This window comes from Pseudoalteromonas thalassia, assembly GCF_049257215.1.
GTDB lineage: Bacteria > Pseudomonadota > Gammaproteobacteria > Enterobacterales > Alteromonadaceae > Pseudoalteromonas > Pseudoalteromonas lipolytica_C.
In genome coordinates, this window is record NZ_JBMMUE010000002.1 from 288,358 (window position 1) to 346,028 (window position 57,671).

48 protein-coding genes (2 of these 48 only partly in view) are annotated in these 57,671 nt (G+C 39.9%); 22 read left to right on the top strand and 26 right to left on the bottom strand.

The genetic code is table 11. The features are described from left to right. Positions 1-514, bottom strand: partial view of a hypothetical protein gene (locus tag AAEU31_RS03690; RefSeq protein ID WP_421966477.1) — the 5' portion only. The gene continues 434 nt to the left of window position 1, outside the view; only the first 514 of its 948 coding nucleotides appear in the window; it begins with the start codon at positions 512-514; the stop codon falls past the left edge of the window. Then, entirely contained in the window at positions 501-1,406 is a 906-nt protein-coding gene (locus tag AAEU31_RS03695; RefSeq protein ID WP_138556555.1) for a type 2 periplasmic-binding domain-containing protein, read from the bottom strand. Before AAEU31_RS03695 ends, AAEU31_RS03690 begins: the two co-directional genes overlap by 14 nt. A 219-nt stretch (positions 1,407-1,625) precedes the next feature. Here AAEU31_RS03695 and AAEU31_RS03700 point away from each other — a divergent pair, with 219 nt between their 5' ends. After that, on the top strand, positions 1,626-2,489 hold the full coding sequence (locus AAEU31_RS03700; RefSeq protein WP_421966478.1) for a S1/P1 nuclease: 864 nt from the start codon (positions 1,626-1,628) through the stop codon (positions 2,487-2,489). Positions 2,490-2,523: 34 nt separating this feature from the next. Beyond that, positions 2,524-5,643 (top strand): TonB-dependent receptor, encoded by a 3,120-nt coding sequence (locus AAEU31_RS03705; RefSeq protein ID WP_421966479.1) that lies wholly within the window; start codon positions 2,524-2,526, stop codon positions 5,641-5,643. A gap of 313 nt (positions 5,644-5,956) precedes the next feature. Here the strand turns inward: AAEU31_RS03705 and AAEU31_RS03710 are convergent, their stop codons facing one another. The 5 genes from AAEU31_RS03710 to AAEU31_RS03730 form a co-directional block, all read right to left on the bottom strand. Next, on the bottom strand, positions 5,957-6,967 hold the full coding sequence (locus AAEU31_RS03710) for an ABC transporter ATP-binding protein (RefSeq protein WP_199526886.1): 1,011 nt from the start codon (positions 6,965-6,967) through the stop codon (positions 5,957-5,959). A gap of 11 nt (positions 6,968-6,978) precedes the next feature. Continuing rightward, the gene (locus AAEU31_RS03715; RefSeq protein WP_421966480.1) at positions 6,979-8,478 is read right to left on the bottom strand and encodes an ABC transporter permease; all 1,500 of its coding nucleotides are present in this window, start codon (positions 8,476-8,478) and stop codon (positions 6,979-6,981) included. After that, on the bottom strand, positions 8,478-9,518 hold the full coding sequence (locus tag AAEU31_RS03720) for an extracellular solute-binding protein (RefSeq protein ID WP_135926578.1): 1,041 nt from the start codon (positions 9,516-9,518) through the stop codon (positions 8,478-8,480). Before AAEU31_RS03720 ends, AAEU31_RS03715 begins: the two co-directional genes overlap by 1 nt. Next, positions 9,518-10,330 carry a hypothetical protein gene (locus AAEU31_RS03725; protein ID WP_421966481.1) on the bottom strand — a complete coding sequence of 271 codons (813 nt, stop codon included), beginning with the start codon at positions 10,328-10,330 and terminating at the stop codon, positions 9,518-9,520. The genes AAEU31_RS03720 and AAEU31_RS03725 overlap by 1 nt, the downstream gene beginning before the upstream one ends. A gap of 96 nt (positions 10,331-10,426) precedes the next feature. After that, positions 10,427-10,882: a MarR family winged helix-turn-helix transcriptional regulator gene (locus AAEU31_RS03730; RefSeq protein WP_421966482.1), complete on the bottom strand. Its 456-nt coding sequence runs from the start codon at positions 10,880-10,882 to the stop codon at positions 10,427-10,429. Positions 10,883-10,985: 103 nt separating this feature from the next. Between AAEU31_RS03730 and hmgA the strand changes: the two genes are divergently transcribed. Together hmgA and maiA are read left to right on the top strand one after the other, a co-directional pair. Beyond that, the gene (gene hmgA, locus AAEU31_RS03735; RefSeq protein ID WP_421966483.1) at positions 10,986-12,290 is read left to right on the top strand and encodes a homogentisate 1,2-dioxygenase; all 1,305 of its coding nucleotides are present in this window, start codon (positions 10,986-10,988) and stop codon (positions 12,288-12,290) included. Next, positions 12,290-12,919, top strand: a complete 630-nt coding sequence (maiA, locus tag AAEU31_RS03740) for a maleylacetoacetate isomerase (RefSeq protein ID WP_421966484.1) — start codon at positions 12,290-12,292, stop codon at positions 12,917-12,919. Before hmgA ends, maiA begins: the two co-directional genes overlap by 1 nt. 57 nt (positions 12,920-12,976) lie before the next feature. On the opposite strand, the gene AAEU31_RS03745 is transcribed toward maiA, so the two are convergent. Further along, the gene (locus tag AAEU31_RS03745) at positions 12,977-13,207 is read right to left on the bottom strand and encodes a TIGR02647 family protein (protein ID WP_105180290.1); all 231 of its coding nucleotides are present in this window, start codon (positions 13,205-13,207) and stop codon (positions 12,977-12,979) included. A gap of 95 nt (positions 13,208-13,302) precedes the next feature. Between AAEU31_RS03745 and AAEU31_RS03750 the strand changes: the two genes are divergently transcribed. Both AAEU31_RS03750 and AAEU31_RS03755 read left to right on the top strand, forming a co-directional pair. After that, positions 13,303-13,602 carry a DUF1496 domain-containing protein gene (locus AAEU31_RS03750; protein ID WP_421966485.1) on the top strand — a complete coding sequence of 100 codons (300 nt, stop codon included), beginning with the start codon at positions 13,303-13,305 and terminating at the stop codon, positions 13,600-13,602. A gap of 57 nt (positions 13,603-13,659) precedes the next feature. Continuing rightward, on the top strand, positions 13,660-13,926 hold the full coding sequence (locus tag AAEU31_RS03755; protein ID WP_105180288.1) for a VF530 family protein: 267 nt from the start codon (positions 13,660-13,662) through the stop codon (positions 13,924-13,926). 3 nt (positions 13,927-13,929) lie between these two features. On the opposite strand, the gene AAEU31_RS03760 is transcribed toward AAEU31_RS03755, so the two are convergent. Continuing rightward, on the bottom strand, positions 13,930-15,549 hold the full coding sequence (locus tag AAEU31_RS03760; protein WP_421966486.1) for a diacylglycerol kinase family protein: 1,620 nt from the start codon (positions 15,547-15,549) through the stop codon (positions 13,930-13,932). A 331-nt stretch (positions 15,550-15,880) separates the two neighbouring features. On the opposite strand from AAEU31_RS03760, the gene AAEU31_RS03765 reads away from it, so the two are divergent. The 6 genes from AAEU31_RS03765 (at position 15,881) to AAEU31_RS03790 (ending at position 21,478) form a co-directional block, all read left to right on the top strand. After that, complete coding sequence (locus AAEU31_RS03765; RefSeq protein ID WP_421966487.1) at positions 15,881-16,411, top strand: sigma-70 family RNA polymerase sigma factor; 531 nt, start codon at positions 15,881-15,883, stop codon at positions 16,409-16,411. Next, positions 16,408-17,094, top strand: coding sequence for an anti-sigma factor (locus AAEU31_RS03770; RefSeq protein WP_421966488.1), 687 nt, complete (start codon positions 16,408-16,410; stop codon positions 17,092-17,094). The genes AAEU31_RS03765 and AAEU31_RS03770 overlap by 4 nt, the downstream gene beginning before the upstream one ends. A gap of 120 nt (positions 17,095-17,214) precedes the next feature. After that, the gene (locus tag AAEU31_RS03775; protein ID WP_421966489.1) at positions 17,215-18,807 is read left to right on the top strand and encodes a DUF4331 domain-containing protein; all 1,593 of its coding nucleotides are present in this window, start codon (positions 17,215-17,217) and stop codon (positions 18,805-18,807) included. An 11-nt stretch (positions 18,808-18,818) separates the two neighbouring features. Then, positions 18,819-19,340 carry a cadherin-like domain-containing protein gene (locus tag AAEU31_RS03780; RefSeq protein WP_421966490.1) on the top strand — a complete coding sequence of 174 codons (522 nt, stop codon included), beginning with the start codon at positions 18,819-18,821 and terminating at the stop codon, positions 19,338-19,340. A 39-nt stretch (positions 19,341-19,379) separates the two neighbouring features. Further along, positions 19,380-20,372 carry a tetratricopeptide repeat protein gene (locus AAEU31_RS03785; RefSeq protein WP_421966491.1) on the top strand — a complete coding sequence of 331 codons (993 nt, stop codon included), beginning with the start codon at positions 19,380-19,382 and terminating at the stop codon, positions 20,370-20,372. An 8-nt stretch (positions 20,373-20,380) separates the two neighbouring features. Continuing rightward, the gene (locus tag AAEU31_RS03790) at positions 20,381-21,478 is read left to right on the top strand and encodes a HupE/UreJ family protein (RefSeq protein WP_421966492.1); all 1,098 of its coding nucleotides are present in this window, start codon (positions 20,381-20,383) and stop codon (positions 21,476-21,478) included. 8 nt (positions 21,479-21,486) lie between these two features. Here the strand turns inward: AAEU31_RS03790 and AAEU31_RS03795 are convergent, their stop codons facing one another. From AAEU31_RS03795 to AAEU31_RS03825, 7 genes are all read right to left on the bottom strand, one after another. Next, positions 21,487-22,104 (bottom strand): TetR/AcrR family transcriptional regulator, encoded by a 618-nt coding sequence (locus AAEU31_RS03795; protein ID WP_421966493.1) that lies wholly within the window; start codon positions 22,102-22,104, stop codon positions 21,487-21,489. 127 nt (positions 22,105-22,231) lie between these two features. Beyond that, on the bottom strand, positions 22,232-23,635 hold the full coding sequence (locus AAEU31_RS03800; protein WP_421966494.1) for an efflux transporter outer membrane subunit: 1,404 nt from the start codon (positions 23,633-23,635) through the stop codon (positions 22,232-22,234). Then, positions 23,635-26,766, bottom strand: a complete 3,132-nt coding sequence (locus AAEU31_RS03805; protein ID WP_253038967.1) for an efflux RND transporter permease subunit — start codon at positions 26,764-26,766, stop codon at positions 23,635-23,637. The genes AAEU31_RS03800 and AAEU31_RS03805 overlap by 1 nt, the downstream gene beginning before the upstream one ends. Before the next feature lie 12 nt (positions 26,767-26,778). Next, entirely contained in the window at positions 26,779-27,942 is a 1,164-nt protein-coding gene (locus AAEU31_RS03810) for an efflux RND transporter periplasmic adaptor subunit (protein ID WP_421966495.1), read from the bottom strand. Positions 27,943-28,137: 195 nt separating this feature from the next. Then, complete coding sequence (locus AAEU31_RS03815; RefSeq protein ID WP_421966496.1) at positions 28,138-29,226, bottom strand: 6-phosphofructokinase; 1,089 nt, start codon at positions 29,224-29,226, stop codon at positions 28,138-28,140. A 71-nt stretch (positions 29,227-29,297) separates the two neighbouring features. Beyond that, entirely contained in the window at positions 29,298-29,711 is a 414-nt protein-coding gene (locus AAEU31_RS03820; RefSeq protein WP_421966497.1) for a hypothetical protein, read from the bottom strand. An 87-nt stretch (positions 29,712-29,798) separates the two neighbouring features. Beyond that, entirely contained in the window at positions 29,799-31,493 is a 1,695-nt protein-coding gene (locus AAEU31_RS03825) for a cyanophycinase (protein WP_421966498.1), read from the bottom strand. A gap of 382 nt (positions 31,494-31,875) precedes the next feature. On the opposite strand from AAEU31_RS03825, the gene AAEU31_RS03830 reads away from it, so the two are divergent. From AAEU31_RS03830 to iadA, 3 genes are all read left to right on the top strand, one after another. Beyond that, entirely contained in the window at positions 31,876-34,803 is a 2,928-nt protein-coding gene (locus tag AAEU31_RS03830) for a TonB-dependent receptor domain-containing protein (protein ID WP_421966499.1), read from the top strand. Between the two features lie 148 nt (positions 34,804-34,951). After that, positions 34,952-36,361, top strand: a complete 1,410-nt coding sequence (gene yfcC, locus AAEU31_RS03835; protein WP_421966500.1) for a putative basic amino acid antiporter YfcC — start codon at positions 34,952-34,954, stop codon at positions 36,359-36,361. 11 nt (positions 36,362-36,372) lie between these two features. Beyond that, entirely contained in the window at positions 36,373-37,539 is a 1,167-nt protein-coding gene (gene iadA / locus AAEU31_RS03840; protein WP_135926558.1) for a beta-aspartyl-peptidase, read from the top strand. Between the two features lie 17 nt (positions 37,540-37,556). On the opposite strand, the gene paeA is transcribed toward iadA, so the two are convergent. The 4 genes from paeA to AAEU31_RS03860 all read right to left on the bottom strand — a co-directional run bounded on the left by paeA (position 37,557) and on the right by AAEU31_RS03860 (position 41,980). After that, positions 37,557-38,846, bottom strand: a complete 1,290-nt coding sequence (gene paeA / locus AAEU31_RS03845) for a polyamine export protein PaeA (RefSeq protein WP_135926557.1) — start codon at positions 38,844-38,846, stop codon at positions 37,557-37,559. Between the two features lie 130 nt (positions 38,847-38,976). Continuing rightward, complete coding sequence (locus tag AAEU31_RS03850; RefSeq protein WP_138556576.1) at positions 38,977-39,675, bottom strand: substrate-binding periplasmic protein; 699 nt, start codon at positions 39,673-39,675, stop codon at positions 38,977-38,979. A 127-nt stretch (positions 39,676-39,802) separates the two neighbouring features. Continuing rightward, complete coding sequence (locus AAEU31_RS03855) at positions 39,803-40,912, bottom strand: arginase family protein (protein ID WP_135926555.1); 1,110 nt, start codon at positions 40,910-40,912, stop codon at positions 39,803-39,805. A gap of 288 nt (positions 40,913-41,200) precedes the next feature. After that, a complete protein-coding gene (locus tag AAEU31_RS03860; protein WP_199526905.1) occupies positions 41,201-41,980 on the bottom strand; it encodes a DUF2189 domain-containing protein in 780 nt (259 codons plus the stop codon). A gap of 145 nt (positions 41,981-42,125) precedes the next feature. Here AAEU31_RS03860 and udp point away from each other — a divergent pair, with 145 nt between their 5' ends. Continuing rightward, positions 42,126-42,881, top strand: coding sequence for a uridine phosphorylase (gene udp, locus AAEU31_RS03865; RefSeq protein WP_135926553.1), 756 nt, complete (start codon positions 42,126-42,128; stop codon positions 42,879-42,881). On the opposite strand, the gene cdd is transcribed toward udp, so the two are convergent. Together cdd and AAEU31_RS03875 are read right to left on the bottom strand one after the other, a co-directional pair. Next, positions 42,878-43,810: a cytidine deaminase gene (gene cdd / locus AAEU31_RS03870; protein ID WP_421966501.1), complete on the bottom strand. Its 933-nt coding sequence runs from the start codon at positions 43,808-43,810 to the stop codon at positions 42,878-42,880. The genes udp and cdd overlap by 4 nt on opposite strands. Before the next feature lie 165 nt (positions 43,811-43,975). Next, entirely contained in the window at positions 43,976-44,344 is a 369-nt protein-coding gene (locus AAEU31_RS03875) for a hypothetical protein (protein ID WP_135926551.1), read from the bottom strand. Between the two features lie 339 nt (positions 44,345-44,683). Here AAEU31_RS03875 and AAEU31_RS03880 point away from each other — a divergent pair, with 339 nt between their 5' ends. Next, entirely contained in the window at positions 44,684-46,720 is a 2,037-nt protein-coding gene (locus AAEU31_RS03880) for a tetratricopeptide repeat-containing sensor histidine kinase (RefSeq protein WP_421966502.1), read from the top strand. On the opposite strand, the gene ppc is transcribed toward AAEU31_RS03880, so the two are convergent. Further along, positions 46,717-49,362, bottom strand: a complete 2,646-nt coding sequence (gene ppc, locus AAEU31_RS03885; RefSeq protein WP_421966503.1) for a phosphoenolpyruvate carboxylase — start codon at positions 49,360-49,362, stop codon at positions 46,717-46,719. The genes AAEU31_RS03880 and ppc overlap by 4 nt on opposite strands. A 423-nt stretch (positions 49,363-49,785) precedes the next feature. On the opposite strand from ppc, the gene AAEU31_RS03890 reads away from it, so the two are divergent. After that, complete coding sequence (locus AAEU31_RS03890) at positions 49,786-50,532, top strand: SDR family NAD(P)-dependent oxidoreductase (RefSeq protein WP_421966504.1); 747 nt, start codon at positions 49,786-49,788, stop codon at positions 50,530-50,532. A 33-nt stretch (positions 50,533-50,565) separates the two neighbouring features. Next, on the top strand, positions 50,566-51,174 hold the full coding sequence (locus tag AAEU31_RS03895; RefSeq protein WP_421966505.1) for a flavin reductase family protein: 609 nt from the start codon (positions 50,566-50,568) through the stop codon (positions 51,172-51,174). 3 nt (positions 51,175-51,177) lie between these two features. On the opposite strand, the gene AAEU31_RS03900 is transcribed toward AAEU31_RS03895, so the two are convergent. After that, on the bottom strand, positions 51,178-52,257 hold the full coding sequence (locus tag AAEU31_RS03900; RefSeq protein WP_421966506.1) for a M24 family metallopeptidase: 1,080 nt from the start codon (positions 52,255-52,257) through the stop codon (positions 51,178-51,180). Between the two features lie 129 nt (positions 52,258-52,386). Between AAEU31_RS03900 and AAEU31_RS03905 the strand changes: the two genes are divergently transcribed. Both AAEU31_RS03905 and AAEU31_RS03910 read left to right on the top strand, forming a co-directional pair. Next, the gene (locus AAEU31_RS03905; protein WP_421966507.1) at positions 52,387-53,607 is read left to right on the top strand and encodes a M24 family metallopeptidase; all 1,221 of its coding nucleotides are present in this window, start codon (positions 52,387-52,389) and stop codon (positions 53,605-53,607) included. A gap of 160 nt (positions 53,608-53,767) precedes the next feature. Continuing rightward, entirely contained in the window at positions 53,768-55,174 is a 1,407-nt protein-coding gene (locus AAEU31_RS03910; RefSeq protein WP_421966508.1) for a YfcC family protein, read from the top strand. A gap of 228 nt (positions 55,175-55,402) precedes the next feature. Here the strand turns inward: AAEU31_RS03910 and AAEU31_RS03915 are convergent, their stop codons facing one another. After that, positions 55,403-55,732: a HigA family addiction module antitoxin gene (locus AAEU31_RS03915; protein ID WP_199526913.1), complete on the bottom strand. Its 330-nt coding sequence runs from the start codon at positions 55,730-55,732 to the stop codon at positions 55,403-55,405. 10 nt (positions 55,733-55,742) lie between these two features. Further along, positions 55,743-56,030, bottom strand: coding sequence for a type II toxin-antitoxin system RelE/ParE family toxin (locus AAEU31_RS03920; RefSeq protein WP_421966509.1), 288 nt, complete (start codon positions 56,028-56,030; stop codon positions 55,743-55,745). Positions 56,031-56,340: 310 nt separating this feature from the next. Between AAEU31_RS03920 and AAEU31_RS03925 the strand changes: the two genes are divergently transcribed. Beyond that, positions 56,341-57,671, top strand: partial view of an LA2681 family HEPN domain-containing protein gene (locus AAEU31_RS03925; protein WP_421966510.1) — the 5' portion only. Its footprint extends 415 nt past the window's final position; only the first 1,331 of its 1,746 coding nucleotides appear in the window; its start codon is at positions 56,341-56,343; its stop codon lies beyond the right edge, outside the window.

Here is a 57,671-nt window from a genome sequence, read left to right on the forward strand (position 1 = left end):
TTTTACTATTCGGTTCAGGTTCGGGAACTTGTTTTGCAACTTGTAATTTTGTGCGTTCACTTAAGAATAATAAATAACTAATCGCAAGTGAAAACAAACATACCAAAATAAACACTGCAATATCATTTTTATTTAAAATATTGTTATTAACAACAAAACTAATAGTAAAAACTTTTTGTGGTGTTTGAAGTTGCTTTTCAATCAGGTCTGCTCTTGCTGGAAACTCTGTAATTCCTTCGATGGAATAAACAAAAATCGGGGTTTCTTTGAGCTGCGAATTAAGCTTAGCAAGGTAGTCAATAACTGCCTCTTTACTACCAGAATGCTTTAAAAAGTCATCAGGAAGGTTTAAATGCGTTAAATCTAAGGCGATTCGCTTCTCTATATTTGCCAAGCTTAATTGATTATTCTCTGTTGACTTAACCGCTTTTGCAAGAATATAGCTACCAAATAAGACCAGACAAATAACGAAGAATAAACAACCATAAATTAGCTTTACTCTAATTGGTAGCATTGTTTACCTCAGCATTTATTCGCATCGAGTGTTGCGTTTTACAGTTAAAGAATGATTGAACGTGATTGAAATAATGAGAATTTTGGTCATGCGCTAAATCAATTAAACGTTTTTGAACAGCACAGAGAAGATCTGTGTTTTCGTCTTGCATTTTAAGGTACCAACGGCTGCCACTAATGTTGTCACTGATGGGAGTAATATAATTGATTGAAAAACGTTGCTGGTCTATGTCTTGCCAATAAGAAGAAATTAGATCAACTTTACCGCTTGCTAGTAATTCTCTCAGCTCTGAATGAGAGCCAGCATAGGTAATGTCTAAGTTCTCTAAATTTATATCTAACTTTTTGAACAACTGTTTTGGCAAAATATGACCAGAACGGCTTGTAGGGTAATCTAAAAGGCCAATTCGTTTGTCAAGAAAATAACTTTTATCTAGCCGCGGCTTTTCTTTGCTTGAAATAAAGTAGGCGGTGTAATCAGGAAAACCAACAACGGCTTTATAGTTGTAAGTTGATTCTGCCATAAAAGCGTTAATTAAGTTTTCTTTTGCGAGGATCAAATCTGCTAATCCTTTACCCAAAAACTCAACTGTATCAGATGTCTTGTAACCCCAATAAGAGGTAACCTTGCCATATTGCTTACTGATAGTGTCGTCTTGACATAATGAAAACGCGACATCTTCAGCTAGCCGTTTACCAGATGAATATACGACAAGTTCATTAAGATTAACCTCAGATTTAGTATCACATTGAAAAGAAGTTTCAATAAACGTATCGATATCAGATATAGGCTTATTTGCTTGTAAAATTCCCACAAAACAAAACAAGCCAAACGACAGAAACAAAAATGTAACAATCAAAGATTTTTTTATTAGTATTGTTCTTAAATTCAATTTTTATAGCCAACAACGCACCCTTGCCTCTATTTGAACAATTATTCTTACTTATTACAACAGGTAATTTTACCTGAAATAAATAACTTATTGTTTTTAAACATATATGAACAAGAAATTATGAATCTTATTGAGTCCTTTCTATTTGTTTTAAAATTCAGGAGAATTAGCACCAAGTAATCGTGCTTCAGGGCACATTCATTTTTGGACACTGAGTCAATGTTACAAAAAACAATAAAGATGTTGCTGTTATCGACACCTGTTATTTCAGCGGTGTTAAGTACTCCGGCTAATGCATGGGGACAAAATGGTCATCGTATTGTTGGTGAAATTGCATCTAAGCATATTACTGACACCACGAGGCAAGCATTAATTCCTTTACTTGATGGCGAGTCACTCCCTCAAATTGCCACTTGGGCCGATGAAATGCGCTCTGCCCCTGAGCAATTTTGGCAAAAAAAGTCATCTCGCTGGCATTACATCAATTTCAAAGAGGGTGATGCTGATCCCCATTTCGACTCTCATGCCCACCACAATAAAGACACAGTGTCTGACATCCTTGAAGGGATGGAATATTCAATTTCAGTTTTACAAAACCAAAAAGCATCCCTTGCAGAAAAACAGTTTGCTTTACGCTTTTTAGTTCATCTTGTTGGTGATAGTCACCAACCATTCCATGCAGGTCGCAGTGAAGATCGTGGCGGCAACAATATTTCTGTCACATTCTTCGGGCAAGATACCAATTTACATAGCCTATGGGACTCAAAACTCATTGAAAATGAAAATTTGTCCTATACTGAATTTGCGCAATTTATAAATACAACAAATCAAGTGTTGATAATGGACTACCTTACCAGTTCACCAAGCGATTGGTTAATCGAATCACATAATATTGCAAATTCAATCTATAAAGAAAATGAAACAAACGTAAGTTATAGTTATATCTATAAAAACTTACCAATTGTTAAAACTCGCCTACAGCAAGGCGGTATAAGATTGGCCGGTTTATTAAATAGTTTATTTGATAAATCAGCAAAACCGTTAGTAAAGGCACTTAAGATGCCAACTGACAGCAAACTATAAATGAAACATAACCTCTAACACGGGAAATAACATAATGAAAATCCAACTCCGCAAAACAGCTCTATCACTTGCTATTGCAGCATGTGTTGGTGTGAGTGGTGCAGCGTTAGCAAATGAAACAACATCTGCTATCAAGGGTCAAATCAAAGGTCCTAGCGGCAACCCTGCTGCTGGCACTAAGATTACTATCGTTCACTTACCTTCAGGTTCAACTAAAGAAACTGAAACGAACGATGCGGGTTACTTCACAGCTAAAGGCCTACGCGTAGGTGGTCCTTACCGCGTTGTTGTAGATTCTGACGTATTTGCAGATCAAACTTTCAACAATATTAACCTACAAGTTGGTGCTGACTACCCTGTTAATGTTACGTTAGAGCCGCAATCAGACATCGAACAAATCGTTGTTACAGGTCGTCCTATCAGCCGTATGTCTGGTGGTACAGGTCCTGCTGCGACTTTCACACTTGAAGATTTAGAAAACCAACCAGCTATCAACCGTGACTTAAAAGATATCATTCGTATCGATCCACGCGTAACAATCGATGATAGCCGTGGTTCAATCAACTGTGGTGGTGGTAACCCACGTTTCAACAGCTTAACGCTAGACGGCGTTCGTATGAACGATAACTTCGGTCTAAGCTCAAACGGTTACCCAACAATCGGTGCTCCTTTTTCTTTCGATTCAATCGAGCAGGTTGCCGTTGAACTAGCGCCTTTTGATGTTCAATATGGTGGTTTCACATCATGTAATATCAATGCTGTTACTAAATCTGGTGGTAACGAAGTACACGGTGGTGTTTTCTTCGATTACACAAATGATTCAATGAAAGGCGATAAAATCGAAGGTGAAGACTACGATAACGGTGATTACACTGAAAAACGTTACGGCTTCAACGTTGGTTTACCGCTAATTAAAGATAACCTTTTCTTATTCACATCTTACGAAAAAGTAGAAGGTGTTAAACAGTACAACTACGGCGGTTTAGACACTGGTAGTGTTTCAGCGGCAGATGTTGCTCGTGTACAACAAATTGCACAAGATGTTTATAGCTATGACGCTGGTGGTATGCCATCAAGCGCACCAGTTGAAGATGAAAAAATCTTAGTTAAGTTAGACTGGAACATCAACGACGATCACCGTGCAAACATTATCTACAACTACAATGATGCTTTCACGCTATCTCAGTCAGATGCTTACAGCAATACAATTACTTTAGAGAACCACTTCTTCAAACAAAGCAATGAATTCACATCAGTTATTGCGTCTGTTTACTCAGATTGGTCAGATGAGTTTTCAACTGAGGTTCGCCTAGGTAAATCTGAGCTTGACCAAACTGTACGTTCTTTAGATGCGGCAAGTAGCTTCGGTGAAATGCAAATTCGTACTGCTGATGGCGGTACAATCTATATTGGTCCAGACGACTCTCGTCAATCTAATGCTCTTAACTACGAAACAGTTACAGCTAAAATTGCAGGTACTTATTACCTTAATCAACACACTATTACTGGTGGTTACGAGTATGAAGAAATTGAAGCCTTTAATCAGTTCGTACAGCATACGCAAGGTGAGTGGCGTTTTAAATCAGTAGATGATTTTGAAGCAGGTTTAGCAGATCGTGTTTACTACAACAATGCTGCGGGTACTAACAACCCAACTGATGCAGCTGCTAACTTCGCTTATGCGCAGCATACTTTCTATCTACAAGATGAGTACAGCTTCACAGATTTAGATGCAACATTAACGTTTGGTTTACGTTACGACAAATACACGAGTGACGACAAACCAAACTACAATGAAAACTTTACTAACCGTTACGGTTTCAGCAACCAAGGTACTTTCGACGGCATCGACTTAATTCAACCACGTGTTGGTTTTGAATGGTATGCAACAGATGCATTAGAAGTTCGCGCTGGTGTTGGCTTATTCTCTGGTGGTAACCCGAATGTTTGGTTATCTAACTCATACTCTAATGATGGCGTTACCAACATCGGCACATCTCTCAGAGGTGGTATTGACTTATTTAATACACCTACAGTCAATGGCGGTATTCCAGGTTACGAAGTACCACAAAGCCTGTATGATCAAGTTGCTAACACTGTAATCGGTTCTGGTGACTCACAAGTTAATGCTGTTGACCCTGATTTCGATATGCCATCAGAGTGGAAGTACTCAGTAGGTGCAACATACACAACTGAAGATGAGTACGTATTCTCACTAGATTACTTATTCACTAAACGTAAAGATGCTGCAATCTTACAAGACATCGCGTTACAAGATTCTGGTGAAACAACGTTTGATGGTCGTCCAATTCTTGAGTCTATCGAAGGTCGTAGCGGCGACTTACTACTTACAAATGTAAGTGGTGACAGTGGTGAATCTCACATCATTTCTGCTGCGATGAGCAAACGTTTTGATAACGGCATTAGCGTACAACTAGCTTACGCTTACACAGACTCAACAGATGTTAACCCTATGACTAGCTCTGTAGCTAGCTCAAACTACGGTAACATGGCGACATACGATCCGACTAACCCAGGTGCGCATACATCTGATTACGAGATCCCACACCGCTTTACTATGACATTGGGTTACACAACTGAGTTGTTTGATGGTTACAGCACACGTTTCAACCTATTCAGCGAAACGTACAAAGGTCTACCTTACAGCTACACGTTTGATGATTCAGATGATATTTGGGGTGATAGCAACTCAAACGGTGGTCGTCAGCTAATGTATATTCCTGAAGTAAATGACCCTAACGTTGTTTACAACATGACACCTGAAGAAGTAACTGAGTTTAACCAATGGATTTCTGCTCAAGGCCTTGAACGCGGTCAAATCTCTGGTCGTAACCGTCAAAATGCTGATTGGTTCACTAAAGTTAACTTTAAAGTGACTCAAGAGTTACCTGGCTTTATGGCTGGTCACAAAGGTGAAGTATTCTTCGTTATCGATAACTTAACTAACATGTTAAACGATGACTGGGGTGTACTTAAGAAAGGTAGCTTTGTTGGTAACAGCATGGTGACTGTAGACCTTGATGACCAAGGTCGTTACGTTTACTCAGACTTTAACCCTAACAATGGTAAAACTGCAACACAAAGCAGCGCATCAGTTTGGGAAATGCGTGTAGGTGTACGTTACACATTCTAATAACGAGTTAACCTTGTTATAAAGCAAAAGCCCGCCCCTACTGGCGGGCTTTTTACGTTTGGAAGAAAGTGAGCGAGTTACAGTTTACTAGGGGAAAGTTAGCAAGGCACAAGAGTAAAGTTAGCAAGTTGCTAGTAGCAGCGATTTTATATCGCGTTTGATGGCTGAGGGCTGATGTTAAACTCAATCCAGCGTTGTAATGTCGGTCGTCATTTATGGCGACAAATCTTTAAACTTGAATCATCACGGACTTAAGCCCGACCTACCCTGATATGAAAATGCAGGCCAATTTGACCTGCACACAAAGTTTTATTTAAGCTGCGTAAACCGCAAGTGGATGGGTTGTATTGATTGAAACATGCACAGCATCACCCGGGCGCACTATCACCTCATGGCTCACACGGCTTGTCACCACAGTATCGCATGCCAGTTTAACAGCGCATAATCGGCTGCCACCCTCATAACGTACCCAGGTCACTTCACCGTTATTTGTATTAGCATTATTAATTAGATGCACATCATCAGGGCGCAACAATACATCAACCTTTGCTGCATCATGATCTATTTTGATTGCTGGTGCATTGCCTATATCTGTTGTGGCTGTATCACCTACACAATTACCGGCAATGAAACTTGCCTCACCTAAAAAGCGTGCCACAAAACGATTACTTGGCAAGCTAAAGCAACGCTCAGGAGTATCAATTTGCTGAATTATCCCCTCTTTAAGCACCCCTACACGGTCACCGACAGATAAGGCTTCCTCTTGGTCATGGGTCACCCAAATAGCAGGAACACCTGCAGCCTTTAAAGCATTTCTAATATCCCATCGAAGAGTATCTTTTAGAGCTGCATCTAGGTTAGATAATGGCTCATCAAGTAAAACAAAGTCTGGTTCATGAGCAAGAGTTCGAGCGAGTGCGACACGCTGCTTTTGACCACCAGATAAGGTTGCCGGCTTTTTATTTCGAAATGCTTCAAGACCTAGTAGCTTTATCCAATGATCGGCTTTAGAAGTATCGTTAAGTCTAAAGCAAATATTCTGTTCAACAGTTAAATGTGGAAAAAGGGCAAAATCTTGAAACACCATTCCTACTTTACGTTTTTCCGGGGGAACTTTTAGTTTTGGCGTAGCTCGCCATGAACCTAAATTTATTTCGCCTTCGCTAATAGGAATAAGCCCAGCTAACGCTTGTAAAATTGTACTTTTACCACAGCCAGTTGGACCAACTAGCATGAGGATCTCACTTTCCCCAAGTGATAAGTTAAGTTCACTTACCACACGATTGCTACCATAATCGATAGACAGCTTACTAACTGATAGCATTAAACTGATCCTTAATGTTCTAATTGACTGCGCTTTTCACCAGAGAGCATTATAGCCAAGCCGCATGCTGATATCACTACCAACAATAAACCAGGAATAGCAGCACGGCCAAAGTAACCGGCTTCATAAACACGCCACAAATATGTTGAAAGGGTTTCAAAACCCGTTGGGCCAAGTAAAAGTGTTGCTTCAAGTTCACGCATTGATTCTAAAAATACCAAAGCAGCACCAGCGATAATACCACGCATAGTTAAGGGTAAAGTAATTCGCATAAATGCTTCACGAGGGCTGGCACCCAGTACTCGTGCTGACTTTATTAAACTTGAATCTAGATGCTCAGTACTGGTTCTTACAGAGCCAACTGCAAGCGGCAAAAAGCGCAGCACATAAGCAATTACTAAGAGAGCTAAGGTTTGATAAAAGAGTGGCAACTGAAGACCTCCATATACCAATGCCGTTCCCATCACAATACCCGGAATACCAAATCCAAAATAAGTTACACGCTCCATAATACGCCCAGCTTTTCCACTCAACGCTGCATGAGCAACAGGTACAGCAACAACAACAGCAACGATAGCAGCAATACCCGATGCATAGGCTGAATGCCAAGCAATACTGAAGTCAAAATCTGCAACTCCATCACGGGCAAGCCAAAGTGAAAAAATTGCCAAAGGTAAACAAATCGCAAGTAGCAATACTGGTAAAAATGTCAGTAACATCGCAACTTTTTGACCATTCGATGGAAATAACATCAATGAACGGCCATGGCGTTCTGAAGCTGTTTTAATTTGTGACTCGATAAACAATAAAATTCCGACGATAACCATCAGTTGTAGCGATAACATTGCCGCACGACTCAAACCAAAGGCGTTGTATTCTACATAAATAACCCGAGTGAACGTATCTAAACGCATCATCGCCGGTGTACCAAAGTCTGATAAGGTATAAAGCGCAACCAGTAAAGAGCCTGCCGCTATACCATTGATAACCCGAGGTAAAATAACTTTAAATACACTCATTGTCATCGACATACCTAAAGTACGTGCAGCATTAACCATGCTGGCATCTAAGCTAAGTAAAGATGATCGAGTTGTTAGCATTACAAAAGGAAACGTATACAGGGTCATTACAATGGCAGCGCCTGTTAGCCCATACATAGGCGGCGTTTCGAAGCCGAGCAGCTGATTTATCTCACCACCGGGGCCAAATGCAGCATACAAAGTAAACGCTCCAATATAACTTGGGATTGCCAGAGGAGCAGCAAACAATACAAGCCAAAGCTTTTTAAAAGGAAGTTGAACATAGGCACTAATAAACGCCAGAGGTACGCCAATTAAAATAGAGCCTATTACCGTTAACACCATAAGTGATAAGGTGTTACCAAGAATTTTTAAGTTATGACTATCAAATACAGCAGTCGCATCACTTGCTAAAGTGATCAGAATATAAACTGGCACTAACGCCAAAAGCGCTGCAAGCAGCGCCATGGGATAAGAAGCAGGTATGCGCATTATAAAACACCGCTACTGCGCATAAGGTCGAGTGTTGGCCTTAAATCTGCCAATTGAGTTAAATCGATTTTCGGCGGTGACACATCCGTTAATGCTGGTAAGCCAGCTGGTTGTTCAATGCCTTGGATCAGTGGAATTTCATAGGCTTCACGGGCTAAGTAACTTTGTACTTCTGAACTTAGTAAGTAACGCATAAAATTCATCGCATTAGGATTATCTGTTAACGATAAAACACCTGATGCATTAACTAAACAACCGGCATCTTGATTGGTAAAAGCAAGATCAAGATTAGCATCTGGTTTACCTGACTTAAGTCGTAATGTGTAATAGTGGTTTGCAAAGCCAATATCGACTTCACCACGTTCAACTGCCATTACTACACCAAGCTCACCAGCGTAGGTTTTCGAACGTTTTTGAACTTTTTTAAGCCACTTAGCGGTTTTATCTTCACCTTCAAGAATACGCATAGCCGTTACGAATGATTGAAAAGATGCGTAAGCAGGTGCCCAACCTATTGATAAATCGCTGTCAGCAATCGCCATGATACTGTCGGGGATATCATCTTTGCTCAGACGCTTGGTGTTATAAGGTAGAGTTCGAATACGCCCGGTAACCGGTGCCCAACCAGGGTAACGGAATTGTGGCTGTAACTGTGCTGCTAAATCACTTGGTAATGGTTTAGCCAAACCCGCGTCGGTAATTAAACCAATCGCACCTGAGTCAACAGCCCAAAATAAATCAGCACGTTTAACTCCTGCTTTCGCTTCAGCGACAATCATATTGCCAAGCGCAGCCGTTGGGCCTCTACGAATTGATAAATTCAATTTTGGATTATTCTTTTCGATCGACTGCAGTACGTTTTCGTACAAGCCGCCTTCGCCGCGGCCTAAATATAATGTTAAGTCACCCTCAAGGGCGGGTAAGTCTTTTACAGAAACGGGGCTTGCAGCACTGGCTGCGAAGGCACGAGAAAGAGGTAGTGGCATTGCGCCTACTACCCCGAACGCAGCAAGTCCTTGAATAAAGGTTCTACGCTTCACTAAAATACATCCTTACGAGCTTTTTCGGCTTCTTCTAATAACACCTTAGCGCGATCTAGCTTTTCTTGCATATCAACAACCACTGCACGTACTTGGTCAACAGACCCTTTATCAGAAATCGCTTTTGGCAGGGTTACATTAAAATCTTTTTCGAGCACTTCGACTAACTTCGCATCTTTTTCGATAAGTGTACCTTCAACACCTTCGAATAAATGCAAGTAAGTATCATGTACGATTTGTGTTGCTTCGTCACTTAAACGCTCTGCGTACTTTGCAACAACACGGTCTAATTTGTGTTTGATTTCATCGATGGTAGCACTTTGCGTCATTTCTTCTGAAGCAGTAGCTTTTACAGCTTTTAACATGCCTTTTTGCTGGAAATCCGCGGCAAGTTTAACAGCCCCTAAACCTTGCCACAAGGCAGCATTCAACGCCTTTTGATGAGTGCGTACTTCAGCAGCAGGTTTTTTATCATCAATAGCCATTTTGATGCCATAAATACTTTGCCAAATTGATGCATAAACCGGTACATAGTTTGTTTCAATTGCACTATGGAACTTTACTGATTCCCAGTATTCGATTAGGTCATCACTTTTTACAGCTTTAGCACCTTTGCTTTCGTAATCACTCACCATGACATCGACTTTGTTGATCATCCATTCAACGTCATCAGAGTAATCTTTTAAATTTTCTTTTAGATGATTAACGTGCTCACCAATTGGGCCATTTGCCAATACAGGTTGGGCAATAAAAGTAGATGCTAATACTAGGCTTAAACCTAGTGTCTTCACGGTGTTTAACGCTAATTTCATAACAGGAGACATCCAAATTGCTAATTGTAAATGATAGCCATTATCATATACGTATCGATTCCCTAAATCAATTGCTATGATGCATTGATTACAGATTTACACATTTTTATTTAAGTAATTGGAAAGCTTACTAAGAGTGTTCATAAATTGTTTAATTTCTTGGCTATCTAATTCACTCACTAAACTTGCTTGCCATTCGTTTGCTAACGGAACAATTTGTTTATGCAAACCTACTCCTGCCTCTGATAACGATAACAAGTTTGCGCGTTTATCAGTTAGGTTCGCTTTTGCTGCGATAAGGTTTCTTGTTAATAACGACTTTACTGCACGGGACACCGTTGATTTATCCATTTGTGCCATATCACACAACTGTTTAGCAGTGCATTCACCGTATTGAGCTAGGTTCGCGATTACTCGCCATTGTGGCACGGTTAAATCAAACTGCTTTTGATATAGCTCACTAAATTGCTCACTCATCTGCATTGCAATATTGGTTAATGAGTAAGGTAAGAACTGCTGTAAATCGAGCGTTGGGTGTTTGTTTGTTGTCATTGCTTCACTACTGTCAAAAATTATTTACACAAGTAAATTCAGTGCAGTTTGAATATAGTCTCACATGAGAGTATCTTACCTAAAACCTTTCAGGAGTCTAGTGATGAATAACGAATTACAATATATGACAGGCTTTGGTAATGAATTCGAAACCGAAGCATTACCCGGTGCATTACCTATCGGTCAATTCAGCCCTCAAAAAGTAAAATACGATTTATATGCTGAACAGTTCAGCACAACAGCATTTACAGCGCCGCGTGCTGATAACCGCCGTACTTGGTTTTATCGTATTCGCCCGTCAGTAGTACAAGGTGATTATACACCTATAGACAATGGCCTTATTCGTACCGCTCCTATCACAGAAGTCCCAACGCCGCCGACAATGCTACGTTGGGATCCAATTGAAATTCCTGAGCAGCCAACAGATTTTATTGATGGTTTAATCACCATGGCAGCTAATGGCAGTGCTAATGCACAAACAGGTATAGGTATTCATATCTATGTAGCCAATAAATCAATGCAAAACCGTTACTTTTATAATGCTGATGGTGAAATGCTGTTCGTACCACAACAAGGTGAACTATTACTAAGAACCGAGTGTGGAAAACTAACAGTCCGAGCTGGTGAAATTGCCGTAATTCCTCGCGGGATTAAATTTGCTGTTGATTTATTAACGGACACAGCCCGCGGCTATATTTGCGAAAACTATGGCCATGCCTATATTTTACCAGAGCGCGGCCCTGTAGGAGCTAATGGTTACGCCAATGACCGTGACTTCCACTACCCTGTTGCGGCTTATGAGGATGTAGAAGGTGACTTTGAACTAGTTGCAAAGTTTAATGGCAATATGTTCCGCTGCGATATTGGTCATTCTCCATTAGATGTCGTTGCATGGACAGGTAATAGTGCGCCATACAAGTATGACCTTGCTCGTTTCAATGTTATGAATACTGTGAGTTATGATCACCCAGATCCTTCAATCTTCACCGTACTAACGTCACCATCGGGTACAGAAGGTGTCGCAAATATCGATTTTGCTATCTTCCCTCCTCGTTGGATGGTGGCTGAAAACACATTCCGTCCACCTTATTACCACCGTAATATTATGAGTGAATTCATGGGACTTATTGAAGGTGTATACGATGCCAAAGAACATGGCTTTGTGCCAGGTGGTTCTAGCTTACATAACTGTATGTCGCCACATGGTCCAGAAGCAGATGTATTTGAAAAAGCGTCAAATGCCGAACTTAAACCACAACGCTACGAAAACACCTTGGCATTTATGTTCGAATCGCGTTACGTTATTTCACCAACTAAATATGCCCTTGAAGGTAAAGAGCGTCAGCCTAATTACACTAACTGTTGGCGCACTATTAAAAAACATTTCACAGGTAAACAGGACGCATAATGAAACTTTATAGCTATTTTCGTTCATCAGCCGCTTACAGAGTTCGCATTGCTCTTAATTTAAAGAACATTGATCACGAGTTGGTCACCGTTAATTTATTAAAATCAGAGCAGAAAAGCGACCAGTACCTAGCAAAAAACCCACAAGGGTTATTACCGGCACTAGAAACTGATCAAGGTGTGCTTGCACAATCGCTGGCTATTTTAGAGTGGCTTGAAGAAACACACCCAGAAACACCGCTTTTAACAGGTGATGCATGGCAAAAAGCCCAGATCCGCAATTTATGTTATGCCGTAGCGTGCGATATCCACCCTATCGATAATTTGCGAGTATTAAAGTATTTAGCTAATGATCTTGGTGTTGATGAAGAAGCAAAAACGACCTGGTATAAGCATTGGGTAGAAGTTGGCTTTGAGAGTATCGAAAAGTTACTTGATGAAGCGAACACTTTTTGCGTTGGCGACAAACCAACACTTGCTGATGTCTGTTTGGTGCCGCAAGTATTTAATGCCTTACGCTTTAACGTTGATATGAGTAAGTACCCAAAAATCGCCGCAGTTTATGAGCATTGTAATAAGCTAGATGCCTTTATTGATGCGGCTCCTCAGAACCAACCTGACGCAATCTAATTCGTTGTTATTAAAACTAAAGGCCCAATCATTTTGGGCCTTTTTATTATCTAATTTTTATCTCAGTGCGGAATTAATAACACTCACGTGATTGATCAAATCTAGCCCTAAATCCGTTAAATAGCCGCCATCAGGGCTATCAGTAATGCCTTTGTCATAAAGACGTTTTGCAGCATTTTTTACTGTTTCTTCTGCATCAGAGTGGATTTTAATGCCTTGCATTTGTGAGTCGCGGGGAAACTTAGCAAGCAGGGTTAATTCGTCAATCATATTTTTATTAAATTGCATGTGTTCACCTTTTTATTATCACGTCATTGTGCTTTTATAGAATACAGTCATAAGCTTAGTGTAGATACAAAAAACTGCACAATGAGAGGTGTATTTTGTTTAGAAAGATTTTAATCTTAACTACCTTGTTTATTTTGTTGTTTTCACAGTTTGTTTTAGCAAAGGATAAAGCATTAGTTGTGCTAGATGACCAAGAAGCACTTAACAACCACAAAGTGTGTTGGTATGAAAATAAGCGTTACACCGAAGGCGCTTATATTGCTGTTGGCGATATAACGTTAATTTGTGCAGCCAAACAGCCAAATTTTTCAAACAGCGAGTTAGCGTGGTTAAGACTGGATAAAAACGGCGATATTGTCTATCCAAAACGAGACAAGAGTATAAACGTCAATTAGCTTAAAGACGCTAGATACGTTACTATTACTCAGTTTAGAAATAACCAAAGATTAAGCATGGACAATCAACCAAATAACCCTTTGCACGGTATCAAGCTTGCCGACATCGTAACCCAACTTGAAGAAAAACTTGGCTGGGAAGGCCTAGCAGAGCACGTTGATGTGCGCTGTTTTCAAAATGACCCAAGTGTTAAATCAAGCTTAAAATTTTTACGTAAAACACCTTGGGCCCGTGAAAAAGTTGAACAACTATATATTGATACTTTCTCCTCTCAAAAGGCCGATGATGACGCACCTTTTGAATGGAAAAGTATTAAAAAATAACTGTTAGGTTTCGGCCATTATCACCGAAAGTGACTTCGGTGATACCTCTACCACCAGCTTTTCTGCTGTTTTAACCTCACCATCAATCACATAACTAATGTCTTTTTCTGCACTTACAGAAACTCGTTTAGCATTTGTATGATGGCTATTAATGGCAAAGCTTGTTTGCGTTATGCTTGAAAATACTAATTCAGCAATACTTAACGTACTGGCTTTCGCCTCTGAGTTAGGCGTTAACCAATTAACATCAAGTAAACCATCATTATGATCTGGCTGACCTGCTGATTGAGCCAACAATGTAGTAAACGGCGCTCCATTTGCAATGATTAAACTATTGGTATTTATAGATTGAGGTTCATTGTCGTCTAATGTAACTGTATAATCTTGTGCTTCATGTTCGCTTAGTGCCTGCCAAAATCCTTGTAGATAAGCCAGTTGGCCGGACTCATTTTTAGCATCTCGATGCGCCTTTTCAATCATTTTCTGCTCAAACCCAATTCCTGCTAATAACAGCATTCGCTCGCCATTACATAGTGCGGTATCGATCCGACTTGCCTGTCCCTCAATAATAAGTTCACAAGCTTGTTCGACTGGGATTAATTTAGATTGGATCCCCATTAATACATGAGCTAATGCATTAGCAGTGCCTAAAGGAATAATGCCTAACTTACAGTCGGTATTGACTAACACACTGGCTACTTCTGTCACTGTACCGTCACCACCACATGCGATAACAACATCAGGGTTTGTTTCTATAGCCTCTTTAGCTAATTGAATACCGTCCACATCTTCCGTTGTAGTGTGTACAGTTAAATCATAATATTCACTTAACCTTGCTGTTATCTGCTTTTTCTTTTCTTGCCACAGCTTTGTACCAGAGACTGGATTAGCAATTAAGACAGCTTTGTTTTTAATTAGTAAATCGCCTCGACGATGACGTTTTATTAAGTGACGAAGTTGGCGCTTGTTTAAATTAGCAGTTTCTCGAGTTTCTTTGATTTGCTCCAAAACAGTATGAACATCTGCATCTTTATCTTGGCTTAGTAAGTATGCAGCCATAACAAACACTGAACGTCCGCGACCTAATGCGCAATGTACAACAACACGTCTATCAGCCTTTACTTGATGGTGGATCCAGTTAATTGCTTGATGTAATTGCGCACGAGTTGGCACACTGTGGTCTAAAACGGGGATATTCAAATAGCGAATATTTTCTTGGGTCGATGACCATTCAAGGCCATCAAACTCACAGGTAACATCTAAGATTGCTGTAATCCCTAACTCTTTCATGGTGTCAATATCTGATGGAAAGAGCCTGCAAGCTAAAAACAGATGTTCATTTATTTGTTGTAAGGGAGGCACTTTATCATGCTTACGAGACCAAGCATTGTATATTTGAGCCCCAAGTAAAAAGGGAATAAACGCCCAACGAATGTAAACTGGTATTACACCGTTTTCACGCTTTCTGAAAATTCGCGCAATGTTAAAAAAATAAGCGCCACTGACTAGTAGTAGCGACAATGCAGCCCAATAAAAAAATAGCGCAAAATATACGAGCTCAACTCGAATAGCCACGATTATAAAAATAATTGCCAGCGCAAGATAGCTAATTGCTGCCCACATAGTCACTCCTTGTTATTCTAATTACATAGTACGTTGCAAATTTCACTCCAGTAAAACCGCCTTATTTAAACTTGGTGGCTGTTTAAAATCAGTAACTTAGCGTTCACTTAAAAACCTACACTTTAAGTTTAGGACATTTTTTCACAACTTTATGAATAACTTACACTAACTTACAAATAATTTACATGTAGGTTGCTAACCTAAACAAGACTGCTAGGATAACCAGTAGAAAAATGCTTTGAGTTTTAAATTCACTGGTTATTTTTTATTAAAAATTCTTTTGCATCTAAAACCACCTTTAAAGCGTTACTAATAACATAACAGGAATTATATGGACAACGATGAACTTTTAGCGCTTTTGAGTGCAACAGCAAAAGGTAATAAAAATGCCTTTGCAAATTTGTACCAAAATACGAGTGCCAAACTATTTGCAATCAGCCTCAAGATGCTCGGTAATCGAGCACAAGCGGAAGAGGTTTTGCAAGATTCATTTGTTAAGATTTGGCACAATGCTAGTGAATATCAAGTATCCAAAGGGGCTGTTATGTCCTGGATGATCAGCATAGTGAGATATCGAAGCCTTGACCTTATTCGTCACAACAAAGTACGTAAAGAGCAAAGCCTCACAGATGAACATGACTTAGGGGATGGTTCATCACTTCAAATCAGCTATGAAGATGACTCTAAATTAGTAGATTGCATAGAACAACTTGATCCACAACAAAAGCAAGCTATTCACTTAGCTTATTATAAAGGACTGACTCATCATGAGCTTGTAGATCATATTGCTTCCCCTCTTGGTACAGTTAAAAGCTGGATCAGACGTGGTTTAAAGCAATTACAGAGGTGCTTAACGTTATGAATTATGAAAACCAAAAGCTTATAGACATGTTAGCCGCCGAATACGTACTAGGTACATTGCGAGGTCCTGCACGCGACCGTTTTGCTCGCTTAATGCTGACCTCTACACGTGCCAGAGAAGCAACTTGGATGTGGGAGCAACATTTAAATAATCTTGCAAGTTCAATTGAATCTGTTCCACCAGATGATCATGTGTGGGAAAAAATTATCAATCGCATTGACCCTAATGTTATCCCTATAAATAAACCAAAGAAAACAAATAGGTCATTACTCCAAGCATGGTCATTAATTGCCTCAGCTGCATGTATAGTCTTAGCATTGATTATTTGGCAGCCACAGCAAGAGCTTGCTACTGGATCACAACAAATTGCATTATTTAAAAATGAAACTGAGCAGCCACTGTGGTTTATTGATGTGAAAGATAAAACCTTATCTGTCAAAGCATCAAATGTTCTTAGCCCAAGATCTGATAAAGACTATGAGCTTTGGATGATTTTAAAAGGACAAGAAGCACCAATTTCATTAGGTTTACTACCTAAAAGTGGCAACATAGAACTGATAAAAAATAGTCAATTTAATGCGGACGACATTTCTATTCTAGCAGTCAGCTTAGAGCCATTAGGTGGCTCCCCTAATGGTTCACCAACTGAAGTACTCTACACTACAAATTTAGTAATCCTTTAATATAAAAGCCGTGTTTAACACGGCTTTTAAACTTTTTAAAATATAATTCAATTTTTTTGCATCCAATCTTATTAGGTAAACGTTTTCATTATGACTTAAATTAAAACTAAGGAAAAAGTCATGAAGAAAGTAATACCATCCCTAATTACGATTGCAGTTTGTAGTACCTTATTTACTTCTATATCTGAAGCATCTAGCCATCGTGAAGCGCCAAATATTACGCGCTTTCCAACGTTAGATTCGACAGACTTTTATGCCTTTAACAGTTACGAAGAAGGCCGAGGTGACTACGTAACATTTATTGCCAACTACATCCCATTGCAAGATGCTTATGGTGGTCCTAACTACTTTGCTATGGACCCAGACGCAACTTATAGCATCCATATTGATAACGATGGTGATGCTATTGAAGACATGACATTTGCATTTAATTTCAAAAGTATGTTGCCAAACAATAATATGGGTGTAGCACTTACTGTTGGACCTGAAGGTAATCAAAGAACAGTTGCAGTTCCTCTAAAAAATGTCGGTGGTGTTTCTGCAGGTAATAATTCTGCCGTTAATTTCAGTGAGTCATATACTGTGAGTGTTATTTCTGGCCCACAACGTTCTGGCACAAAAAGCATGCTGACTAACACCTCCAATAGCAGCAATGATTTTTATAAACCACTAGATTACATTGGTAATAAGACATTCTCATCAATGGCTTCATACCAAGAATACGCTGATCAATTTATTTATAATGTCGCACTTCCAGGTTGTGATGGCATGGGTAAAGTGTTTGTAGGTCAAAGAAAAGACCCATTTGTTGTGAATCTAGGCAAAACATTTGACCTTGTTAATTATGTTCCAGTCGAAGGTGACAGTTCGCCTGGCGCAGGCGATGGTGAAGGGTTCCCTGGAGGTATCACTCAATCAGCCGATAATGATGATTTAGCAATGAAAAATGTCACTTCAATTGCTGTCGAAGTACCAAAAGCCTGTGTAACAGGTGAAGGTAATGGCACAATTGGTAGTTGGACAACTGCAAGCTTGCCACAAGCACGTATATTAAACCCGAATGCATCATTTGCTAAACCAGCAGTAAATGGCGGTGCGTTAACACAGGTTTCTCGCCTTGGTAGCCCATTGGTCAATGAGTTAGTTATTGGCTTGAAAGACAAAGATACATTTTCAACATCAGCGCCATCTGATGATACGCAATTTGCTCATTATGTAACCCACCCTTCACTACCTGAGCTTTTAAATATCTTATTTAAAGATGCTGTGAATTCAACGTTGGGTACCAATATTGAAACATTGGCACCTACTAACTTCCCAAGAAATGATTTAGTTACAGCATTTTTAACGGGTTTCCCTGGTGTTAATCAACTTTCAACTGTTACGCCATCTGAAATGCTGCGTTTAAATACAGCGATCGCTGCAACTCCACAAAATGAGCAATCAGCTTTTGGTGTAGCTGGTGATGATTTAGCAGGTTTCCCGAATGGTCGTCGACCTGGAGATGACGTAGTCGACATTGCATTACGTGTAGTAATGGGTCGTTTATGTTACCCAATCCCAGTGAATGGCACAGATACTGATCTTGGCTTGTGTACAGCAGAGGATGCAAGTGTAGGTAATGTTCCATTTACAGATGGTGCACCACTTGATGCAAGTATGATGGATAGCAGTTTTCCTTATCTTGCTACCCCGATTGCTGGCTCTAAGTAATGAGGAAATTAATGATGCGTAATTTAAAACTCTCAAGCATCACACTCATTATTATCACAGGATTATTAACAGCCTGTAGTGATAATGACAAAGATGACAAAAATACGATGAAGCCTGAACCTGTCAATAATGCACCAAGCGCTATTGATGCAATGGTTACAACCCAAACTGAAGTCGTTATTAATGATATGCTTGAAGGCTCAGACCCCGATGGCGATGAATTAACGTACAGTTTAGTGAGTGAACCAAATTTAGGCACCGTAAATGTAAATTCTGATGGCAGCTATAGCTATACACCTAAGCCTGAGACCGTAGGTTCGGATAGTTTTCAATTTGCAGTTAGTGATGGCGTTAATAGTAAGGCTACAGCGACTGTTAGTATCACCATAGAAACATTGCAAGTTGATTTTTCAACCATAGGACGGGCCGCATTTAATCAAGACCCAAGCGCACAGCCCTTAAGACTCAATGGCCGTGAATTTATAAATACGGGTAATGATGCAAATTTTGATGATTTAGTGAACGGGAATTAGTTAAATCTTGGCCACGGATGGCTTTTCTTTGGAGAAATCATGAAATATTTATTTTACATTGCGATGGTTATTAGTGTCTTTGTTCATGCTGAACCTTATACTCCAAAAGATTCAGATGTCATAGCCGTTTCCAGCAAGAAGATCAAAACCGACTTTACTAAAGCACAGCTGAACAAGCTTTTTTCAGAAAGCCAACATGTTGGTAACACCGAAAGCAATCAAGGTATTTTAAAGCGTTACTTAGAGCATAAAGTTACACAGTCCGATGATCCTGATATACATTACTTTTATGCACGACTATTACAACGTGAACATCAATTTGACGAGGCAATTCGGATCCTCAGTGATGTAACCGACCAAGCTCCTCAGCACGTTAATGCTATTTTACTTAAAGCTAATTTATTGATGGTAAAGGGTAAATTTAATGAAGCGCTAGGTCAGTGTTTATCATTGTTTGGCTTGGCAAGCATTGAAACAATATCGACATGTTCTCTAGATGTTAAAAGTCAAAATGGAGAACTGAAACAAAGCTATGAAGGGCTTCAAAAAATAGCGAGCTCTTCATCTATGAGTATTAATACTCGTCATGTACTCGCTGAAATGGCATATCGATTAGGCTATACAGAACAAGCTTTATCATATCTTAGTAACGTTGATTTAAAAACGGCACCTGTAAGTCTAGTGGTTCTTTGGGCTGATGCACAATTAGCTCAAAAAAATGGCTCGGCAGTGCTTTCTACTTTAGCCGTTTTAACATCTGAAAATGCCAACCTTGAAGATGCTATTTTACTGCGTTTAGCACAAGCTGAAAAAGTTAAAAGCCAATCGACTAAATGGCAAGAACAGATGGCAAAGCGAGTAACACTCAGAGAATTGAGACAAGACACCTATCACGCAAGTGATTTAGCTTGGTATTATTTAACTATAAATAGGAATATGACCAAGGCCAAGTATTGGGCTCGAATAAATTGGCAACAAGCGAAACTACAAAGCGATAAACGTCTGCTTGAACTCACAGGGCTCATTAATTGAGGAAATATATGAAAATCTTATCATCTGTCTTTTTAATTCTTTTGGTCTTTAGTTTTGAACTAAACGCTCACCAACTTAGCACGGCATACTTAGAATTAACGAAGTCCGAAAATGAACAATTAACTCTAAATGGTCAATGGAAAGTGGCTGTGATGGACTTAGAACACGTTGTCGAATTTGATAAAAATGCAGATGACGTGATCACTTGGCAAGAAATTAAAAATCAAAAAGGAGCTATTCATCAATACCTAGTTGAAAAGATTAGCGCACAGCAAAATAATGAATTATGTGCAATTAACAGTGAGGGTGATTTAAAGATTGACTCACATTTTAATGAATCATATATCGTTACCCCTATACAAATTAGCTGCCCAAATAGCCAAAGCTTTTCTATAAATTACAGTGCATTGTTCGAAGTCGATGCGAATCACAAAGCCATTTCTGCAATTGGAAATATAAGCCGGGTTTTTACTTTAAATGAACAAACTCAAATTTTTAGTTTTGATGAAACGAGCTATTCAGAAACGTTTATTGAATATGTGCAGCAAGGCATATTACATATTTGGATGGGCACCGATCATATTTTGTTCTTAATTGCCCTATTGCTGGGCTGTGTGTTAGTTCGTAAGCAAGGACAGTGGCAACGTGTCGAGTCTAAAAAACAAATTCTAATTGATACAGCTTGGATCATCACCGCTTTTACACTTGCTCACTCAATGACCCTAACAGCAACGGCTATGAATATCATATCGCCAAACACCCGATGGGTAGAATTAGGTATCGCGCTTTCTGTATTATTTGCTGCAATAAATAATATTTGGCCAATGATTGTGCGTTTAGGTTGGATCACCTTCTGTTTTGGTCTACTCCACGGGATGGGGTTTGCGAGTGTGTTAGGTGAGCTTGGCTTATCAAATGAATACCAGCTAATGAGCATATTAGCGTTTAATTTAGGGGTTGAGATTGGTCAACTGGTTATTTTAGCAATCTGTTTACCACTACTAATGCTACTTAGAAATAACTCCTGGTACAAAAAAGCTATTATGCCAGCAGGCTCAGTGCTAATTGCCATTATGGCAATCCAATGGTCTATAGAGCGCTTTTAATAAGCGCTTTATTCAAAGGGTAACAATAAGGTTTTCATCGCTGGACGAAGTGCTTTTAAAAGCTCACTAATGTTTAAAGAAGGATTAAGCATCTTACGCAACAAGAGCCCCCCCATCACAGAAAACATCACTTCAATACGGGCATTCACTTCTTCAAGTGCGGTACCTTGTAACGGCCCTCTTTCACCAACTAACAATTCGCGCATTGAGTCACGGGCATGGGTATCTGAGCCACGTAGTAAGTTAGCTATTTTTTCATTGCGCGCAGCTTCTGCGAGCATTTCTAAATCAAGCGCACCTTGATTTAAATCGGTATGGCGCTCAACACCTCTATCGAGTCCATCTAGCAACACGTTGACACGATCGCCCGGCTTATCTGCAAACTCTTTAAAGATTGAGAACATTTCTTCCATATCACGCTCAACAATCGATTCTATAATCGCTTCTTTACTAGCGAAATAATTATAGATATGGCCTGCACTCATACCTGCTGTTTTAGAAATTTCAGCCATTCCCGCGCCATGATAGCCCTTACGTCGAAAACAATCCGCTGCAGCACAAAGCACTTGATTACGTCTTGCCTCAGCAAGCGCAGGGTCATTGTGTCTTTTCGTTTTTTGCGTCATGGTTTCTCCAAGCTCTTTTGAAATGGTTAACTTTTACTTAAACAAGGTTTACAGGATCTTAATATCACAGGAGAGTCAAAACAACTAAGATCCTGCAAAACCTTAAATAAATTATGCTTTTGCTGTTTTAATGCACATTTTTTTGCGCATTCCAGCCACCACCAAGTGCTTTATACAAATTAATTTGGCTAGCAAGATACGCTTGTTTACCCAAAATTAACTGTTGCCCAGCACTGTACCAATTTCGTTGCGCATCCAACACTTGCAAGTAACTGTCTGCTCCTTTTTGAAAACGCGCATCTGATAAAGTAAAAGATAACTCATTACTTTGGTACAAATCACTGAGTGCATCTAGCTGATGCATATAACCTTCTCGATCAGCAAGGGCATCAGATACTTCTTTAAATGCTTGTTGTATGGTTTGCTCATAGCTAGTAAGCGCCATTTCTTGTTGTGCCTTTGCAACATCGAGATTGGCTTGATTACGACCCATATTAAAGATAGGTAAGTTAATCGATGGTACAAAACTCCATGTACCTGAGCCCGAATCAAAAAGATTACTCAAATCAGCAGAGGCCGTTCCGGCATTGGCGGTTAAACTTATACTCGGATAGAATGCCGCTTTTGCCACACCAATATTTGCATTAGCTGCCAATAAATCATGCTCAGCGGCCTTAATGTCTGGTCGTTGCGTCAGTAACTCTGACGGCAACCCCACAGGCACATCCGGTAAGTTCAGTACATCATCTATATTTTGATTAGGTAGTAAATCAGCAGTGACGGTTTTACCCACTAGAAAATCGAGAGCATTTTTATCACGCTTTAGTAAGCGCTGATAGTTTGCAATATCGACCTTAGCGGTTGCTACTGTACTTTCCAGTTGCGATAGCGTTAACTGAGACGCAGCGCCAAGAGCAAATGTTTTACGGGTTAGTTCTAAAGACTCCTGCTGAGACTTTAAAGTCTCGTTTGCAAGCGCCAATAGCTCTTTATCCGTCGCATAGTTAAGCCACGCATTCACTAATTCCGAAATCAAGCTAATGCGCACACTGGTTAAACTGTATTCAGCGGCATAGAGGTTTTGTAAAGCTTGCTCTGATTGGTTGCGCACTTTGCCCCAAAGATCAATTTCGTAAGCAGTTAAGCCAACAGTCGCTGAATAGTTTTCAGAAATAGTCGCTTGACCAGTACCAGATAAATCTGCCGGAAGACGCTGACGGGTTCCCGATGCATTTAAATCAATGCTTGGGTAAAGCGCAGAATCTTCAATCTGATACATCGCTCTTACCTGCTGCACATTAAGTGCAGCAGTTTTAATGTCTTTGTTGTTTTCAAGTGTTAGTGCGATCAATTGTTGCAGCTGAGTATTAGTGAAAAATGACTGCCAATTAAGTTCATTGATATCACCTGCAGTACCTTGAACATCATAGTTTTGAGCAACGGGTAATTCACGTTGCTCCATATCTGGCGCCATATTACAGGCAGATAACATAAGTGCAGCAACAGACACTGAGATAAGTTTAGCTTTCATTATGCCTGCTCCTCTTTGGTTGACTTTGTTTTGCCAGGGAATACACGGCGCACCAATACAAAGAACAATGGCACAAACAACACAACGATGGTCGATGACGCAAGAGTACCGCCAATAACAGCAATACCTAGTGCGTTTTGTGCACCCGAACCTGCACTTGATGCAATTGCAAGTGGTAGTACACCACACACAAATGCCATTGATGTCATAAAGATTGGACGTAAACGAAGGCGAATAGCAGCAACAGCAGCATCGACAAGTTTCATACCCTCGTCCATTTTATGAATCGCAAACTCTACAATTAAGATGGCATTTTTTGATGCCAGACCAATAGTGGTTAATAGACCCACTTGTAGATAAATATCATTTGATAAATTAAATACAAATGAGGCAATCGACGCACCAAATACCCCAAGCGGTACAATTAGCATAACCGCCGCAGGCACTGACCAGCTCTCGTATAACGCCGCTAAACAAAGGAATACAACCAACAATGAAAGTGCATAAAGTAATGGTGCTTGACCACCGCTTAAACGCTCTTCATATGAAATACCTGTCCATTCGAACGCCACACCTGGCGGTAACTTCTTAACCATTTTCTCAACTTCGGCCATCGCTTGACCTGTACTATAACCCGGTGCAGCGGCACCTTGGATTTCCATCGCTGAAAAACCGTTATAACGCTCAAGACGCGGCGAGCCATAAGTCCAATAAGATTGAGCAAACGCAGTGAATGGCACCATATCGCCATTGGCATTGCGCACGTACCACTTGTCTAAATCTTCTGGCACCATGCGTGATTCAGGCGTACCTTGTAAATACACTTTTTTAACACGACCACGGTCAATAAAGTCATTTACATAGCGACTACCCCAAGCCGTTGATAACGTATTATTGATATCTGCTTGAGTCAGACCTAATGCTTCAGCTTTGGCTAAGTCAATATCAAGCTCCAGCTCTGGTTTATCTTCTTGACCATTTGGGCGCACACCCGATAACACAGGGTTTTGTGCCGCCATACCTAAAAACATGTTTCGAGCTTCAAGTAGTTTGTCATGCCCTAAACCAACACGGTCTTGTAGGTATAAAGTGAAACCATTTGCAGTACCAAGCTCAACAACCGCAGGCGGTGGGAAAGCAAACACAAATGCTTCTTTAATGGTTGAGAAGTATCCCATGGCTTTACCAGCAACAGCGCCTACTGATAAATCAGGGCGTTGACGTTCATCCCAGTGTTTCAAGCCAACAAAGCCGATTGCTGCGTTTTGCCCAGAACCTGCAAAGCTGAAACCTGTTACCGTAAAGATAGATTTAACCGCTTCTGATTGATCTTCTAAGAAGTGGTGTTCCATCTTTTCAACAACTTTTAAGGTTTGTTCTGTTGTTGCTCCAGCTGGTAGGCTTACTTGGTTAAACAAAATACCTTGGTCTTCATCTGGTAAGAATGCCGATGGTAATTGTGAGAAAATAAACACCATGCCACCCACGATTAAACCGTAAATAAGTAAATAGCGTTTACTGTGTTTGATCATACGAGACACAAAACCTTGTGTACCCGAGTTTGTTTTATCAAAACCACGGTTAAAACCAAGGAAGAAACGACCAAATAAAGACTTATCATTATGAACATGACTTGGTTTTAGCATTGTTGCACAAAGGGCCGGCGTTAGAATTAACGCAACCAGCACTGATAAACTCATTGCCGTTACCAAGGTGATTGAGAACTGACGATAAATAACACCTGTAGAGCCCGGGAAGAACGCCATAGGCACAAATACTGCCGAGAGCACCATGGCAATACCCACAAGCGCGCCTTTGATTTCATCCATTGATTTACGTGTCGCTTCAAGAGGAGACAAGTTCTCTTCGGTCATTACACGTTCAACGTTTTCAACAACAACGATCGCATCATCAACCAGTAGACCAATGGCAAGGACCATAGCAAACATGGTGAGAGTATTAATTGAGAAGCCAAACACTTGTAAGATGGCAAACGTACCTAGCAATACAACAGGTACTGCAATAGTTGGAATAAGTGTTGCTCTGAAGTTCTGTAAGAATAAGTACATGACCAAGAATACCAGCACAACAGCTTCAATTAGAGTGCTAACTACTTTCTCAATTGAAAGTGATACGAACGGCGTTGTATCGTAAGGTACAACGGTTGTTAAACCTTCAGGAAAGAAAGGCTCAAGTTCTGCAAGTGCCGCTTTTACGCCATCAGCTGTATCAAGCGCATTAGCACCACTTGCAAGCTTAACACCTAAACCTGATGCCGGTTTGCCGTTAAAACGAGCGACAACACCATAGTTTTCACCGCCTAATTCAACATCGGCAACGTCACTTAAACGAACAACAGAGCCATCAGCATTGGTTTTTACAAAGATATTTCTAAATTGCTCAGGTGTTTGTAAGCGGCTTTGCGCAGTCACTGTTGCATTCAGTTGTTGGCCACTCACTGCTGGCAAGGCACCAAGTTGACCTGCCGACACCTGTGCATTTTGGGCACTGATTGCAGCGCTAATATCAGCAGGAGTTAATGAGTACTTAAGTAATTTAGCTGGATCTAACCAAATACGCATTGCATATTGAGAGCCAAAAAGTTGTACTTCACCCACCCCGTTAACACGAGAAATAATATCAAGTACGTTAGATGAAACATAGTCACCGATATCGATGTTGTTCATGCTACCGTCTTCAGATACAAAGCCTACAACCATTAAGAAGTTACGTGCAGATTTAGCAACCGAGACACCTTGACGTTGTACTTCCTCTGGTAATAAAGGTGTTGCAAGCGACAATTTGTTTTGCACTTGAACTTGTGCGATATCAGGGTCGGTATCTGCACTAAAGGTTAACGTTAAAGTCGCAGAGCCGTTCGATTCAGAGGTTGACGACATGTAGAGCAAGCCATCGAGCCCTTTCATTTTTTGTTCAATAACCTGTGTAACCGTATCTTCTAAAGTACGGGCCGACGCACCAGGGTATGAGGCTTGAATACTAATTGCAGGCGGTGCAATTGATGGATACTGCGCAACCGGCAAACTTCTAATTGCTAAGATACCTGCCAGCATAACAACGATAGCAAGTACCCATGCAAATATGGGCCGATCAATAAAAAATCGTGACATTAAGTTTCTCCGTTACTGGCTGTTAGCTACTGATTCTGCTGGCATTGCGTTTACTGGGGCTCCTGGACGGATTTTCTGTAAACCTTCAACAATCAGCTTATCGCCATTATTTAGGCCATCTGTCACTAACCAGTTTGAGCCTACAGTACGGTCAGTTTTAAGTACGCGCGCTTCAACGGTGTTATCTTTACTTACGACCATGGCAGTAGGTTCACCTTTGGTGTTTCTGCTCACACCACGTTGTGGTGCTAAAATCGCATCACTTTTCACACCTTCAACAATCACTGCGCGAACATACATACCCGGTAGAAGTAATTTTTCAGGGTTAGGAAATTCAGCACGTAAAGTCACAGAGCCAGTACTTGGATCAACGGTTACTTCAGAAAATTGTAATGTGCCTTTGTGTTGATAAGTGCTGCCATCTTCCATTTTTAATTCAACTTTTGAATGTAAAGCGGCATCTTTATTAAGTTCACCTGCGGCGATAGCTTTTTTCAAACGTGTTAGTTCACTGCTTGACTGTGTTAAATCAACGTAGATTGGATCAAGCTGAGTGATAGTAGCTAATGCTGTTGCTTGATTAGCGCTAACAAGGGCACCGGCAGTGACATCCGATTTACCAATTTGACCACTAATTGGTGCTAACACTTTGCTGTAGTTTAAATTAATTTCAGCGGTTTTAAGCTGTGCTTGAGCAGTCAATAAGTCGGCTTTTGCACTTTTGTATGCCGCATCCGCTTCATCATAATCTTGCTGACTGACAGCTTTGATATTCAATAGCTCTTTATAGCGTTCAGCTTTTGCTTTGGCATTAGCAATACTTGCTTGAGCTTTAGTAATAGCGGCTTTGCTGGTAGCGACCTCTGCTTCAAATGTAGATGGGTCAATTTGATATAAGGCTTGGCCCTTTTCTACTTCAGCACCTTCAACGAACATACGAGACTGAATAATACCGTTAACCTGTGGACGAATTTGCGCGATACGTGAAGCAGCCACACGACCTGGCAATTCTTTAGTTAGCGTAAGTGGTTTGCTTTGCATCTCAATAACACCAACAGGTACAGCTTGAGCTGCCTGCGATTGCCCTTGAGCCGATTCTGATTGGCCGCAGCCTGATAATAAAACAGCACCAGCCAAAGCTGACACTGCAAAAAATGGAATGCGAGAGCGCTGCATGTGTAGTTCCTTAATTTAGAGTGAACGATCATTCTAAACTAAACAAGGCACAGATCAACCACCTTTAAGTATCTTTACATTAAATATTTTGCTTGCTTTGCAGTGTGTTTTTTGTGCAACAAATAAGTTGCTAATTGAATAATTTAGCAGCTAGTTAAGAAAATCATTTTAAAACTATCAGTTAGAACTGCTTGATTAGTCACCTAAGCACATACCCATTGCTCGGGCACTGCTTATTAATGAATGCTCTAAAGGGATAACACGATATTCAGAAGTTGCGGCTTTTAAACTGATTGGTTTAATTTCACCCTCTTTACTTACGGGGATAAAACCAAACTGGCCTTTCTTAACAAGTTCGAATGCTTGCACCCCAAACTCTGCTGCAAGCACCCTATCAAACGCATTGGGTGTGCCACCACGTTGAATATGCCCTAACACAGTAACTCTTACATCAAGGTCAAGTGCAATACGGATCTGTGAGGCTAGTTGCTCAGCAATTCCACCTAGCACTGGGTTTTCGTAGCCAAACTCACTTGATTGTTTACTTACAACACTTCCTGCAACAGGTTTAGCTCCCTCTGAAATAACGATATTTGCAAATCCATGGCCATTATCAAAACGTGATTTAAGTTTTGCTTTAATCGCTTCAATATCGTAGGGAATTTCAGGAATAAGTGCTACTTCACCGCCTGCTGCAATTGCTGAATGTAAACAAATCCAACCCGCATCACGACCCATAACTTCCGTCACAATAACTCGATTATGACTTTGCGCAGTTGGTATTAATCGATCAATGGCTTCTGTTGCAGTGTCAACGGCAGTTTGAAAACCAATTGTGTAATCAGTGCCATATAAATCATTATCAATGGTTTTTGGCACGCCTACGATATTTAAGCCATGCTCAAATAAATGCTGAGAGATTCTGTGAGAACCATCGCCCCCGATATTAATGACTGCATCAAACCCCAATTGTTTCACAATACTTATTAACTCATCTGAACGGTCAATAAATACTTGCTCGCCTGCTATCTCTGCAGGAAATGCGGTAGGATTCCCTTTATTAACTGTTTCTAGAATTGTGCCGCCACGAACATGAATACCGGCCACTACTTCACTAGTTAAGTGAATAATATCATTTGGCTTTTCAAGAACACCACAGTAAGCTCTTCGGCTTCCATATACCTGCCAATTGCCATCATGTTCGGCTGCTTTAACCACAGCTCTGATCACCCCATTTAGCCCAGGGCAATCACCCCCACTTGTTAATAGCAGTAATTTTTTCATTCTATGACCAACTTCGTTCACTGATTAATTAGAGATTAGCTTATATGTTGAACTTTCGCGTATGACTTACATCAACTAAAGTTCGGTTTTTTATGATTAGAAAACAGAGCCACAAAAATTATTAATAATAGATACTTAGGCAAACTTGCAAGCAAAGTCGTATTATCAAAATTTGCAGAAAAGGTGTTAACAGCAAAATATAAATGCAGTGCTAAAAAAGGTGTCAGTAATATAAAATATGAATACGCTTTGTCTTTTAGGTAGAGGCATTTACTTAATAATAAGAACACAAAAAGTAATGCTATTAGTGGGATACCTAACGTAACAATATCAATCACTGTTAAAGCAAATTTAGGTGACAAATCATAAAGAGGTGTAAGAATTTCGCTAGGGATCGCTAAAGCTGAGCCAACCCCTACTAATGGAATAGATAAATAAGCAAACAAACAGCCAAAAATAAATAAAAGTAGTAGATTATATTTCATTAACTCATTCCATGATTTGTTCGTTATTAGTGTTACGCTAACTAATAACGAACAAATAATCTACTACTTTTTCAGTAATTTATAGTGTTAAAAGGATTTAACACTAAAGGCTAGATTCTCTACAGCACAGCCCGTACTACTTTTATTAACACGGTAGTAATGCGTAACTTCAGTAGCATTTAAATCGAGTAGAAACTCATCATGCTGGGCTACAGCTTGTTGCTCTTGAGTTAAACACATAGCTTGCACAAGCGAGCGCAATTTAGCATCAGAGAAAATAGTGCCAAAACGCTGCATCGGTAATCGAGGAATTTTAATACTAGGCAGTGCATTATCAACAGTTCGCTTCGCAAGACTAAAACCATCCTTTGTTACATCAATAACCGCCCCTGCAGGCCAATAACTGATTGCTCCTTTGTTTTTAGCGTCTGATTGAACATGTACTACACCACTTTTACCAATCACCGTCATTAATGCAGTTTCACCTGCTCGAATTGATACAAGCGCCGTAGTTTCATCAATGCCAAAACCATGTTTTTGCCCTGAATCTGCCAGTAATCTAGCCAAACGCATGGTTCTGTTGCGCTCGCTAAAATGAGTATCTAGAACCCCGTAAGTAAAGCTACCTAGACCGCCTTGTTTTTCATAGGTTAATGAATCTGCTGAAAGGCTATTATCACATTCATTTTTACAGCGCTCACTCGGTGGTGAAACAGCAAATGCTCCAGCTCTTAATGCTGCTAAACTAGTCCCATTAGAAATCATAGGCACCGAACCATAGGCATTCTTACCACCACTTTGCAAGGCTGTTCCTGCACTTGTGCCAACAAGTAATGGCCTTTGTAAAATTGCATGGGTCCAAGGGTATTGCTTGCCGTTATCATCAAAAAGCACCTGTCTAGTTAAGCTCTGATCACCACCGTTAAACATAATGCCAGTTGCGTTTTCAATCAGTTTAACTAAATGCTCTACCCCTTGATCACAAAGCGCTTTTTCGGCCTTAATTCGGTCAGGGTAAATAGTCTCACGGTTAAAAACAGCCATTGTCTCAGTACGTAAAGCATCTAAATTCTCACATTGCTTACTGGTAATCGCTCTTGCTAAAGCGGGTGTTAAAGGTAACCACTTTGATTCGACACCATTAAAGCTTAATAATCCTTCATAAAAATCTGCTGATTCATAAGGGTCTCTGCTTGAAGCTGTAACCGCTAAAATGGTTGGTGATTCATCCGTTGTTTTTAACGAAGCAGACACAAAGTCTAAAATATCACTTGCTGCACTTTCATTGTTATCCGGTACACTAACTTGCTCTTTTTGTCTTGTAGAATCGGTTGTTAACACAGGAACTTCGAGAGTATCTAGCACGAAGTTATACTCTTTATCTGTTAACGCGTTCAATAACGTATTATCTAAATCACGCCATGCCCATAAAATATCACTTTTAGTGTTCACATCAGACTGTTGACGTGCAATCTGTGCTAACAACTTAAGCGTTTGCTGGCGATTTTTTTCATTATTTGTTGGCCAGTTTGTCTTTATTGCAGATAAAGCATCATTATTTAATCGAAATTGATTAGTTTGTTTACCACTGATCTGTTTATTAGAAAGGCAATTTTTAGGGCTCATACTTGAGCAGGTTGTCAATGCCCCACCAATTAAAACTAACGTTTGCTGTTGCTCACTTGCATAAACTTTACTGCCAAATGACGCGAAAACAACACTAAATACCCCAAAAATAAACCCAATGTGGTATTTAGCACTTTGCTCCTTAAGGATGTTCATATTGTTACACTCTTGTAAAAAAATATTAGAAAATTACTTGCACAGCTTTTTGTTGCTTGCTATAAAAAAAAGGAACATTTAAAACGCGAGTAAGCTAGCACTGTATTACTAGCTTTGTCAAAAGACCTTACGGATTGGAATTATGTTGAAAAACGCATTATCGCTTTGTACATATTTCTACTCTCCACACTACCTTTCGGAGTGGTTTGACGAGTAGCCACACCTCACTTCCTGTGAGGGGCTAGTTGTGTCTATAACCCACTGCCCTGTCTAAAAAATTATAACAATTATTTAAAATGTCACGGTTTTGCCGTGGGTATTTAATACCAATTCGCTTAATTAAGTATTTTTGCGGATTGGTATAAGACAAAGGTAAATCAATATGTTTCATCAGTTATCAATTGCTGTAGCAATCAGCGCTGTGCTGTGCCCAGTTCATGCTGTGTATGCTCAAAACGACCAACAATCAGAAAAAATTGAACGAGTAGAAGTAACAGGATCACGAATTAAAGGGGTTGATCTAGAAGGAACCATCCCGCTTACCGTGCTTGACCAAGATGCAATCAAGCGCTCAGGAGCGAACACTATTCATGAGTTATTAAAAGATTTATCTGTATTCAAAGGCGGATCAGGTACCTTTTCGACATCTGAAAGTGGTGGTACATCAACCTCAACGCCAGCGGGTCAATCTGCTGCCAGCCTTCGTGGTATGGGGCCCTCAGCTACATTAACACTGATTAATGGCCGTCGTGTCGCGCCGAGCTCGTTCGCTGCAGGCACTGAAAACTTTGTTGATGTGAACTCAATTCCACTTGCCGCAATCGAGCGCATTGATATTCTCGCCACTGGTGCATCGGCAATATATGGGGCTGATGCTGTTGCTGGTGTTATTAACTATATTCTTAAAGATGACTTTCAAGGAGCTGAAGTAAACACTTCTTACACCAATAGTTTTGACAGTCATGACGAAGGTAAGAAACAACTTAACTTAGTTTACGGCACGAATATAGGTGAGAGTAACTTAACGGTATTTGCCGATATTTACGATCGCAATGCCTTTAAAGCGACCGACAGAAGCTATACCGCAACCCCAAATTTAGTGAATGGTTACTCATACTTACCCAAACTTGAGAACTCGCCGAACATTTATTACTACAGTAGTCGAGATGGCAATGAGCTACCTGCGCCAAACTGTAAAACAGAACTTGTTACGACTGAGTATGGGGAGCAAATTTGTGCTTACTATGCTAACCAAGATGATTACCTAGAAACCCCATTTGAAAGCATATCAACTGGCTTTATGTTTAACAGCAACTTAGGTGATTTAGATTGGCATACCGATTTCTTCTATAGCCAAACTAAATCAAAAGCGTATTCATCACCAGCCCCTATCAATCAAATAAACGACGAAGACGGCCCTTATATTATTGAAGATGCGTTATTTATTTATGATAGCGCTGACGGCAGTAACGAGCTGATGGACCAGCTTTATATTGATCCATTTACCACTCAAGCGGGTCGAGATGTGTATGGCTTTGCATTTGATGCGCGCTTTAATTCACCACGAACGGTTGAAGTCGAAACCAAAAACTTTCGCTTAGTCAGTAGCCTTGCCGGTTACATTGGTGATTGGAGTTGGGAGTCAGGTGTAACATTTTCTCGTTCTAAGTCAGAGCAACAAGCAATTGATGGTATTTATAACCGCTATCAATTTCATGCAGCTATCACTGGTGAATTATGTTCTGACGGATCATTAGCTACATACGATGGAACACAGCTCAATTGTGCACAAGGTCAGTTAATGACGTTCTACAACCCGTTTTTACAGGGGGATAGTAATAACGATGCAGTGCTTGATCTTGCAAAAGCAAACCCAAGTAGAAGCGGTGAAAGTACAGTATACGGTTGGGATTTAAACTTTAATGGCGATTTATTTACGTTTAATGAGTTACCCATTTATGCTGCATTTGGTATTGAAGCTCGACGAGAAGAATTAAAAGATATTCCGTCGTTAGACTCACAAGCCCGTCCTGAAAATGGTTATTTGGTAGATGTATTTGGTTTCGGCTCTAGCTTGTCTGAAGCCGATCGTACTCAGTACGCTGCATTTTTAGAGTTGAATGTGCCACTCACTGAGCAGCTAGAACTGCAAGTCGCTGGTCGTTACGATCATTACGATGACTTTGGTGGAACGTTTAACCCTAAAGTTGGTTTAAGCTATCGTCCTTCAGATTCTCTTATCATTAGAAGTTCTTGGTCAACGTCGTTTAGAGCACCTTCATTAACTCAAGCTGGCGTAAAATTACGTACCACACAATCACGCTTCGATTGCGGTGCTAATCAGGCTGTTGCAGATTTATATTGTATGGGTGATGGCACCGAGGTCAGTGTTAACAGCCTAGAACTCGGTAATCAAGCACTCAAAGCCGAAGAGTCTGAAGCGCTCAGCATTGGCTTTGCATGGAGCCCATCTGTAAATACTAACTTAACGGTTGATTATTGGCATTTTGATCACGAACAAGTTATCGATACCAATATGACTGCAGTGCTAGATAGAGCTATTACAGATGCTTCTCTTCGTCACTGTGGGCTAGTACCACAAGGTCAACAAGGTATTTCGTACGAGGAGCAGCTGTGTGAAGTAACCGATAATGCTGGACTCAATATCGAAAGTGATGGCGCTAATCTTTCAGAGATCCTCACAAACTATATTAGTGAGTTTAACCCGCGAGAAGATGAGCTATTCCTGCCATTATTTAGAGACCATGTTATTCCTCTTGAAAATACTGGCACCCAGACATTAGCAGGTATCGATTTTAAATTTGATCATCGATTTAATTTTGCAAAAGGTAATTTAACACTCGCTTTCGATGGTACACACTATTTAGAGTTTGAGCGAAATAAACCTGGCTCAGATGCAATCGAAAAACTAATTGGTACTTATCGCTACCCTGAAAATGTAGGCAGATTTTCTATTGATTGGGAAGCTGAGAGTTATTACTTAAATCTCGGTGCCAATTATACCAGTAGTTATGAGGATGATATCGAAGGGCTGCGTGGTCGTGAAATAGACGAACTAGAAGAGCTTGGCGAGCTTAACGAGGAGTTAAAACGTGACGTTGATGACTGGTTAGTATGGGATTTATCAGCTGGCTATTTTGTCAATGATGCATTATCAATCCGCGCTCGTATTGATAATATCTTCGATAAAGAACCCCCTAAGCTATATGGCTCAAGCCGCGGGTTTGATTCAACCAATCATAATGCATATGGCACTCGCTATACGTTGAGTCTGAGCTATCGCTTTTAACATTAATGTGGGCGGCTCTATGTCGCCCACATTGCTAAGTTTGTGTTATCAATAACTCAAACTCGCGGCTCTCAGTGTTAATCTTTCTCAGCAAGGGCTACAATACCTTGCTTTTCTCACATTCTTCGAACAATCGTTAAGTGACTTTATGAAAAACAAACAGTTTGCGATGCCTGATGCGAGCATCATTTTGTTATGCGTCGCAGTCATCGCCTATTTAGCCAGTTTATTTATAACACCCGGTGTGTTTAATGCCGAACAAGATAGTCACAGTGTTGAATTATCACAGTATCAAAAAGCAACAGAACATACACCACCTGCCCTTTTTGCAGAAGGAGGAGGCATTGGTCTAGCCAATGTATTGTTTGAAGGCTTAGTCTCTGGTGATAAATATGGTGCAGCCATCGGGGTAATGGCATTTATTTTAATCACAGGTGGCGCCTTTGGCGTTATTTTAAAAACGGGTGCGATTAATAACGGCATTATGGCGCTGATTAATAAAACACAACACGTAGAGTGGATATTCATTCCTTTGCTATTTGTGCTTTTTTCATTAGGAGGCGCAGTATTTGGTATGGGTGAAGAAGCCATCGCCTTTTGTATTGTGTTATTCCCCATTATGAAACAACTCGGTTATGATGCAAAATTAACTGTATTAACAACTTATGTTGCGACACAGATTGGCTTTGCTACCTCTTGGATGAACCCATTTAGTATCGCAATTGCTCAATCAATTGCAGAGATCCCGGTGTTTTCTGGTGCCGGATTCAGAATGGTTGCGTGGCTGGTTTTTACCTCATTTGGCCTTCTATTTACTATCCGATATGCTAATTCAATCAGATCGGCAAAGAACCTAAGTGCTCAAGAAAATAACAAGTCAATTAGCTTAGACAGCGCAGATAAGCTTATCTTAATAACCTTTATTGCAGGTATTATTTGGGTTATTTGGGGTGTTATGGCAAGGCAGTATTATATTCCTGAATTAGCTGCGCAGTTCTTCTGCTTAGGTTTAGCCTCTGCTGTTATTGCTAGTCTATTTAAAAAACAAACAGCAAATGAAAGCGCAAATGCATTTAAAGAGGGTGCACAAGAACTCCTGCCCGCAGCGCTTTTGGTTGCTTTAGCAAAAGGCGTTATTTTAATACTTGGCGGTAGCGATTTAACATCGCCTTCAACTCTAAATACTTTGCTTTACTATAGCGCCACCAGCATCTCAGTTGTACCAGACTATATCGCCGCTTGGGGTATGCTATTATTTCAAAGTGTATTTAACTTTTTTGTATCTTCAGGTTCAGGACAGGCAGCAATCACAATGCCGCTAATGTCACCACTGGGTGATCTATTAAATATTTCACGGCAGATTGTAGTGCTGGCATTTCAATTAGGTGATGGACTAACCAATATATTTATTCCCACCTCAGCAAGCCTTATCGGCTGTTTAGGCATTGTTAAACTTGATTGGAGTGAGTGGGCAAGCTTTATTTGGCGTTTTACCTTAGCGCTATTTGGCCTTGCTAGTTGTTTTATTTTTCTCGCACATTTTATTAACTATCAGTAAAAGATTTAATTATGTTAACACTTATAAAAGGCGCCGATATTTTCGCTCCTTCGCCGCTTGGAAACCAAGATGTTTTAATCGCGGGCGGAAAAATCGTGGATATACAGCCTGAAATTAATATCGAAAATTATCATGGTGTTACCATCGTTGATGGATCTAATTGTATTTTAACTCCGGGGTTTGTTGACTCTTTAGTCCATATAACAGGTGGTGGCGGTGAGGCTGGTTTTGCTAGCAGAACACCTGAAATGAACCTAACAGATGCAACATTGCATGGTACAACAACGGTTATCGCTGCCCTTGGTACTGACTCAAGTAGTCGAACCCATAGTAATTTAATTGCAAAAGCAAAAGCACTTAAAGAACGAGGGTTAAACGTATTTTGCCATACAGGTTCATATCACTTACCTGCTAAAACACTCACTGGTTCAATAACGAATGACATTATGTATATTGAGGAGTTTATTGGTGTCGGTGAAGTCGCCATTTCTGATCATCGCAGTAGTCAGCCAACGGCTCAGCAACTTGCTGAACTAGCCGCTGAAGCAAAAGTGGCTGGCATGTTAAGTGGTAAAAAAGGCACGGTTAGTATTCATGTAGGTCCAGTAGATAGTCACTTATCTTTATTACATGAGATAGATAGCTTAACTGATATTTCGCTTAGCCAGTTTTATCCTACGCATATGAATCGTAATCTAGCTTTACTCAATGCGGGCGTGGCGTTTTGCAAAGCGGGTGGCACTATCGACTTTACCACAAGCACGACAGAGTATGATCTTGCCCATGGTGAATATTCAGCCGCGCAGGCACTGGCTTACTGCCTTAAAAATAATGTACAACCGACTAAGCTCACCATGAGCTCTGATGGTCATGCAAGCTTACCTATTTTTGATGATAACTTTAATCTATTAGGTCTTGAAGTTGGTAAAGAATCAACATTGCATAGCTCGTTTGTTGAAGCCGTTCAAGAATATGGTGTATCGGTTGAACACGCATTAATGGCTATTACCTCAAATCCAGCTGATGTGCTTGGTATTAATAAAGGTAGAGTGACTATCAATGCGGATGCAGATCTGGTGTTACTTGATAATGCATCACTGCAGCCCATTGAGTGTTGGTCAAATGGCGTACACATGGTGCATCAAGCTAAGGCAATAGTGAAAGATACTTTTGAATAAAGGCTGCACAAGCAGCCTTAATTGCTTTCTTCTGAAATTCGAGTAACTAAGAGTTGCTCGACCTTCACTCCTTCAACATCAACCACTTCAAATTTAAACCCGCCAAAGTGTATAAACTCGGCGCGCTTCGGAAGTCGCTTCATCGTATAAATAAGGAATCCGGCAACAGTTTCATAATGTGATTGATCAGGAAACTCTTCTATCTCTAGTACTTTAGCAAGCTCAACCACAGGTGTCAGGCCATCCACTAACCAAGAAGTGTTATCACGTTGAATAATTAACTCTTCGCCCTGATGACTGATCAAATCACCCATAAAGCCTTTCATTAAATCTTTAACAGTGACAATGCCAACCATTAGTGCATATTCGTTAACAACAACAGCAAATGGCTCAGCTGCTTTTTTAAAGGTATTTAATGCTTCAGAAAGACTGAGTGTTTCTGGTAAGTAAAAAATATCACGGCTGATTAACTCACTATCTATCTCAGCAGTTTGCCCTTTAAGTACCTTACGAAGGATATCTTTTGATTCAACCGAACCAATTAATTTGTCTAAACTACCATCACACACTAAAAAGTGATTATGCGGGTGCTCAATAATTTTGGTAGCGACTTCTTGGGCATCAGCTTTTACATCAAAAAATACAATTTGATCACGTGGAGTCATCACACTCGATAAAAACCGGGCCTCCAAATCAAACACATTGCCTATTAACTCATATTCCTGTTGCTGTAGGCTGCCATATTCAGCCCCAGCATCCATCATAGCAACGATGTCTTCAGTGGTAACAATATCTTCTCGTTCAGCCGGAACTTTAAAGGCGCGTAAAATAAAGTTTGTAGTGCCATTAAAGAACACAACAAATGGCGTTAATGCAAAGGTAACCCAGCGCATTATAGACACCACATTGACAGCAACAGCCTCTGGCATAATCATCGCTAGGCGTTTAGGCAGTAAATCTGCAAATAAAATGAATAATGAGGTTATGCTAAAAAACGAAATCAAAAAGCTAATTTGACTTAGTAACGGGCCTTGATAAATCATCCCTAAAATTTGTTCAATATAAGGTGATAAAGCTTGCTCACCGACAATACCACCTAAAATAGCAATCGCATTCAAGGCAATTTGTATCATCGCAAAAAATGCCCCCGGCTGCTCTTGCAACGTTAATACTGCCTGGGCTTTTTTATTGCCTTCGTCGACCATGACCCTTAATTTTATCTTACGTGATGCAGCAATAGCTATTTCGCTCATTGCAAACAACGCACTGATCAAAATTAATATCATAATAACGAGTAAGTCACTCATTGTGGCTCCTAGTAAAAAGCATTCAGACTGTTGAATGCAAACAACTTTTTGCTCACTTATGCTGTTTAGAGTTTGGCGAGAAAGGTCAAAAAGCAGCTGATTATAACTGCTTTATAGCAATCAACAAGTGCTATTTTAAATCACTGGAAACAAAGGCTTTATTGAGCTTATCTAAAGTCACTGGGTCGATATTTCCGTTACAAGCAAAGTATAAATCAGCGCGTGCAACAGGTAGCTGATAAACAGGCTCTAGAAAAGAAAGGCTTTGATCATTTTTACTTTCAAATTGATATTGTTGGTCACTTAATACCACTAAATCAACAGTTGTACGACGACTCTTAAGAATGTCGTAAATATTTTCAAAGCTATCAAGCAGGATTAACTGTTTATTTTCATTAAAACCCTGCTCTTTTAAATAAACATGGGAGTAGTTATTTTTTAGAACTGCAGTACGATATTTTTTCGCATCATCGAGGTTATTGATACTCAGCCGATTAGATTTAAATGCATAAAAAGATGCTGAAAAGCCTTCAAGTTTATGTATCCACTTAAATTTTTTCTCTCTGGAAGGAATACGTGCTAATGAAAAAATACACGTGTTTGCGTCACGTAAAGCAGCATTGTATGTAATTGACCAAGTATTAATTGATATGTCGTACTGCATCCCTGATTTTTCGAGGGCAGCTTTAACTTTGCCCACGACAGAGCCAACTAACTCGCCTTGTTCGTTCTGATATTGGAAGTTTGGAAAGTTTTCAGTTACCACTGTTATTGCTGCAAAACTAGGTTTAGCAATAATAAGCAATAACAAGGCTAGAGATTTCCACATCGCAGACAAACCAAATTTATAATTATTTTTTATAATAATATAGCGTGTAGTTAGGAATAATGGAATGTTTTTAAGACTAAGGAATGAGTAAGGGGAGTAACACACTCCCCTGTTGCATCAAGGCAAATTACTTGTTCATCGCAGCAATTAAAAAGGCGGAAATTTTTGCACCTTCTTTAAGCGTTGTTTCAGAACTCGTTTGACCAATCAAAGAGCTGTCTGTAAATGGTGCAATTTCCATCATATCAGCCCCGGTAATTGGAAACTCATCAGCTAAAGCAACCAAAATGTCTAATGCATGCTGTGGTGTTAAGCCACCAGCTTCAGGTGTGCCTGTCGCAGAAGCAAATGCCTCGTCTAGTGCATCAATATCAAAGCTCACATAAAGCTCATCAACCTTATCTGCTTTAAGCTGAGCAATTACTTCTTCAGCAACAGCTTTAGCACCACGCTCAATAATTTCATGTGCCCAATGTTGCTTAACACCAAAAGTCTCTTCCCAGTGTTGTTTCGGTTTACCACTTGAACGAATACCAAATTGAATAAGGTTACGCGGTGCAGGTAGGTACTCAAGGATATGTGTACACCATGAACCAAAACATAAATCGATACCTAAGCGCTCTACAAGTAAATCAGTGTGTGCGTCAAAATGGATAATTGCAGTGCGTTTACCTGCATCACGCTTTGCTTTCAAATACGCTTTAGTCAGCGGATAACTGATTGAATGGTCACCGCCAATCCCGAAAATACCTTTATCTGGGTAGTTGGCATAAAACCCATCACAGACATCTTCAGTGATAGACAATGGTGATACATGGTATTCGCTGTTTTCATCAGCATAGAGTGCTTTTTGACAGTTTGTGATTGTAGCTTCGTTTAGGTATTTATCATGCAATAAATGAGGAATAACACGAACGTCACCTAAGTCGAACGCGCGAGCCTGTGGTTGTTGATCAATTAAGGTAGAACGTAAAAATAACGGGCCCCAGTTAGCACCCCGTAAAATACCCCCACCACAATCAGAGCTGATCCCAAGAATCACAGCTTTATGTTCTGAGTCGGCTAGTGTCTCTAATGACTCTTTCCAAAGAACGTCTACGTTCTCTGTCTGACCGTATAATTTTGTTCGTAAGGCATCTTTACGTTCTTTCGCTGTATTTACCGTAAAAACACCATCGCCTGGTGGGCAAAGACATTGACTTAGTTTTTCGTGAAATGCTTTTTGTGTGTTACTCATTTCTACTCCGCTGCTAAATAACTGCATATTCATTCGTAATCGTTAAAATTACGCTTTCTCATAATCTAGAAACCGCGATGCAAGCATCACATTTATCATGAGAAGAAGGAAAAATTAACCTCTTGAAATTTATAGTTTATTATTTCTAAAGAGACTCATTATGGGTGCTCAATAACTCTATGAGCGTGGTATTTTGGCAGGTATAACATGCACGGAGGGAAAGTCAAATTTTGCAGCAACCCATTAGATTGCTGCAATAGATTTATATTCAAGCTAGGTGAATACTCATTATTCGTAACCCCTTGGCTTCTTAGTTTTTATCACCGCAATGTAAGCATGCCAACTCGCGTAGCTCAATAATGGCATAATAACAATGAACCCTGCCGTTCCAGTGACAAATCCCAGAAATACCATGAATATTATTAAAGCAGCCCAAACAACCATTGCGCCTACATTGGTTTTTACTGCATTCATCGATGAGATAACCGCCGTCATTATATCTACGCGCCTTTCCATCATTATCTGCGGGGTAAATGCTGAAATAGCAAAGACTGTTACCAGCAAAATGCCGCCAACTATCGAGCCAAGCGTAAGAAACGCAGATAGCTGTTCAAAGCTAGGATCTACAACATTCGGATACAGTGCGTGGATCAATGCAGCAAGTCTCATCCACACAATCATAATCACCATTAATAATACTGCAAATCCCCATTCACCAGCGGGGTTTCTAAACATTGATTTTAAACTGTGCATTAAGGTCGGTTTATGCCCTTTTTCTAGCTCCCAAGCAACATCGTAAAGCCCAGCCGCAAATGCAGGGCCAATAAGAGCAAAGCCAACAACCGCTGGCAAAATGACAAGATGTGTATCAAATTGATACACAAAGTACATTATTGCTGCTGGTATTAGTGTAAAAACTAAACCGTACACTAAGCTTAGGATTGGCGCATTGGCAATATCTTTAAACGCTAAAGCAAGCCAATGAAACGGAGCAGCCATAGAAACATGAGCACTCTCTAAACAGCGAGCAAATTCATGATGTTTACTCATAGATGATGAAGCAGGCATAATAGGTCCTCTTTTATCGTTACATCTTTAGGTTTAGGTTATCTGTGCAAATCTTGCAACATTCGTAATCTAATAGGACATCTGTCCTGTACTTTAAACACGTATGATTAAAGTATTACGCTTTAGACAAAAATAAGGTTTAATAATGGAAAAGGTATTTCATTTAGGGCTCACTCGTGAGGACTTAAACGGTGCAACACTGGCAATCGTCCCTGGTGATCCTGATCGCTCTGCCCGCATTTCAACACTTCTCGATAACCCAAAGTGCTTAGCGAAGACCCGTGAATTTCATGTATATCGTGGTGAGTTAAACGGCCACAGCGTGGTAGTTTGTTCAACTGGTATTGGTGGGCCATCTACATCAATTGCTGTTGAAGAGCTTGCCCAGCTAGGTATTGATACCTTTTTACGCATTGGTACAACAGGTGCTATTCAACCACACATTAATGAAGGCGACATTTTAATTAGCCAAGCATCTGTTCGTTTAGATGGTGCAAGTCAGCACTTCGCGCCATTGAGCTACCCTGCGGTATCTGACTTTTTTGCAACACAAGCTATGGTTAATGCTTGTGATAATTTAGGCATTAATTTCCATATTGGCATTACAGCTTCAAGTGACACCTTCTATCCAGGTCAAGAACGTTACGATACCTATTCAGGCTATGTTCCTCGCTCATTACAAGGCAGCTGTGAAGAGTGGCAAAAGCTTGGCGTGATGAACTATGAAATGGAATCAGCAACACTTTTCACTATGTGTGCAGCACTTGGCTTACGCGCAGCGTGTGTTGCTGGTGTATTAGTAAACCGTACTAAGCAAGAAATTCCTAATGTTGACCACGGCGAGATTGAGAAAAAGTCAGTCGCCGTAGTCATTGAAGCTGCAAAACTATTGCTAAACTAATCTTTAACTAGCTTAGCAATACAGTGCTCAAATGCTGGTGGGTTATCAAAACTTGCCAGCACACTTTTAGCCACCTCATACTGATTTTCGGCCCCTTGTGTTTCTAACAAGGTGATCGACTTAACCGTCTTATCATCAAACTTTAACCCAGCAAGATAAAACTGACTTAAAGCACTTTGAACCGGTGATAAACTTGGGCTGTAAGCCGCATTTTCAGCATAGCTTCCGTAAAAATTACCGTTTTCAAAAGTCGTGATTTTAACGCTACAGTAGTTCGCGGTATAAGGTACGTAAGCTTTTAGTGCAGTTTCAGCTAATTTCTGATCGAGCTCATTAACACTATCGAAATGACCGTCGTTTTTTTCCTGTGAGAATAAGCTTTCGTTATTCCCTAAGTCTGTTGGCCCAAACGAATACGGCAAAAGCTCATGTAAAGTAAAGTGTCTTTCAGGAAGTAATATTTCGAGTGATTGCGCTGTACTGAGCTCATTCATAAACTGGCGACAGTATCCACAAGGGGCATCACTGATCGCAATTTTATCTATTGATTGAGCACCGTTTAACCATGCATTATTTATCGCAGATTGTTCTGCGTGAACAACTAAACTTAGCGCTTGATGAGAAAACTCCACATTAGCACCAAAATAGAATGTCGTTTCACCTTGCTGATTTTTACCTTGTGCAATAGCACCGACATAGAATTTTGAAATTGGTGCGACAGAAAACAAACTCGCAACAGGTACACACGCTTTTAAGAGTTGTGACTCTGTTAACTGATGTTGCTCACAAAGTAATAAAATATCAGCTTGAGATAAGATGCCACGTTGGCTTTTCAACTGACTAAAAAGAGATTGCTTTTGCTCATCACTGAAGTCAAAAGGTGTTGTTCTTGACACAGAATTAGATACGTCTTTCCTAGTTACTGTCATAACAAATTATAATTATTAATTGGCTAAACAGTTTAAAAGGTTATGCATTTAAATACTAGGTTTCAACGCGCTGTGTCTCGAAATTTACAACAAAAAAAGTGTTAAATAGGCATTTTTTGTAAGCGCAAATATACACAGAAAATGAATTTCAGCTAGTTTCTCTGTTTATTGATGAACTAGCCAATTTTTAGCTTTACTAAAACACTCAAAATTCTCGGCTTGAAGGTTGTAACGTTTAGCTTTTTGCACAAATAAGTCATGCATAAAGCCATCGAAACTCACCACAATAGCTAATACAGCTCGCTTTAACGAGTTAGCAATCACTGGCATTATAGTAAACAAGTCTGCTGGTGCGAAGTCATGGGTTAACTCAGATACATCAACAAGAATTTTTTCTGACCCATATAATACTGAATATTGATGGGCTATTTGGTAAAAATTAATCACATCCTGTGCACTTGCAGTCCCTCTTAACGTCATCATCACTAAAGACGTCGATGCATCATAAGTGATGCACGTTGACACGTTCGACATAGGTTACTCTAAAATGCGTGGGTAAAGGTAAAATTAATGGTTGCTGAATAAAAGCCGGGCTATTTTATGGATCTGCCTTGCTTAGTCAATACCTAGCTATAAAATAGGTATGACCAGTTGCAAAGTTCACACTTAAGGATTGGATTTATGCCCGCAAATGTTACTTACTTTCATAATCTATTTACCTTTTGAACATGTATGAGTTTTCTAATCCATTATTAAGCTTTTTCGTATAACTCTATTTCTAATTAAAATCCATAATAAATAACCTCACATATGTAGACGAAAGGATTATGCACTTCCCATCCTTACTCTGGTTTGTATAAAGGATTAATTGTAATGAAAATTCGTTTTCTGTTTTATCTATGCTTGATGCTGTTCACAAGTACTGCTCTGTCACAAGCAATCACAGAAACTGAATTTAAGGAAATAGAAACCTCAATTACTAAAACCTATGCCAGCTCTCCTACCAATGCCCTACAGCTAGTCAATTCATTATTATCCTCTGACACATTAATATTTTCATTAGAACAACGAGCAATAATCACAAATTATAAGGCTTGGTTTTTACTTGAAAACGATGAATTAGAGCAAGCCATGAAAACACTAGTTCATTTCATGGATATAGCATTACAGTCGAGTAATAAGGATTTAATGTATGGCTACTTAAACATATCTGGCGGTATTTATGCCCGATTAGGCATGTATCAAGATGCATTACACTATTATAGCGATGCATTACCTGTGGCAAAAACAATCGGAAAGCACCTTTTACAACAAACCGAAATCAATATTGCTCTGATTAACCTCAATTTAAAACGTTACCGTGACGCTACCATCGCTTTTGAACAATACAGAGATACCGCAAAAATAGAGAATCAGCCCCTAGATGAGTCGTTTGCAAGTACCCACCTTGCAATGGCGCTAATTGGTTTAGGTGATTTTGATCATGCATTAGATGTATTAAATGACGCGATAATATTACAACAACGCCACGGCTTTACTGCTCATCTAAGTAAAAGTTTTGTATTGAAGGGAAAGGTATTACGTTTAAAAGGTATGTTAAATGAATCAGAAGAATTTCTAACTGATGCTGTAAAGCTTATAAAAACTCAAGCCTACAGCGGTGATTACTTAAGTGTGGTTTTATGTTTAGCGCAAACATACGATGCACAAGATTCAGCGAACAAAGCTCTTAATTTACTCGCTTCGATTGAAACAGATACTTTTAAGCTCTCTGATATCACGACTCAGCTTGAAGTAACCAAGTTGACTGCACAACTACTTGAAAAGCAAGAACAGTATGCTGAAGCACTGATTGCATACAAACACTATGCACAGATCAATGCGGAAATTTTAAAACGCCAAGCAAATGTTAATTTAGCTAAAGCATTAGCGCAGGCTGATGCAAAAGCCAAAGAGCTCAAAATTGCAGAACTTACACGCGCAGAGCAAGTAAAAGCAACAAAAGCGCAGGCGTTTAAAGATCTTACTATCGTCATATCAATATGCTTGGTAATCATCTTGTTTGGTTCTTTTATTGCGATAAATAATATTGATAAGCGAAAACAAGAACTTGAAAAGATACTAGTACAATTAAATGAAACGCAAGATCATTTAATTGAAATCGAAAAGATAGCCTCTTTAACCTCATTAGTCTCTGGCATGGCCCATCAATTAAATACACCAATAGGCACAATTGTCACAGCAAGCTCACTCATCGACGAATATTTAGAGTCTTTGTCAGATAAATTTAAACAACAAAACTTATCAAGCAAATACTTCCATGAATTTATTACCAACACCGACAAGGCCAAGGATCTTGTTATTTCAGCTATTAACCGTTTAGCAGGTATTGTTGAGGAATTTAAGGCACTTAATGTGTCTATTAACTTAGACAAACCCTTATCGAGTATTCCATTAAAAAACTTTATTCATCATAAACTAGAGCCTATGAGTAAATATTTAGGTAAGAAAATTACTTATCATGTTGATGGAGACAGTGTAGCCATTACTTCCTGCCCTTCAATTTTAGAGGATATTCTAAAAACTCTGGTTATTAATTCCTATGAACATGGTTTTACACATACAGCAGAAGGAAAGGTAGACATTAACATCCGCGCAGGTAATAACTATGTCAAAATTATCTATCAAGACAACGGCGTAGGCATTAAGGAATCAATCCTGCAAGAAATTTTTACCCCATTCTATACCACTAATTTAGGTGGCCATCACTTAGGGCTTGGTTTGAACGTGGTTTTTAATGCTGTGAAATATAACTTGAAAGGCAATATATGCGCCGTACCATCAAAGCACGGCGCACGGTTTGTGATTACATTACCAATCGATGCACGATTAGTTGACGACATCAATTAACCTGTATTGCGCATACCTGCAGCAATACCAGTCATTGTAATCATTAGGGCATTATCGATATCACCTTCAGAGTTTTCATCTGCTGCGCGTGAACGACGTAATAACTCCACTTGTAGTAAGTTAAGTGGATCAGTGTACGGGTTACGCAGTGCAATCGACTCTTTGATCCAAGGTTGGTCAGCAAGTAAGCTTTTTTGTGGGCTTAATGACTGCACCAGCTCAATTGCCTCAATCAATTCTTGGCGAAGCTTCACACCAAGTGGTTTATATTGCTCAGTTACCAATGCATCATCGTAATGAGCACTTAACCAACTATCGGCTTTACTAAATACCATTTCTAGCATCTCTAATCGAGCACGGAAGAAAGGCCATTTTAAGCTCATTTCGTGAAGTGTCTCGATGCCATATTTATCTAAAGCAGCTTTAAGACCTGTTAACGCACCTAACCAAGCAGGCAGCATTAAACGGTTTTGGCTCCAAGCAAAAATCCATGGAATTGCACGAAGGCTCTCTACCCCACCGTTCGGGTTACGCTTCGCTGGGCGAGAACCCAGTGGTAGTTTAGAGAGTTCTTGCTCTGGCGTTGCCATTCTAAAGTAAGGAACAAAGTTTTCATCATGACGCACAACTTGACGGTAATGCTCACACGAATCAGCACTGATAAGCTCCATCACTTCACGCCACTCGCTTTTCGGCTCTGGCGGTGGTAGCAGATTACTTTCAAGTACTGCACCGGCATAAATATTTAAGCTTTGTAGAGCAACAGCTGGTAAACCAAACTTAAAGCGGATCATTTCACCCTGCTCTGTTACACGCAGACCACCTTTTAATGAACCAGGAGGTTGTGAGCGAAGTGCTTGTGCAGCTGGCGCGCCACCGCGACCAACCGTACCACCACGGCCGTGGAATAAAATAAGCTCAATACCGCGATTCTCGGCTAATTGAACCAGCTTATCCATTGCTTCATATTGTGCCCAGCCTGCAGCCATCATACCTGCATCTTTTGCAGAATCTGAGTAGCCAATCATGACATTTTGTTGGTTTTGAATATGACCACGATACCAAGTGTTATCAAGTAAACATTCAATAACATCTTTACCATTATTTAAGTCATCTAGCGTTTCAAATAATGGCGCAACCGGTAAGTTAAACTTACAGCCGCTTTCTTTAAGCAATAACTGCACTGCCAGTACATCAGATGCAGTACGAGCCATCGAAATAATATACAGGCCGAATGTTTGTGCATCTTGCGCTGCAATTACATCAAATGTATCAAGCACTTCTTGTACTTCAGGGCTCGGTTGCCAATGTTTTGGAATAAGCGGACGACGAGAGTTTAGCTCAGCAAGTAAGAATGCTTGTTTGTCTTCTTCTTGCCATTGATGATAATCACCTAAGCCTAAATAACGTGTTAACTCAGAGAAAACATCACCATGACGCGACGAATCCTGACGAACATCTAATTTAGCAAGGCGTAGACCAAAGCTGTTAATACGACGCAGTACATCAAGCAGTAAACCATCGGCAACTACCTTCATATTGGTTTTAATCAGCGAGCGATAACACACTTCGATTGGGTGTTTAATTTGCGCTATATCTGTAATTAAATCTTCAGAATCAGTACGCTTTTTCTTAATTTTAGCGCCTAAATGCGTCACAGTTTCGGCAATTTGATTCTTGAGTTTTTTAAGTACCGCACGATATGGTTCAAAGTCTTGGCCTGCAAGTTCAATAAGCTCATCACTTGCATCTGACATTGATAGCTCATTGCTTAGCGTTTCGATATCACGCGAATACAAATCAAGCGCCATCCAGCGGCCATGATCAAGTACTTGCTGTGTCACTTCAGCAGTTACAAACGGGTTACCATCACGGTCTCCGCCCATCCAAGAAGTGAACTCAATTGGGCTGTAATCAATCGGCAACTCTAAATCGAGCTCAGTTTTTACATCTTCGCTAAATTCACGTAAGAAACGCGGTACGGCATGCCATAAGCTATTTTCGATAACAGCAAAGCCCCATTTTGCTTCGTCAATTGGCGTTGGCCGTGAACGGCGAATATCGTCAGTATGCCATGCTTGGCTAATTAGCTGAGCAATACGGTTTAATAGGTCAGCACGTTCGCTTGGCAAATTGTCTTTACGCTCTAAAGATGCAAGACAATCACTAAGTTCAACGTGTTTATTAATCATAGTACGACGCGTCACCTCTGTTGGGTGTGCGGTTAGTACAAGGTTTATGTGGAGTTTTGAGAGTGTTTGTGCCAAGTGATTTGGATCTACTTGACCTTGTTTTGCCGCTGTTGCTAACGCTTTTAATGTTTGAGTGAGAGGGTTTAATTGGCAAAAGCCAACATCATTAAAACGCGATACGGTATGAAATTGTTCAGCAACATTAGCAAGATTCAAAAAATGGTTAAATGAGCGTGCAACCGGTAATAGTTCTTCATCTGTGAGAGCGTGTAGTACATCGATAAGCGCTTGTCTGTCGGCTTCGTTACCACTACGTGACGATTTAGATAAAGCGCGAATTTCTTCTACCTTATCTAAAATGGCTTGTCCTTGTGCATCTTTAATGGTTTGACCCAGCATTTGTCCAAGCATACTAACATTACCGCGAAGTGCAGCATATTGTTCACTCATTCTCATACTCCTTTCTTTAGCTAAGTTGAAAGTACTTACTGCGCAGTATTTAACCAAGCACGAACGCAGCTAAATACTGATCCTTTCTATTAATATCATTGTCGGCGTTAATTTAATAGATCGAATTTTCTAACAAACTCGTAAAAAAGAATAACCAATCTATCAACATAAAAGTGTAATAAACACGCAGTTTGTTTTGATACAAGGTTAAGTGACACACATAATTGGTAAAATGGACTTACCAATTAAATTGTCAAAATACACGTAAATTAAGGCATTCTTAATATCAGTTTGGTCAAATTTTTACCGAGCCTTTTTATCTACTTTAGTTTAGGTAAATTAGATTCTAAATCGCTATCGCAATACTTATTGATGATAGATTGAGCTAAAAAAGTTTTTTAAATATTTTATAACAGGTCAAAAATGCAACTCTTTATTCTGTGCGGTGCAAGCAGTGAAATCGCTAAAGCCTATTTCACAACATTAAAAAAACAAATCAGTCGTGGTCATATCGTCACCATCAGCCGTAATAAATTTAATGCTAATTTTGATGAGACATCTAATAATGAAATCAGCCACCAGCATTTTACAACTGATTACTCAGAGCAAAGCTTAGGTGAAATTGCCAAAGAACTTGCCAGCAGCCAATATGACTTAGCTCAACTGATGATATTTAATGGCCTATTACATGATCCAGCTAATGCGCCTGAACGTAAACTTGAACAAATATCTGAGCAGCACTTTATCAATAGCATGCATACAAACGCCCTACTGCCAATTCGCTGTGTGACTTTATTCTCGACGCTTTTAAAGCCGCAAGTAGCAACAGTGATTTGTGCTATTAGTGCGCGGGTTGGCAGCATTAGTGATAATAATCTAGGCGGTTGGTATAGCTACCGTGCCTCGAAGGCAGCTTTAAATATGTTATTTAAATCTGCTGCGATCGAACTTAGCAGGCGCTATAAACAATGCCACTGCGTGTTATTTCACCCAGGTACCACTGATACTCCGCTATCAAAGCCGTTTCAGGCAAATGTACCCGAAGGAAAGTTATTTACCCCTGAGTTTGTAGCCGAGCAGCTGTATTCATTGATAAGTGATGCTGATTATTTACAACAATCATCCAGCCCAGCCTACTTTGACTGGCAAGGAAAACCCATAGACTGGTAACAGGAAAACCCATAGACTGGTAACAGGAAAATTATGCATTTAACAAAGCAAGCCATTGCAGATTTAGAAAGCCGCTACCGCGCCCATTTAATTAATAGTTTGTCGGGATTTAAAAGTGCTAACCTAGTCGGCACACAAGATAGTAACGGCCAAACTAATTTAGCCATTGTTAGTTCAGTATTTCATCTTGGCGCACATCCCCCTTTAGTGGGTATGATAATTCGCCCACATTCAGTGCCTCGCCACACCCTAGAGAACTTACTAGCGACTAAGCAATACACGATTAACCATGTCAACAAAGACATTTATAGCAAAGCGCACCAAACATCGGCACGCTACGATAAAGACGAGTCTGAATTTGATGCAACAGGGCTCACTACTCAATACCTAAATAACTTTACGGCGCCTTTTGTTAAAGAAAGTAAGCTTAAATATGCCCTTGAACTCAAAGAACACCACCACCTTGCCATCAATGGCACGGAACTTATCATAGGTGAAATAACTGATATCTACTTAGATGAGGCGTGTCTGCAAGAAGATGGCTTTGTCGATATTGAAGCCATTGGCACAGTGGCCGTTAGCGGGCTTGATAGTTACCATGTAACTGAACGCTTAGCCCGCTTAGCCTATGCTAAAAAATGAATCTTAGATTATGAATGGCTTAGGCGCATGGGTTAACACCTCAAAGCCAGATTCGGTGACAACTATGTCATCTTCTAGGCGCACACCACCATAGCCTGGTATATAAATGCCAGGCTCAATGGTGATCACATTTCCTACTTCAAGGTTGTAGTCTGTCAGTGTGTTGATAAATGGCACTTCATGTAAAAATAACCCCAAACCATGGCCAAGACCTTTACCTGCGTACTCGCCAAAGCCCGCATCAGCAATCACCTTGTTTGATATGCCATTTAAATCTAAACAATTAACGCCCGGTTTAACCATTTCAAGTGCTGCATTTTGTGCATCTAGAACAGTATTATAAATACGGGTTTGTTTTTCTGATGCTTCGCCAATAATGTAACTGCGAGTCATATCTGAGCGATAACCATTTACAACGGCACCAAAATCAAGCGTTACAAAATCACCTTGCTTTAACGCCTGATCTGAGGGATTACCATGTGGCAAGGCAGAGCGCTCTGCAAACAGCATAATGGTTGCAAACGACATACCCTCTGATCCTAGCTTTTGCATTCTAAATTCAAGCTCTAAGGCAAGATCACGTTCAGTTACACCCGGTTTAAAATAAGGTAGCGTTTGTGCTAATGCTTCATCAGCGATGGCTGCGGCAGCCTTGATTTGCGCCACTTCCCAGCTATCTTTAACGCGTCTTAGTTTTTCTATTAAGCCGTTTACTGCTGTTAAAGTATGGCCGCTAAGCTCATCTGCTACACCTTGCCAAATTGCTACTGTGACATAACTTGCATCAAATGCGACATGGCTGTTTGGGCTAAGGTGCCTGTTAATACAATGACCAAGAGTTTCGTTGTCTCTGTCTCGGCAAACAACTTCAAATCCTGTTGTTTCTGCAATTGCTCGTTGGTGGTATCTGTAATCAGTGATCAACACACAATCATTTTGAGTAATTAATGCATAAGCGGCATTACCACTAAAACCACTTAAGTAACGAATATTTTCATGACCTAGTACTAACATGGCGCTGTAACCTTGTTGTTCTAGCAAGGCTTTAAATTTAGCTTGTCTTTTTAAGTAATTAACTTGCATTGTCGCTCCTTATTTTTTGCGCATGCTAACAATAATCGCCACAAATACGAATATTATGCGATTAGTCGCAGTGAGTTTGCATCAGCTGTTTACTCAAGCCACAATGCACAAAAAACCAAGGAGTACACAATGACAACATATGGTATTGGCACACAAACGCCAGAGCAGGCGCTTGACTCTTTGTCAGATATGACAACAGATTTAACCCCTATTCAAAACGACGAATTTCATGCGCGTATCGCAAAAGCACAAGCGTATATGCAAGCAAACAATATTGACGCAATTTACTTAAATGCAGGTACTAACCTTGCCTATTTTACGGGTATGCGTTGGTACGCAAGTGAGCGTTTAGTTGGCGCGATTTTACCTGCTAAAGGTGATGTGCAATACATAGCACCATTTTTTGAAATCGGCAGCTTAAACGATTTTATGGTGATTGATGGCTCAATTCGAGGTTGGCAAGAGCACGAAAATCCTTACCAACTGTGTGTAGATGTACTTTCAGAAATGGGCATTAGCAAAAACGGCACCCTTGGTATTGATGAAAGCGCACAGTTTTTCATCTACGACGGCATTAATAAAGCTAATAGCAATTACAACATTGTTAACGCACAGTGCGTAACGGCTCACTGCCGCATGCACAAATCAGCCAGCGAACTTGCCCTAATGCAACGCGCTATGGACATGACCCTAGAAGTACACAAAGCAACGGCAAGTATGCTTTATGAAGGCATCACCACCACTGAGGTTGAAGCATTTATTAAAAAAGCCCACCAAAAGGTCGGCGCACCGGGTAACTATTTTTGTATTGTGTTATTTGGTGTTGCGTCGTCTTTCCCGCATGGTGTTAAAAACCCGCAAACCCTTAAAAAAGGTGACGTGGTACTGATTGATACTGGCTGTAAAGTGCATGATTACCTCTCAGACATTACCCGTACTTATGTATTTGGTGAAGCAACCGAACGTCAACGTATGTTTTGGCAGCACGAGAAAAATGCCCAACTTGCTGCTTTTGCTGCTGCAAAAAATGGTGAGCCATGTGGTAAAGTAGATGATGCTGCAAGACAGTACCTAGCCGAAAATGGCATGGGGCCAGAATATCAAACACCAGGCTGCCCACACAGAACAGGCCATGGCATTGGGTTAGATATTCATGAATGGCCATACTTAGTTGGTGGAAACCCTACCCCACTCGCAACAGGTATGTGTTTTAGTAATGAACCTATGATTGTCGTACCTGATGAGTTTGGTATTCGCTTAGAAGATCACTTTTATATGACAGACGAAGGCCCGCGCTGGTTTACCGAGCCGGCTCATAGCATTGATGACCCTTTTGGTTTAGCTAAATAAAATTTCAATCATTATCAAAAGGCCAGATTTCTGGCCTTTTTTGTATCTAAATTATTACAATCTTTAACAGTGTGTTTAGTTAAGAGGCAACCTATCAGCTCTTATCATGTTATGATTTTAAGAATTTAACTTAAATACCTAACATAATTACGGAGAATAAATGGGTTTACGTTTTAAGGTTCCAAATACCTTGATACTTCTGCTTAGCATGATGGTCGTTGCGCTTATTGCTACATGGTTAGTACCACAAGGTTTTTTCACTACCACATTAAGTGAATCTGGCCGCGAAATGGTCGTTGCAGGCACCTACCAAACGGTTGCTGAGCGGCATTACTTAACCCCATGGGATTTATTACAAGCCATACCTCGTGCTTTTGCTGCTGCTCAAGATGTTATTTTCTTTGTGTTAATTGTTGGTGGCGTATTAGCTATTGCACGTGCGACAGGCACTGTCGATGCACTTATTGGTAGGCTTTTAGAGCGCCACGGTAAAAAGCCGCAGCGGTTAATTTTTATGGTGGTGTTTTGCTTTGCCTTGGCATCAAGCAGCATCGGTACCGCCGGTGAATATATTCCTTTTGTTATTATTCTCGTCGCGCTTTGTAAAGCAATGCGCTTAGACGCAATGACCGCCGTGGGTATGATAGTCGCAGGTTATGGTATTGGTTATGGTGTTTCGGCATTTAACCCATTTACCGTATTAATCGCACAGCAAATTGCAGGTATTCCTGTTTACTCTGGCCTGTGGTTACGTTTAGCCATTTTTATTCCATTCGTGCTCATTGGTTTTCATCATGTTTGGCAATACACCAAAAAGGTAGCTAACGATCCGTCTAAATCGATGATGATTGGCGTGCCTTGTCCACTGGAAAATCAAACAGCAACAAGTTACCCTGCACTTGCCCTGCGCCATAAACTTATCTTAGGCAGCTTTATTATTACCCTTGCAATTGCAGTATGGGGCATCGCTACAAAGGGCTGGTACTTATACGAACTAGGCGGTGTTTTTATTGCTTGGGGTGTAGTTGTCGCCATTCTAGGCAAACTCTCTGCTGACGAAGCAGCAAACAAATTTATAGAAGGCGTATCTGATCTTGTTACCACCGCAGTGTTAATTGGTGTTGCACGGGGTATTGCCCTTATTTTAGAAGACGGTCAAATCCTGCATAGCCTTGTACATGGCATGTCGTTACCGCTTTCTTATGTATCAGCTGAAATATCTGCAATTGGCATGTTGGTTATTCAAACCCTACTCAATACCTTTATCCCTTCAGGTTCTGGGCAGGCTTATGTCACTATGCCACTAATGGCACCACTAGGTGATTTAGTCGGTGTACCAAGACAAGTTGCCGTGCTTGCTTATCAATTTGGAGATGGCTTTTCAAATATGATCATTCCTACCAATGCCGTACTTATGGGTATTTTAGGCATGGCAGGTGTACCTTACGGCCATTGGTTTAGATTCTGTTTACCACTGTTGATTAAACTAATGGTCGCAGCATCGGTTGTATTAGTTTTAGCAGTAATGTTTGGCTATGGCTTAGATGTGCAGCCCACACTTAATTAAGTTAGTAGAGTGAGCTAATTGGCTCCTACATTAAATGAATAATGCCCGCTAACACATATGTGTTAGCGTGGCTTTTTGCATTACTTGCCACGAAATATTGTCAGATGAAAAAGCTAATTATAAAAACTTCTGTACGAAAGCTTTTAACTCATCTTTTTCAGCTTCACTAGCAAATGAATTTGCCGGAATGATCAAGATTGTGGATTAACAATATACGTTATGGGTTCTTTAAATAGTTTGTGATGTACTTAGTGAAGATTCTTGAGCAGAAAACAAAGGTTTTACAGATTTAGCTTCTTCTTGATAACGATTTCTCGTATCCCATAAATCTACAGAGTGCTGGATATTAAGCCAAAACTCTGGGGTATTCCCTAACGATGCAGCAAGTTTAATTGCAAGGGGCGCTGTTAAGCTACCGCCATTAATCAAATTACTAACTGTATTTCTATGTACACCCATTGCTTCAGCTAAAATTTTTGATGTAATGCCCATAGGCTCCAAAAACTCTAGCTTGAGCATTTCACCTACACTCACAGGACGACGCTTTGTTATACGCATAACTCTTACCTCAATACTTATGAGGGTCTAAATAGGTGTTTTCTGCTACACCATCAACCCACTTAAAAATCAATCGATACTGTTTGTTCACTCGTATTGAACACCAATCTTTCAAGTTACCTTCAAGATGTTCAAACCGGTTACCTGGTGGTACTCTTAAGTCAGCTTCAGCCTTTGCTGCATCTAATATTTCTAGCTTACGATATAAAGCATTCTCGATAACCTTAGGGATTAATCGATGCCGCTTATCCTCTTCATAGAATGCTTCGAGCCACTCATCCTTAAAATCTACAGCCATATCCTTGCACTGTCCTATTGTGCATCAATATACAAATAGTAGCGCACAGTAGCAATGTGCACAACATATACGTTTAAAAATCACTCTGGGCACTTTTGTCGTGTATAAACTTATTCGTAGAAAACCATTTTTGGATATAAATGGGTTGGTGCTGAAGGACAGTTCTGTGCCAAAATCAGAAAATAAGCCATACCTTGATTATGTCCCAAAACAAGCTAGATTTTTAGTCTTAACGTTAACAACTTATTTAATTTGAGCTAATGTCTGTAGCATGTAATTAGATGTTTATTTATTCCGTCTAGGGGAAGTCATGGAAGAAAGCGTAATAATTGATGATGCAGCTATCAGTATATTTGAATATAGAGCAGATGAGTTGATTCTTTCAAATAGTCGAGATGAACTTATCGACTTTGTTTTAGCTATAGATAAGCCTCATTTTGTATTCGATGACGGGTTTATTGAAGTGAGATATTTCTACACATTAGCTAACTGTTATGCAACAGCTCATAAATATCATAATACTGATTGGTACTCTGATGATTTAACCAAAGCCATAATTAACTACCGAAAAGCCCTCCATATAATAAAATCTAACCCTTACCCAAATATTAATCATGTAAATCTACGCAGCCGTATCGTGACGAATTTAGCAAACTGGCTTAGCTCTCAGGGGCGTGGCCTGTGCTGTATTCCTCATTGGGACACTGCAATTGAACTTGATAACAACCCAGTTGCACTAATCAGTAAAGCCGAAAACGAGCTTTTTATTGCTCAACACCTCTATGATGAATCACATGTCTACTATCACTATTTTCAAGCTTATCAACTGATCTGTTTGGGTTTAAAGAATATTGATTTACTACATGATGAACAAAAAATTGCTTACGCAGAAGATGGTAAGTTCTTGGTTTTTAAAGCTTGGTTTGAATCGAATTTTAAGTTATCTGATTTTGATGGTTATAAAACTTTCAAAGAAGAAACTGAAACACGTAAACAACGCGATTATTTAAAATGGTGTGGTGATAATCATTTATTTCTTAATGACTTAAATGACGTGTGTACAAACGAAATTGTTTATCAAGACATACTCACAATGCCTAGCTTTTCTCAAATGATTAATAAGTCATTGGCTATGCATGAAGAGCTAATATACCACGGCAACTTTGATGAAATAAAAAATGACTATTGCTATGCTCGTTATTTAATTTTTACCGCTAAAGGCATACCTAATTATCAAGAGCATTTTTTCAATAAAACATATCCACACATTGATGACTCAGCTCATACAATAACCAATTTAAAAGTGAATCATTATAAAAGTGCTTTCAGAACCTTATATTCAATTTTTGATAAAATTGCTTATTTGCTAAATTCATTTTTTAACCTAAATGAAGTTGATGCAAAAATATACTTTCATAACATTTTTGGTGAATTGAAAAAGGGTAAACTGAAACCACATAAGAAGCTTGTTGATAGTCAAAACTGCTTTTTACACGCACTGTTCTATATTCTTAAAGACATTAGAGACTCTAACCAGAAAGATGCGAATTGCGATACAGCATCAAGATGGTTAGATCCTGACGCTAAATCTTTTTCAGAGGTCAGAAATGCAATGGAGCATCGTTCTCTAAAGATCGTTGA

What these genes read in the sequence shown, in the direction of transcription:
- AAEU31_RS03895 (WP_421966505.1), top strand. Translation starts at nt 50,566, where the DNA reads ATGCATTTAACAAAGCAAGCCATTGCAGATTTAGAAAGCCGCTACCGC.
- AAEU31_RS03825 (WP_421966498.1), bottom strand. Translation starts at nt 31,493, where the DNA reads ATGAACATCCTTAAGGAGCAAAGTGCTAAATACCACATTGGGTTTATT.
- AAEU31_RS03715 (WP_421966480.1), bottom strand. Translation starts at nt 8,478, where the DNA reads ATGCGCATACCTGCTTCTTATCCCATGGCGCTGCTTGCAGCGCTTTTG.
- hmgA (WP_421966483.1), top strand. Translation starts at nt 10,986, where the DNA reads ATGAATAACGAATTACAATATATGACAGGCTTTGGTAATGAATTCGAA.
- yfcC (WP_421966500.1), top strand. Translation starts at nt 34,952, where the DNA reads ATGAAAAACAAACAGTTTGCGATGCCTGATGCGAGCATCATTTTGTTA.
- AAEU31_RS03755 (WP_105180288.1), top strand. Translation starts at nt 13,660, where the DNA reads ATGGACAATCAACCAAATAACCCTTTGCACGGTATCAAGCTTGCCGAC.
- AAEU31_RS03730 (WP_421966482.1), bottom strand. Translation starts at nt 10,882, where the DNA reads ATGACAACAAACAAACACCCAACGCTCGATTTACAGCAGTTCTTACCT.
- AAEU31_RS03830 (WP_421966499.1), top strand. Translation starts at nt 31,876, where the DNA reads ATGTTTCATCAGTTATCAATTGCTGTAGCAATCAGCGCTGTGCTGTGC.
- ppc (WP_421966503.1), bottom strand. Translation starts at nt 49,362, where the DNA reads ATGAGTGAACAATATGCTGCACTTCGCGGTAATGTTAGTATGCTTGGA.
- AAEU31_RS03790 (WP_421966492.1), top strand. Translation starts at nt 20,381, where the DNA reads ATGAAAATCTTATCATCTGTCTTTTTAATTCTTTTGGTCTTTAGTTTT.
- AAEU31_RS03815 (WP_421966496.1), bottom strand. Translation starts at nt 29,226, where the DNA reads ATGAAAAAATTACTGCTATTAACAAGTGGGGGTGATTGCCCTGGGCTA.
- AAEU31_RS03800 (WP_421966494.1), bottom strand. Translation starts at nt 23,635, where the DNA reads ATGAAAGCTAAACTTATCTCAGTGTCTGTTGCTGCACTTATGTTATCT.
- AAEU31_RS03820 (WP_421966497.1), bottom strand. Translation starts at nt 29,711, where the DNA reads ATGAAATATAATCTACTACTTTTATTTATTTTTGGCTGTTTGTTTGCT.
- iadA (WP_135926558.1), top strand. Translation starts at nt 36,373, where the DNA reads ATGTTAACACTTATAAAAGGCGCCGATATTTTCGCTCCTTCGCCGCTT.
- cdd (WP_421966501.1), bottom strand. Translation starts at nt 43,810, where the DNA reads ATGACAGTAACTAGGAAAGACGTATCTAATTCTGTGTCAAGAACAACA.
- AAEU31_RS03910 (WP_421966508.1), top strand. Translation starts at nt 53,768, where the DNA reads ATGGGTTTACGTTTTAAGGTTCCAAATACCTTGATACTTCTGCTTAGC.
- AAEU31_RS03805 (WP_253038967.1), bottom strand. Translation starts at nt 26,766, where the DNA reads ATGTCACGATTTTTTATTGATCGGCCCATATTTGCATGGGTACTTGCT.
- AAEU31_RS03875 (WP_135926551.1), bottom strand. Translation starts at nt 44,344, where the DNA reads ATGTCGAACGTGTCAACGTGCATCACTTATGATGCATCGACGTCTTTA.
- AAEU31_RS03760 (WP_421966486.1), bottom strand. Translation starts at nt 15,549, where the DNA reads ATGTGGGCAGCAATTAGCTATCTTGCGCTGGCAATTATTTTTATAATC.
- AAEU31_RS03905 (WP_421966507.1), top strand. Translation starts at nt 52,387, where the DNA reads ATGACAACATATGGTATTGGCACACAAACGCCAGAGCAGGCGCTTGAC.
- AAEU31_RS03810 (WP_421966495.1), bottom strand. Translation starts at nt 27,942, where the DNA reads ATGCAGCGCTCTCGCATTCCATTTTTTGCAGTGTCAGCTTTGGCTGGT.
- paeA (WP_135926557.1), bottom strand. Translation starts at nt 38,846, where the DNA reads ATGAGTGACTTACTCGTTATTATGATATTAATTTTGATCAGTGCGTTG.
- AAEU31_RS03890 (WP_421966504.1), top strand. Translation starts at nt 49,786, where the DNA reads ATGCAACTCTTTATTCTGTGCGGTGCAAGCAGTGAAATCGCTAAAGCC.
- AAEU31_RS03880 (WP_421966502.1), top strand. Translation starts at nt 44,684, where the DNA reads ATGAAAATTCGTTTTCTGTTTTATCTATGCTTGATGCTGTTCACAAGT.
- udp (WP_135926553.1), top strand. Translation starts at nt 42,126, where the DNA reads ATGGAAAAGGTATTTCATTTAGGGCTCACTCGTGAGGACTTAAACGGT.
- AAEU31_RS03915 (WP_199526913.1), bottom strand. Translation starts at nt 55,732, where the DNA reads ATGCGTATAACAAAGCGTCGTCCTGTGAGTGTAGGTGAAATGCTCAAG.
- AAEU31_RS03775 (WP_421966489.1), top strand. Translation starts at nt 17,215, where the DNA reads ATGAAGAAAGTAATACCATCCCTAATTACGATTGCAGTTTGTAGTACC.
- AAEU31_RS03710 (WP_199526886.1), bottom strand. Translation starts at nt 6,967, where the DNA reads ATGCTATCAGTTAGTAAGCTGTCTATCGATTATGGTAGCAATCGTGTG.
- AAEU31_RS03855 (WP_135926555.1), bottom strand. Translation starts at nt 40,912, where the DNA reads ATGAGTAACACACAAAAAGCATTTCACGAAAAACTAAGTCAATGTCTT.
- AAEU31_RS03770 (WP_421966488.1), top strand. Translation starts at nt 16,408, where the DNA reads ATGAATTATGAAAACCAAAAGCTTATAGACATGTTAGCCGCCGAATAC.
- AAEU31_RS03765 (WP_421966487.1), top strand. Translation starts at nt 15,881, where the DNA reads ATGGACAACGATGAACTTTTAGCGCTTTTGAGTGCAACAGCAAAAGGT.
- AAEU31_RS03900 (WP_421966506.1), bottom strand. Translation starts at nt 52,257, where the DNA reads ATGCAAGTTAATTACTTAAAAAGACAAGCTAAATTTAAAGCCTTGCTA.
- maiA (WP_421966484.1), top strand. Translation starts at nt 12,290, where the DNA reads ATGAAACTTTATAGCTATTTTCGTTCATCAGCCGCTTACAGAGTTCGC.
- AAEU31_RS03920 (WP_421966509.1), bottom strand. Translation starts at nt 56,030, where the DNA reads ATGGCTGTAGATTTTAAGGATGAGTGGCTCGAAGCATTCTATGAAGAG.
- AAEU31_RS03850 (WP_138556576.1), bottom strand. Translation starts at nt 39,675, where the DNA reads ATGTGGAAATCTCTAGCCTTGTTATTGCTTATTATTGCTAAACCTAGT.
- AAEU31_RS03725 (WP_421966481.1), bottom strand. Translation starts at nt 10,330, where the DNA reads ATGAAATTAGCGTTAAACACCGTGAAGACACTAGGTTTAAGCCTAGTA.
- AAEU31_RS03780 (WP_421966490.1), top strand. Translation starts at nt 18,819, where the DNA reads ATGATGCGTAATTTAAAACTCTCAAGCATCACACTCATTATTATCACA.
- AAEU31_RS03745 (WP_105180290.1), bottom strand. Translation starts at nt 13,207, where the DNA reads ATGCAATTTAATAAAAATATGATTGACGAATTAACCCTGCTTGCTAAG.
- AAEU31_RS03795 (WP_421966493.1), bottom strand. Translation starts at nt 22,104, where the DNA reads ATGACGCAAAAAACGAAAAGACACAATGACCCTGCGCTTGCTGAGGCA.
- AAEU31_RS03785 (WP_421966491.1), top strand. Translation starts at nt 19,380, where the DNA reads ATGAAATATTTATTTTACATTGCGATGGTTATTAGTGTCTTTGTTCAT.
- AAEU31_RS03700 (WP_421966478.1), top strand. Translation starts at nt 1,626, where the DNA reads ATGTTACAAAAAACAATAAAGATGTTGCTGTTATCGACACCTGTTATT.
- AAEU31_RS03705 (WP_421966479.1), top strand. Translation starts at nt 2,524, where the DNA reads ATGAAAATCCAACTCCGCAAAACAGCTCTATCACTTGCTATTGCAGCA.
- AAEU31_RS03860 (WP_199526905.1), bottom strand. Translation starts at nt 41,980, where the DNA reads ATGCCTGCTTCATCATCTATGAGTAAACATCATGAATTTGCTCGCTGT.